Genomic DNA, 46,965 nt, shown 5'->3' on the forward strand with positions numbered 1-46,965 from the left:
CCATTGAAAAGTTATCTGCAAAAAAGTATTGAAGGTCAAAAACTGAGAAAACGAGAGTATTTAAGAGCAAAGCGTTTCTCCATAGAGGGAGGATAACGTGGCAAGTTTTTTTGATATACTTAACCGAGTGCAAAAAAATAAGGTCGGATGATAAATAGAGGATGGTACTTTGATGATTGCCGAGTTACGACAATGGGCTTTGGAAAATGAAATTGAAAAGAAAAGTATGGGTGGCTTTTGGTACTGCTTCAATAATTATAAAAACGATGACCCCCAAGAATTTAGAGAGGTCTTCGGTGACGATTTTGATGAATCGCAACTTAAAATTCAACTTAAGAACGTAGCTCTATTTATTGACAGATGGGATGAAACGAAGGAATACGAAGCTATCTCATATGAATTTGATTACGCAGTCGCCTATATTCCAATTGAATACAAGAGTAAAAAGTTGGGTGTTTATCGGATGCTTTTCAAGTTAAATGGAGAATCGTTTGATGATTTCTTTGTTCTTAATTGAGCGAAAAAAGCAATTGCCATCATTACGCTAACGCAGAACGATAGTTGAGTTAAAAGGTACATTAGCAAACTTATGAACAGTTTTCAGCATCGCCGGTAGCCTGCTCAACTATCGGGAAGTAGTGTGGGCAACAAAAGTTTATTATATTTTTAATTAACGGGGGCAAACGTATGGAAAAAATGAACCATTCAGATGCCAGTATCATATTAAAAAGGCTCATTAGGGAATTTGCTGTAGAAGAAAAAATACAGCGAGGTCATTTAATATGGAACTCATTAAGAAATAAGCCGCAAGTAGTAACCTTTGAGAACGCGATAAACTGGAATGAACAGGGAGAACTAATTTTTTATTTGGAAAGACAAAGGGAATTGTTTAAGGCAAAAACAGCTGATGTTAAGATATTTTTTGAAAATATAGAGCCGTGGTTAGAGATAGATGCGTATCTATTCGACTTATCGTATAGTTGGCTTACCGCATTTACACATGAGGACACTATTTTATTTTTACAGCATTAGAAATTTATAATTGTGCTGACGAGGAACGAGAGTTCAATTAATCGCTTTATCATGAGGCGGTTTTTCTTTTGGTTGAAATCAACAATATAGAATAACAGAAAACCGCATTCTCTATTTAGGAGGAACGGTTTTTTTTATTCCTTCCATCAAGCAGCCCGTCTTATGTCCAAGCAATCACTATGTAGGAAGCATATATATATATCGTAATGAAAATTCACTGAGGGGAATGAGTAAATATGAGCGGAGTAGGTACTAGCACAGCAGCTGTTTTGGTTCTTTTTATTCTTTTGGTAATTATCTTATCAGTAACTTGTGTTTGGTAATCATCTTATCAGCAGCTTGTGTGTTCTAAACCAACACTAATATCGAGAAAAACAAAAACGGTTCCTATCGCGAAATAGATGCGCGAACACGGATCGTTTTTTCTCGTTGTTTTTAAGAAACACCTTCTCGTAAAGAGAGAGATGTTTTAAATAAGAGGCTGACGGAGACGAGTGTACTGGTAATATACAATTTATGTTCAAGTGGATAGTTCCGCATTAGGTCAATACCCGATTTCGAAACCCATTTCACTATTCCTTCCAACAAGCAGCTGTAGCCGATCCGATATCCCACCACTTACCGTCACGATACATAGTTTACGGGTTATACCTTACTGGATTTGTGCAATACGCTGATTTTAATTACCATAACAACAACTTTGTAATCGCTCATTATCAGTTTGATTGAACTCACTATTTCGTGGAAGCTGTTGCTATTTTCGGTCTCTTCACATTAATACACTTTTAAGAAACCGACTTTAAAATAAGCTGGGATAGGAATAGAAGTCATAACGGCATTACGTTAATGGCGATCTATAGTTGAGGGGCTTGCCTCGCGGCAGCTCCTCTTTTATTAAAGTTACGGGCAGTAGAGCGTGGTGGAATGGCTATTTAGATGCACATTCAGCCAGCGACTATGAGTAGAATTTGAAGCGATACGAGAACCAATATGTAGGAGAATTTTGGTAGTGAAAAAGCAGACTTGACCCTGAAGGATATTCAAAAACAAAATGTGATGTAAGCTAAATGTTTATTTATTCTTGGTTGTTGGAGATTTGGTTTATACAGATCTTCAACAGTTATTTTCTGTTTGTTTACTGCGGAATATATAGAATTTCTATATTTGAATAAATTCTTTTGATATACGATACTCCCTACTCTGGAATTATACTTTAAATACGCAAGAGTAAAAAGTGGAGGTATATCATGATAAAAACTGTTGGGATTATGGGAGGAATGGGTCCGCTTGCCACGGTCGATTTAATGAATAAAATTATACGATTAACACCTGCCCAGAATGATCAGGAACATGTTCATTTAATTGTTGATAATTATCCGCAGATTCCTGACCGTACATCAGCAATTATGGGTAAAGGTAATGACCCACTCCCCTATATGAAACAATCAGCCAAGACATTAGAAAAGGCTGGGGCAGATTTACTCGTAATAGCTTGCAATACTGCACATTATTATTTACAAGAAATTCAAGATACGATTCAAGTTCCGATTATTAATATGCCAAATGAGACGGCTAGATACATTCATGAAGTCTGCCTAAGATGTGTTGCGTTGTTAGCGACAGATGGCACTATGAAATCCATGATTTATCAGAAGTCCCTCCGTGAAAGAGGACTAGATGTACTGGAGCCTGACGAGATTACACAAGCAAAGATAATGGAAGGCATATATGCAATAAAAGCCGGAGAAATTGCAAAAGGCAAAAGTTTATTAATTAACGCAGCTCAAATAATGATTGAAAAAGGAGCGGAAGCGGTTATTGCGGGTTGCACCGAGATTCCGATTGTTTTAAGTGATGCGGAAGATATTAAAGTGATTGACCCGACTCATATTTTGGCTAAAAAGGTTGTAGATATCGCTAACCAGGAATATGTGTTGTATAGAGATTTTGGAACTGATAGTAATAGAGCTATAAAGGGATGAGCCAACTTCGTGAAAGGAAAAAGATTTTCTTGGAGAAAAAAGAAGTTCCATATCATGCCTATTACGGTATTCAAACGATTCGAGCAGTAGAAAATTTCCCCATCACAGGCTATCGTATACATAAATCGTTAATTCGGGCTACAAAGATTCGTTTGAACTACTCTTGTGTGCAAAGCGACTCGTTTAGTTCCGTACAAACTTCATATCGCTGTAATTTCCACAGATGCTTCTTTGTATTTTGAGGAAATGGAAACAATACTTGTAATGAACGTCTTTCTCTTTTACCACTGTCGATCATTGCAAATTGACACAAAAAGTAGATAGGGATAAGGGGTTGTATTCATCGTTGGATGAAAGAGTGTGAATAATTAACAATAGAAAAAATTGTAAGTTAAACAAAGGAATAGAATTTAGCCTACTTGCTAACACTCAATCAATTAAAGTAACTAAGTATTTTGACTATATACTTATGTTATTTTCTATAAAATGACTCTTTAGAAAGGCGGGGGCATTATGAATATAGAAAACATTGAAGCTTTTGTTTACGTACACCATTTAGGTAGCTTTAATAAAGCAGCTCAAGCGCTGTTTTTAACGCAGCCTTCCGTGTCGGCGCGGATACAAGCTTTAGAAAGGGAATTGGGAAGTCAGCTTTTTTTTCGGGAAGGGAAACATATCCTGATCACAGAAAATGGGAAACAGTTTCTTCCTTATGCACAGCTGATCTTGACGACTTATCAGGAAATCAAAATCAAACTTCAGCAAAATTTGGCTGTATCCTATGAATTAAAAATTGGCTGCGCTATTTCTGTTTCAAATTATCTGTTACCAGACATTCTGCCACTATTTAGCGAAAAATTTCCAGATGTGAAAATAAAAATTATGACAGGTCATTCCAACGTGATTCTGGAGAAGGTCTTGAATAAAGAAGTAGACTTGGGCATTGTACGCACGGTTACTCATCCAAATATTGACAATGTTTTGTTTCATAAAGACCCCATCGGATTGTTCGTACCTCTTGGACACCCTCTATTAGAAAAGGGAAGCGCTGCAATCAATGAAATCAGTCAGTTTCCTCTCATTTTCTTTGACTATGGCTCCATGGACTGGCTAATGATTACTCGGCTTTTTGAGAATATGAATCCTAACATCGTAATGGAAGTCGACAGCATGGAAGCGGCTAAAAAGCTCATTCTGAAGGGCATGGGGATCAGTTTCTTGCCTGAGCATTGTGTCAGGAATGAGATTGAAAACGGTCTATTGTCTCGTGTTGAGATTACTCCCGAAGTTGATATTTCAATCAGAATCGATTTGATTTATTTGAAAGGTTCGAGCTCACCTTTTTTGAATTTTTTCCAGCAGATATCGTTTGGAAAAATCTAACGAGGGTTATGCTAGTTGATCTTGATGTTGAATTTCCATAGGAATTGCAAGGGGTTGATAGCGCTGCTAATCTGGAGATCTTTCTTTTTGAAGGAGTGGCAGTGGCATTGATGGCCGCGATAGACCGCACGCACGCTAGGGGGAGAGCGGGGAGTAACGAGGGGAATTGGAGATATTGCTGCTAGAGGCATTTCAATCAATAGGGCGGTTGGTTGGATCGCAGCTGCATCAGTCGCAATTGCCGTAACTCTTGCGGCGGTCTCATTTAGCCGCAAACCGGGAGGGCTTAGCTATGAATCGAATTGAAAAGAGCAAAGCAGCTAAGAGAAACAATGTAGGTAGCTTTGTGGTCATTAGACAATAAATACACCCTGCTCAACTGTCCAATGACACAAAAGTGCCTACATAAACCAATCCGAAAAAGCTTGAGAAATCAAGCTTATATTATTTTTAAGTAGAGAAATTTATGTCAGTAATAAATGCACAAATTCCCCTACATTGTAGAGAGCGTACAGAAACTGACTGGTTAATATGTAGAGTTGAAGACCACACTTTTATGGGAAGTGGAGGAGTCTTTAATCTGGATGAAATAATAGAAATTTTCAAAAATTGGGTAGCTTCAATTATATGATATTTAATTCACCCACCTTACGGCAGCTGGTCACAACGATTAGCTGCCGTTTCCAATTTCTTTGTAATGAGAATTTATAATAAACGATATTAATTTATTGTAAAACAATAAACTATGTTGTAAAGTAAAAACTGACATTAAATAAGTGAGGTGCAGTTTATGAAACGAGGAAAAACACTCTTTTTGAAGATAGTTGTTATTCTTATTGGAATCCCAATTCTCGCTTTGTGCATATTTTTAGTGCCTAAGATTGGGAATTTTGCTGGAGAATTGTATCCAGAAACGGCTTATATGAAATCTCTCGTTTTAATCGATATGTACGCAGCAGCGATTCCTTTTTACTTTGCTCTGTATCAAGCTTTTAAACTTTTAAGCTATATTGATAAGAACCAAGCGTTCTCGGAGTTATCAGTAAAAGCTTTAAAGAATATAAAATACTGTGCCATCACAATCAGTACCTTGTACCTGCTAGGTATGCCACTCTACTATCTCATGGGGAAGAGAGTTGACCCTCCAAGTTTCATACCAATGGGATTGGTCATTATTTTCTCCTCTATGGTGATCGCCGTTTTTGCTGCTGTTCTCCAAAGACTTTTACAAGAAGCTATTAATATAAAATCAGAAAATGATTTAACGGTCTGAGGTGGAGCATATGGCAATTATTATTAATATTGATGTGATGTTAGCAAAACGAAAAATGAGCGTAACGGAGCTTTCGGAGAGGGTTGGAATTACCATGGCGAATCTTTCCATTCTGAAAAATGGGAAAGCAAAAGCGGTACGTTTTTCAACATTAGAAGCGATATGTAAGACTTTGGATTGTCAGCCAGGTGATATTTTGGAGTACAAAAGCGACGAAGACACTCAATAAAAACAGACAACAAATTTATTTAACGGGGAACGATAGTTGAGGGCTTACTTCGCGGTAAGCTCTTCTTTTTGTTATTCAAGTAACGGGCAGTTAACTTGAAGATCAATTGCGGTGAGCCGTATCATAAGTGAGGCGAAAAATTAGGGGGACATACATGTCCAGTGTTTATCGTTGATGAACCATTTACAGAAACCAAAAAAATTCGGAATATTACGAGAAATACATCCCAATCAGTTAAATTCAAAGTCTTCAGAAGGGATAATCAAGTTTGTCATTTCTGAGTTAACTAAAATTTAGCTTGGGGTAATGGCTATGAGTAAGTAGATTTGTCTGAAAAATACCGAATTGCCCGTTCAAAGCCACCTCAGTGGCTTGAAACGGGCAATTTGATTTGTTATACAGACGACCTTGGCCTTTTGCAGGGCGCTCCATTGGGGTATGGACTGCTACATGAGATCTTACGGAATCCCCCCAAGAAAGGTAACGCGCAACAATTTCCCTTGACTGATTCCATTAAACCCTTGCTCCATAGAACAGTCCCTGCTCCTCATTAATGTCAATAATAACAATGTTGGTGAAGAAAAGAATCAATTTAGAGCGTCAACCCGCCGTCAACCACTACGATGGAACCTGTCATGTAGCTGGCACGATCGGAAGCAAGGAATGCGACGACTTCCGCCAGCTCGTCTGGCTGCGCATAGCGGCCCATACGCATATTGCCGACTTCCTCCGGTACGTAGCCGCCCGACATGAAATCCTGTTCTACGCCTTTCGTAAGAGCCGTCTCAACGCCGCCCGGGCAAATGCCGTTGACGCGGATGCCTTTCTTCACATACTCGATCGCCGCGCCCTTCGTTAGGCCGACAACCGCATGCTTGCTAGCGGAATAAGCGGAAGCGCTGTGCTCGCTCTTCACCCCCGCCGTCGAAGCGGTGTTAATGATCGTTCCGCTTCTTTGTTCCTCCATCACCTTTAGAACATATTTCATGCCGAGGAAGACGCCCCGGACATTTACGTTCATAATCCGGTCGAACTCGTTCTCGTCAATGTCCGCGAACTTCGAGAACTTCTGTACAACACCGGCATTATTGAAGAAAATATCGATGCGGCCGTAGGTATCAACCGCAGCCTTAACATAACGCTGAACATCCTCGCTTTTCGATACGTCAGCCTGTACGAAGATCGCTTCGCCGCCCTGCTCAAGAATAAGACGAACCGTCTCCTCGCCGGAGGCCTGGTTAAAATCGACAACGACGATCTTCGAGCCGTAACCTGCCATTTTTAAGCTGCTTGCACGACCGATGCCGCTTCCTGCGCCAGTAACGATAGCGGTTTTATTATTCAACATAGTGGTTCATCCCTTTCCATAATTGTAGCAGACATTCTCTGCATTTTTAGTGTAATACGCTTTTACAGCGGTTAATTGTATTAATCAACGATTTGTAGTACTTTTTTAACATCTTATTGTTAACACTAATGGAATCAATGGAGGTACGCATGAATAAGCTGCCGGAGCTGGCTGTCTTTGGCGGGCTTCTCTATGATGCTGTTCAACTGCCAGTCTTTATCATACATCCTGGGCGGAAAATCGAATCGGAATACGCCAATCGTGGGCTTAAAGCGAACCCGTACTTTGCTTCGATACGCGATCAACTTGCCGGTTACGCTTATGCGCTATATGCTGTGGAGCAGCCGGTCCATTTTACCCGTTCCCGGCTTCATTATTTCTTTGTGAATGCGCTCGATGAAGACCGACTTGCCGGCACGCTCGTAGTCGGCCCATACTTGCATGAGACGCCGCGGGATAGTGAGGCGATTAATAAGCTTCATGCGAGCAACAGGAAGCGGCTTCTTGATTTGTACGAAGCTGTCCCTTTGGTAGCCCCGGAGCGTGCCCGGGCGCTGAGTCAGATGATCTACTATGCGATTCGCCGGAAGATTGTCGACCCGACAGTGAATCTTCTGGCCGACGGAGTGCTGCTGCCGGAACCGGTTGCGAAGAAGCAAGAACCGGATGCCGAGCTGTCCCGAAGCCGCCGCAGCGGCATGCTTCACACTAACTTGTCGCATGAGCGTGTTTTGCTGCACTACGTGCGTACAGGAGATAGGGAACGAATTAAGACATTTGTTATGGAATCCATCATCGGAGAAGACGAGCTCGGTGTGTTGGCCAAGCGGAGTCGGCTTCGCAGCGAGAAGAATCTGATGATTACGGGAATCGCACTAATTTGTCGCGCGGCGATTGAAGGAGGTATGCACGAGGAAGATGCTTTTACGCTGAGTGATTTCTATATTCAGCAGTTGGAGGAGAAGGATACGCTGCAGGCGGTCAACACTGTCATAATGGAGGCGCTGTTTGACTTTGTTGACCGAGTGGCGGAGGTCCGCCGTGGTCATTACTCGCCTGCAGTGCAGGATTGTCTGCACGACATCACCAACCATCTGTACGGAGACATTACGCTCGATCGGCTCGCAGAGCGCACCAATCTCAGCCCGAACTACTTATCGAGCCTGTTCAAGAAGGAGGTTGGTATGACGATTTCCGAGCATGTCCAACGCGAACGGATCGAGGAAGCGAAGAGGCTGCTCACGCTAACCGACTATCCGATCACCGACATCGCCGCATGGCTGAACTTTAACGACCAGAGCTATTTCATCAAGGTATTCAAGAAATGGAAAGGGATGACACCGAAGGCGTACCGCCAGTCCGAGCGGCGCCAGGTGCAAAGCCATTCAGAACCAAGCAGCACCTGAAGAATGTCATATTATTTCTGGACAGGGTAATGGGCCTTGTGAAGCAACCTTGCGCAAATTCAATCTAAAAAAACAGTGAGCGGGTGGCGAGCTTCTTGTCGAGGTAGAAGACGATGGCGTTGGCATAACGGCAGTGCGACTGAGTGATGCGCAAATAGGTTAAAAGGGATGCTTCCGAGTTGAACTTAATCGAAGGCAGTCCCTCTTTATGCACTTATCGTAATGCAATGGCAAAATTTCGCCTTTGGAATGATATGGTGAGCCGTACCACAAGTAACGGCAATGTTTTGAGCGAAAAGGTCATGGCTGACGTTAGAACTTAATAATCACGTTACCTTTTTTACGCTCGGTCTCTACATACTTGTGGGCGTCCGGTAGGAGCTCCAGAGGATATCGACGATCGATCACGGCGTTCAGCGTTCCATTTCTTACGAGTTCCATGAGAAACGCCAAATTCGCTTTGTTTTGCATAAGGCCGGCTGTTGCAAAAACAGCCCGTTTACCTTTAAACAGGGAAGTCCACATCATCTGTAAAATGATAGACAGCTTGGGTACAGTAGTCAGATAAATTCCCTTGTTCGTAAGTACACGCTTGCATGCCGAGAAGGAGCGTTTGCCTACAGCATCAAAAACGACATCAAAGGCTTTGTCCGCCTTCGTGAAATCCTCCTGGGTATAATCAATAATGAAATCTGCCCCTGCTTTTCTTACCAGACCTTCGTTGCCGGCAGAACAAACACCGGTTACTTCAGCGCCATAGTATTTGGCTAATTGCACAGCGTAGATGCCGACAGCCCCCGAGGCCCCATTAATCAGCACTTTCTGCCCCTTCCGCAGCTTCGCCATATCTCTTAGAAACGTCAATGCGGTGGCACCCCCGTCACAGACGCCGACGGCTTCTTCAAAGGCGATGTTGTCCGGTATAACCGCAAGGGGGCTCTCTTCGGAAAGACACTTATATTCGGCGTAAGCACCGAAATTTTTGATGCTCATACCCAAAACACGATCCCCCGCTTTAAAATGCTTTACTTCTTTGCCGACCGCTTCGACCTCTCCGGCTAATTCGCTTCCTCCAATTGCAAATTTTGGTCTGGACAGTCCGTATATTAATTTTATCATAAGCGGATCGCCCTTGCGAAAAGCGCAGTCCGACGGCCCTACTTTGGCAGCTTGGATACGTATGAGAATTTCCTTGTTTCCAGGTGCGGGTTTCGCGATTTCTTGCGGGACAATCACTTCCGGTGGACCATACGAGATTTGGACCATGGCTCTCATGGTTTTCCCCTCCAATTCTTTGGTGCATACTGTGTAGAACATATCATCACAAGTAACGTTAAATTTTTATCATCCACTGCAACGGTCCTTTACAAAAGGACCCCAAACGTTTGAAAATGGATAGGAGGAAGAACGGAAGAGAAGGAGTTGAAGGAAAGCGATATGAAAGACATTCTATACAAGTATACGTCGAGATGGACTTCCCTTAACGAGGAAGATCAGCAAGCCATTGTGAACGAGATCCGAATAGAAGAATTTAAAAAGGGGACCGCTCTTTTTAAACAAGGAGATGCCCCTACAAAATGTTATTTCATCCTGAAAGGTTGCGTAAGGCAGTGTTCGATCGATGAAGAGGGAAGAGAGGTCACGTCAAATTTCTACACCGAAGAGCAAGCCATCGCCATTTTCAATCATCACAAACCAGACAAGTCGTCCGATTACACCTTCATATGCGTTGAAGATTCGGTAATGGTCGTTGGCGACCTGGATACGGAAAATGACATGTACAACAAACACCCCCAATTGGAATCGATGACCCGCAGGATGATCGAGGAGAACTTTAGTCAGGTCCAAGAGGAATTCGCTGCTTTTATCGCTTCTTCACCTGAAGAACGCTTCAAGACGCTGCAAATGAAACGCCCATCTCTCATCGACCGGGTACCCCAACATCAATTGGCCAGTTATCTCGGCATTACTCCAGAGTCACTAAGCAGAATTAAGAAGAGAATCCACCAAGACCTTCGCTGATTCGATAACCCCATCCTTGGAATAGCCATGACCCCCCCTAAGTTTAAGTAATGATAACATTGTAACTAGGGGGGATGTATATGTGCATTGACTTAAGTTAAGAGTTTAACCTGGAAATTGGAAACCTGCGTATGCCGTGAGAAAAACGAAACTTGCCGTTACAAACAGCGCGGTGAACCGTATCACAAATAAGAGCATGGGACTAGAGAAAATTTAAACATTCCGCTCCCTCGATATGATTTAATTTTCTCACGCAAGCTCGTGTATTCGCAGGATAGCTCAATAAACACGAAGAAACGGCAGCCGCATAAGGACTGCCGTTTTCTCAACTAACGGGCGGGATAGATTAAGATCATACGCAGGGAAACGTACTATAAGTAAGGGCAAGTTATATATCTTCCGCGCCTTGATTATAGCCGCTGTCGATCGCGACGTGCTGAATGGACGCGATCAAGGCCACTTCTCCGAATGCGCCTCTCACTCGGACGGAAGCGGTGACTGCCCGACATTAATAGTGGGGGGCATATGAGAAGGAATCGTTCCTTCCGGCATCTCGCCGTCAATGCCCAAGAAATAATGCCGGATCGGCGACAATTGCTCATTCAATTCGTACACGAGCGGGATGCCGGTCGGTATGTTCAGATCGGCGATCCCGTCGGCAGGGACTCGATCCAGATGCTTCACCAAGGCCCGTAACGTATTGCCGTGAGACGCAATGAGAATGTGCTTGCCGGACGAGAGAGCGGGGGCGATTATCTCCTCCCAGTACTTTAACACTCTGCGCTCCGTATCATCGAGATTTTCCGTTAACGGAAATTCCCCTTCTTTTAAAACCCGGTAGCGTGGCGCGGACGCTTCGTATCGGGCATCGTTTTGATCCAATGCAGGTGGGCGAACGTCGACGGACCTGCGCCACAAGTGAACTTGCTCTTCTCCGTATTTCTCGGCCGTCTCGGCTTTGTTTAATCCTTGTAGGGCGCCGTAATGCCGCTCGTTCAGCATCCAGCTTTTGAATTCCGGAATCCACGTCAAATCCATTTCTTGAAGAATGATCCACATCGTCCGAATCGCACGCTTCAGAACGGATGTATGCGCTGCGTCGAAGACGTAACCCTGCTTTCTCAGGATGATTCCGGCTTGTCTTGCTTCTTCGAGACCGTTCGGAGACAAATCCACGTCTGTCCAGCCCGTAAATCGGTTCTCGAGATTCCATTCGCTCTGTCCGTGGCGGATCATTACTACTTTGATCATGTGGAATTCTCCTTGTATAAGGATAAGTTGCCCAACTCCATCATAGTTGTCAGCTTTGGCGAAAGCAAATGACCATAAAAATGGTCAGTATATAGTAATAGCGTCTACTTCCGTAGAGTTAGTGCGAGTGGATATGGGAGATTTTAATAGAACTATTATAATTAATGATTCTTGTTGCCGTTTCCTGGCTACGAACGAACGTTCAGAAGGTGTGCTCATCAATCAATATAGTTATCTTAGGTCACAAAAGTATGGCATTTGTGCCGCAAGCAAACGACACAAATATGGGCACATTGTATGTATACGACACAAAAGATGGGACATTGCAGTGACTTTACGGATAATCGTCAAGAATTGATACTAAACTAACGGGCAGCATACCTATAATTAGGAATGAAATTACCGAAATGTGACTACTTAATTTAAGATTAAAGCCCAACAAACTTGATCGTAGTGAAATCAAGAATATACTGCTCATATTATGGCAATATAATAAAAACAATAAGGAGAGATTCCCTTGAAAAGAACGATAGCTGATTCCATCGTGGAATCCCTTCTGAACGCCGGCGTAAAGCGAATTTACGGCATTATCGGCGATTCGCTTAATGCCTTGCTCGATGCGATCCGTCGTTCCGGAAAAATAGAATGGATCCATGTCCGCCACGAAGAGGTTGCAGCGTTCGCGGCTGGCGCGGATGCCACCCTCAGCGGAGGAATCGCCGTTTGTGCGGGTAGCAGCGGACCAGGTAATTTACATCTCATTAACGGTTTGTACGATTGCCATCGAAACCGGGTGCCAGTACTTGCGATTGCCGCTCATATTCCGAGCAGTGAAATTGGCAGCGGCTTTTTTCAAGAGACACGTCCGGACATGTTGTTTCAGGAATGCAGCTTCTTTTGTGAAATCGTAACCGGACCGAGGCAAATACCTCGAGCGGTTACGATGGCGATGCAAACCGCGACGGCAAGGTCGGGAGTGTCTGTCTTAGTTCTTCCTGGTGATGTAGCCGCTTTCGAATACGACGAAAGCCCGGTTCCAGAACGCGTCATCCATTCCACCCGGCCAATTGTCTGCCCTTCTACAGACGAATTGAAGACGCTTGCCGACTACTTAGACAAAGGCAAGAGGATCACATTGCTGTGCGGTGCTGGCTGCTCGGGAGCTCATGCTTCGCTCATGAAGCTGTGCGAGAAACTGCAATCCCCGATGGTCATAGCGCTGCGAGGAAAAGAATATCTGGAATATGACAACCCGTATTCCGTCGGATTAACCGGCCTCATCGGATATTCATCAGGATACCACGCCATGATGGAATGCGATGTCTTACTCATGCTGGGTACCGATTTTCCATACCGGCAATTTTATCCGCAAGAAGCGACCATCCTTCAGGTTGATTTGGATTCCTCCCGACTAGGCCGGCGAACGCCGCTCGCATACGGGGTGTGCGGAGACATAAAGACGACGGTCGACATGCTGTTACCCCTTTTAATGGAACCACACTCCCCCGATCACCTGCAGCACTTTGCAGCACATTATGCCAAAGTCCGCGAGGAACTGGACAACCTTGCAGCTCCTGGTCGAGCTCCTATTCATCCACAATTCCTCATGAAGGTAATCAGCGATCTCGCAGATGAGGATGCCGTTTTTACTTGCGATGTTGGGACGCCGACTGTGTGGGCTGCCCGATACTTGAGCATGAATGGAAAAAGAAGGCTACTTGGCTCGTTTAACCACGGAACAATGGCGAACGCCATGCCCCAGGCGATTGGGGCGCAGGTTGCGCAACCGGGACAGCAGGTCATATCGCTGTCTGGGGACGGGGGACTCACTATGCTGCTCGGAGATCTATTGACCCTTCGTCAGCAAAAGCTCCCGATCAAGATCGTTGTCTTTAATAATGGCGCGCTTGGATTCGTGGAATTGGAAATGAAAGCAGCTGGCTTTTTAGAATTCGGAACGGAACTCGACAATCCAAACTTTGCGGCACTTGCTCAAGCCATGGGAATCGAAGGAATTCGCGTCGAGGATCCGAATGACTTGGAAAGCGCCGTTCGCCGAACGCTCGAACACAGCGGTCCGGTAGTGCTAGACGTCGTCGTCAATCGTCAGGAGCTGGCGATGCCGCCGAAAATCAACCTCGAGCAGGCTCGCGGATTTACGATGTGGATGCTGAAAGCCGTTTTGAACGGGCAAGGCAACGAAGTCATCGAACTGGCGAAAACCAATCTCCTTCGGTAATAAATAGGAGTACTTTGGACTCCTACAACTGACTGGTCACACTGCCTTAGTCGCAAGTTTAAAATAGCCCCCATCTGATTGCCAGATGAGGGCTATTACGCTTACATTAATACAAATAGAATTACAGCCGGTTACATCGCAAATATCTCTAGTATATATCGGAATTTATTCGATTTGGTGCCTATGTCCGATTAATGAGGTAGAGAACTTTGAGCAATCGGCAGTCCGTTAAACTAAAGGGCAGATTAACGCAACATTACTTGTTGAAACTTCGTCTAATTTATAAAGAGGGGGAACAAAAATATGAGGCGAGTTACGTTACAACTCATTTTGCTTACGCTTATGAGTCTAACCTTATTTGGTTGTGAAGGAAGTCCTCAGCAAAAAGATGCTGTTTCAGGGGATAAATTATACATCCCAGAGGGTTATAAAACACAACTTACCTCATTGAAATTAACTGAAGCAGTATCACTCCCTTATTTTACTAAACCATTCATATGTGTGGCAAAAGACCAAGAACAGCAACAATTTGCAGTTGTATTTTACACCGAAAGTAAGATTAAAACTGTAAAACTTCTCATTAGTTATGAGGAAGTTATAAAACGAATTGAATCAAAAGGATTTAATATCAAAATTGGAACAACTTCTTTACAAAATCTACATTTGTTTGAAATCAATAATGAATTATATTGGAACTTCGAAGATGGGACAGGGAAAATATACTTGAATCTTCAGGGCGAAGTAGTAACTGACCCGTTTAAAACAAAAATTGCTGCTTAACTAACGAGGAACGATAGCGCAATAACCAGGGAGCAGCTCGCCAAGCGGCAGCTGCTCCCTGGTTTCGTTAAAGTAACGGGCAATACTTCAATGAAGCCAATGGACATGTGATAATATTGAGGTATCTAAATTGCCTATGTGAGGTGTAAATTGAAGAAAACTGTCTTAGTAAATATCAGTTATTATGTTGAAATTGATGAAAGTGAAAATGAACTTTCTCAAAAAATCCAAAGAAAACTATGCGAGAATCGGATATTAGAGTCTGATGACGAGAATGTCTTTCTAAAATGGAACCAATCTTCATTTAAGGTTTTGAATCCTCAAATCATGAATTGTGGTAGATGTGCGAATTGTGGATGTTGGACAACGGATATGGAAAAGCATAACGCGATTTTTGGACTAGATAATGGAGCAGTACACAATAATAAATTGCTTTGTGATGAGTGCCTGCCTCCCGACCATAAATGGGCTTTTTAATTCAACTAACGAGTAACGTTAGTTGAGTAAATGTAAAAAGAATGAAATCTTATTTTCATATGGCTTTAATGAATCAAGCCTATAATAAAACTGACCCCCTTTAAAATATAAATAGTTATAACCCACAGCCCGTTGCTGTGGGTTACTTTTTTGTTCATTAAAGTAAAGGGAGGATAGTTCCTTTAATTAGTAACATTGATAAAAAATAGAGCGTAACAACGCTGCTACATGGCAGTGTTGTTGCGCTCTATTGCGTCTAAGACTGGACACATTGGGGGGCTTAATTAAAGCGGTCAATTCATGAATCGCATTGTTTTCGACCAGAGACATATTGAGTGTGAATCTGAAAATACTAGAAGTAGCGAAATTGCAAATTCAGGTTTCGTTCTGGAAGCAAATTGTCTCAGGCGATTGTTCGGAAGCGATTTTGAGTTCAGGCAGACGACTCGGAATCGAGTGGAAAGAACCATCTTTTATACTTGGGCTTATTCATATTGATTATGCTTCGCTAATGAAAAGCTACGGCTTAAAGGATAAGCAACTTATCTTCTATTTCGGGCTATATAACATTGCTCAAGAACTGGCTACTAGTAAGGATGGAATTTCTGTTTTTACAGATGACGGACTTGAATTGCATTTTGTAAAGAATTATCGTAATAATTTGGCTATTAACGCCGCGGATTCATTTCGTCAATTTGTATTAGATCTGCAGAGTAAGGCTGAAAAGTATTTAAGGCTGGCCACCCATATTGTGTTCAGTTATGAGTTTTAAGGTATAGCGGGAATTGGTAGGGTGCATGGGGAACTCAAGCGGTATAATCTTGGACTTTATTACGAGCAGGGCTTGTTTTATAAGATGCCATCCAAATTTGCTGACGTTACGTTTAATGAGTCCGTGACTGCTGCAGAGAACTTGAAAGAAACGCTGCTTCGTGCATATAGAGATGAAGATATTGTCGCACTCGCAGATATCTTGGATAATGCGGTAAGGCGGCGGCAGCTAATAATTCATCGCCATTTACATTGGTAACTATAGCCATCATTTATCCTCAATCCTAGTTATTTTTCAAGGTTTTTCAAGAAAATCACGGGGCTCAATTTCACAGATTATGTTAACCAATATAAGATGAAAATTGCGCTCCAGATGTAAAAAATAGAGAAACGACGATCGAAATGATCTCAGCCCAGCTCGGTTATTCCGACCGAACGTATTATTCGAAAGTGTTTAAAAAATATAACGGAATAAGCCCGTTTGACTATAAAACGAAGGCTGGGAAGATTTGAATGATGGAAAGACATGTGCAGTCGACTGTACATGTCTTTTTGACTTAAAACACTTAAATAGTAAAGGATTTACTCGCAGAGGTAATAATCTTGCATATCGTTTGTGCACATTAATTTGTATAATTATATGATGAAAACAACTGCAGGAGTGTGACGACGTGCAAATCAAACCTTATCAGGTCGCTGCAAATGGAAGCTTTGGATGCCAGAGGCCAGTTGGAGCAGGTTTTTATGACTCGGTTAGCAACCAGACATACGTAACTTGGAACGGCCCGGAAATGGATGTTTATGTCAGAAGCTTTCATCACAACGAGCAAGAGTGGGGGCCAAGTAAAAAAGCAATTGCTAACGGCATGAAGGATACTTGGGATTACCACAACTACCCTTGTATGGTGAAGGCTCCGGATGGTAGACCGGTCATTTTTTATGCAAAACATGCAGAAGAATTATACTTGCTCACGGCTCCTGAGCCGCATTCTTTAACTGGTGAATGGACACGACAAACAATTAGCTGTGACCAGAACTGCTATCCGGCACCAGTTGTTGTCGGCGATACGATTTATGTCTTCTATTCATGTAATAATGATAACCGCTATCCGTACCGTACATACCGTTATATACGCTCCACAGATAATGGAGTAACGTGGACTACGCCACTAACCATTATCGACAGCGAAAAAAGAGATCCGGATAAATTTGATGAAGTCTATTTATTTGGGTCTGTATATGAGCCTGGCAAAGGAGACCTACCTGGTAGAATCCATTTGACTTGGTCCATGTGGGGGGGACCAAAAGGACATGCATGTGAGGGGCGTGGCTGCTTCTATGCCGCATTCGATCCGCTTTCGGAACGAATGTACAGCGCTGATGGCGATGACCTTGGTCAGTGCATTTATTTTGAAAATATGATGGAAAAGTGTTTAATCGATACCGCGGAGCCTACGTACGACATTAGCCATACCATACTATGTCCTGTATCTGTCTCTGATCCTTTGACAAATAAACCGGTTGTCGCTTATGGCTATCGGGATAAAGACAGGACCCATGGCGAGATCCGAGTAGCTAGATGGAAGGAAAGACGATGGGCCATTCAAACGCTATTTGAAACCTCTTACGAGTTTAGAGATATGGAACTAGTACCAACGAATGACAAGTTAAGGATTGTGTTTTGGTCACAAAACACGCTTTGCATTCAGCAATCGTTCGACGGAGGCGCGACTTGGCAACCAGAATCGCAGACAGAGGTGCCTTTCGATAATGGAGCCTATTATGCGCCTTACACGAATTTTATTGAAAACCATAAGCCAGAGGTTCAGTTGCTGCTTGGACAAGTTAATTGGCAAGAAGCTTTTACGGATTATTCTGGTAAATGGTCAGTGTACGCGGTGGGAAACACCACATAGGACAACTAAATAAAGCTTTTACTGTGGTTTGGATAGCTCAGGTATGAGAAAAGTTGCAAATTGGAGTTAACCTTGAGGAAACGGGAGATAAGCTTTTACACCTGTTGGGTTGGCATTAAGCTAATGAGGAACGATAGTTCAATTACTAACATTACGGCAGCCGGCACACTATCGGCTGCCGTTGTCTGTTGAAGTAAGAGCAGAATAATTCCAATAATAAAATACAGTGACAATATGAAACGCGTTAAGATTAAACCAATACATAATAATAGAGAAAGTAAAAATACAAAAAAACATAGCGAATTGGAGGCCATCTTTTGAAAAAGCCCTTTGATGAAAAAGCCTTGCCTCTCGAAATAAGAAAGCACTATAAAGAATAACAGGAACGTACCTTCTAACATCCTGGCCTATTTGGAGGAATACTATCGTGATGAACAGATGGAGAATATGCAACTCGCACTTTTTTTCAGTTTCATAGAGATTGAATGCGCAACCACAGTTTATGTGGATGAAGTGGGAGAGGTCTTGAAAAAGGCTCGGGCAAGACTAGAAATGTATTCCAATTCTCCTCAAGTTGTCTCTTTCCTAAGAGAGTTAGAAAAGCTAGAGGGTCTGGAAAAACGACGAAGAAATCGACTGAACAAGCTGCTAACGATGGATTTCGATTCATTGGACCTGAGTGAAAAAAAGGATGTCACCTATGAGCTGTCGGATTCCAAAAATACGGAATGCATAGCCCTCGCGGCCCAGTATTTTCTGAAGTTGTATCAGGAAACGAAGAACCTCCATCTATTTTGCAATTATGCTTCAACCCTTTATCGCTCAGGCCGGAAAAGGGAAGCGATGGAAGCGTATGAAAGGATAGAGGAGTTGTTCAAGACGGAGGCTTACCCTGACAAGGGTTGGGTCATGATGAAGATCCATGAGGATCGAATGGACTTCTTTAAGGAGGACCGACTTGCCTTCCGAAAGCATTGGGAGTCAGCAAAAACGGATCCTTACCTTAAACAACTTCCTTGTGAATTTCCAGGCCATCTTGGGTACGTGACCAGCTTTGCGGAAGTAAGCTTGCAATATGGCTATTTGGATATATGCGATGAGTTGGTGACCCTTTTGAAAAAGAAAAAGCTGCCAATTCCGTCAAAGGTGAAAGCGCACTACGGAAGGTGATTAAGCTAACGAGGAACAATAGTTCGATATCTATAGTAACCAGGATAATAATGTACGAGAGGATGATACAATGTCGATTTCAAAGAGAAAGCAGATTTGGATTATATCCATAACGACATTGTTAGTGATTTATTTGTTTTCTTTCCCAATCCAACGGCGGAATTAGCAGTTAGGAAGCATTTATTCTTCTCTCTCCATCCAGTCAAAGCTTTCAGTGTTCAAGTTAAGGTGACAGGAAGCACATCGTTTGGTGGAGCTGAATTATTCTTTGTTAATGAAGTTTCAAAATCATTTATCTGGGTGAAGAAAAATTGGTTAGGTTATCGTGTGATTGCTGATGGAACAGGACTATGATTTTTTCGAACAAACTGCTGTCAAATGCCCGGATGGCCAAGAATACTCAACTCTGATGTACAATGGACACGTCTACGTGCCTATACGCTACGTGGCCGAGAATATGTCGGCAAATGTGGAATATGAAAACGCGACGCAAACGGTTACCATCCAACAAACGAACGTAAAGTTCGATGACGAAGTCATGGCCCCGATCCCGACGGTTATGTTTGGATCCGATACGGAGGAAATCCCTACAGTGCAGGGCAGTAGCTGCTGGCAGGTGTGTATAAATACCGCGCTTCCAGATCAGCTTCTAAAGGTTCATCGTTATAAAGCGGTCGGAGCCTATCCGAATGCCAAGCTTGTCGTCAAATACCCGAAGGCACTAGAACCACAAAATATTTGGATTTCTGACTATAAAAGTAAGCAACGCTTAACGTCAGAAGTAGACGGGTCTTTTCACCTTCCAGAAGAACCTGGAGTGTATACGTTGGAACTGGGCTCCAATTGGAACGGAGTAGGTGATACATTGTATTATTTTCAGGTAGAGGTGAAAGACAACAGAGAGCTGGACGAAGCGAAGATCCGGGAGTTCCGGAGGTACCACATTGCTACCGAAAGTGAGCTTGAACAAATACCAATCCGGTATTTAGGCGAAGTAGACGGGGCTAGAGTTTACGAGGTGCCGCCAGTTGCCAGTAATGTTATTGGGAGCCCGTTCTATAATTACAACGGATATGTTTTCGCTGATAAAAGCTTTTCTTCGATCATCGGAATTAAAGAAGGACGATTGTATACGTTTGTTGCGCTTTTAAATATAGAAAAAGTGAATGTCAAAAAACTGTATGATCTTATGCCGATTGAGCTAAAAGTCAAAAAGCCCCAATGATTAGTACATAACAGAAAACAAACCAATTTGAAGGTCCATTTCAGTATTGATTTACACTTGCTCAAGTAACGCAGAACTATAGTTAAATAGACATAAGGATAAGGCTGCCGACAGCATAGAACGGCAGCATTCTCAGCAAACGGGCAGTTTAACTCAATCCGATTTCGGTAAACAGACCACCTATCTTCAATGACCGAATAGGAGTAGCTGCCTAAAGTGAGTTTCGCGAATGACATTCAACTAAATATGCCAGTTCCGAATATTGCGTTTGTCTCTGACCATGTGAAAGTTTATGTACCCAGATCTTATCGGAACGGATAAGTTGTTCATTCATAATAAAGAACCCGACCTATGATGCGGGCCGGGCAAGTCCATCAACCGTTTAGGTAATAAGCTGGGGAGAATGGGTCGGGTGCATCTGCCAAAAGGAAACAACCTGTTCCGTATCCGCTACCATTCCAAAATAGGTGTCTACGGTTTTTAAGCTCATATCGTGTTCTTCTTGTGAAAAAGCCGCGCAAGCATCCTTCATGAGCACGATCCGATAATCCAGCATAAACCCCTCCCTGGCGGTTGATTCCACGCAAAGATTCGTGCTGACACCTGTTATGATTAAGGTTTCGATTTTAAGAGTTTGCAATACGGACTCCAGCCTAGTATGTACGAACCCACTGTAACGATGCTTCTTCACGATGGTGTCGTCAGACTGGGGCGCAACTTCGTAAAATTCCGCTCCCCAGCTCCCAGTGTGGCAAATCGGGTTTACACCATCTGGAAAGCGAGAAAGCCAAGCCTCGGAATCGGTAGACTTCTCATGATTCGTCTGCAGGAAGATGATTGGAACTGAGTGCTCTTTTGCCGCATCCAACAAGCTGCGCAATCTCGGTATTATTTTTTTGACCGGGCTGACATCGATCCCACTTTTGGCAATCGCTCCATCAGGATGGCAATAATCGTTTTGCATATCCACGACGATGACAGCTGCGTTTTTCCGTTCCAAGTTCTGTTTTAATTTTTCCAATTTCTTCACCCCCTTAACCAAGGTTATTATTCCAATTCGATGCCTAAATATTACAACAGGAGGCCATGTCTGTTAAACCCGTTAAGGGAACGGGAGACGATAGTTCGATAAAGACAAAATGACGGTAGCCGGCATTTTAGGCTACTTGTTCAACTATCGGGCAGTTTAGTTACAATAAATCGAAAGATTATAGAGGCAAGTTCCAAGTATGATGAGGCTGCTTTTTGTTCTCCTTAAAAATAAAGTGCCCCCTCATTGAGGGGGCACTTTGGAATCATCAATAACTTTTCGCTCAAGTAGAAGTTATTACACTAATTACTTCAGCATCAGGTGTGTTTTTAAGTCTATTTATGAGTACTTTATCAATTTTTTCTTCTCCATATTCTTTCATTAGATACTCAGCGTGTGCTTGACCCCAATCGCTCATTACATATATCTATTGCCGTAAATATAGACAAGAACATATATATATTTAGTCGGATTTTTGGATAAGAACAAAGCATTGTTGCCAAAGAGCATTTTAGAACATATAGAAGTGATTTAAGTCATACTCATCATCTAAGTAGGTTGTCGTAGATCGGTAGTCTGTTGAGCTAATGGAGATGATACCATGGTAAACCATCTTGGGAGGAAAAATTTGAAGAGGTTAGAGTTTTAGTGTGGATTTAACTAACTCAGTAACGTTAGTTCATTGATCCAAAGGGCAGTTTTCCGTGCTGAAGATATTCGCGATTGTTACAATAACAGGATTGCTGAAATGCAAACAGATTACGAAAGATACTGGGTTATATATAGGTTTGATGAGGAAGATGATATGGTACTAGTTAGATATAGAGCGTTTATTAATGAGTGAATGGTTCATTTTCGCGCTACAGTTTGGCATCCCTGTAAGATCATTAGGTGGTAAGAGCACTCACGGATCGTATCAGATCGCGGGTGGTCCTTTTTATTCTGGTAACAACTTTTTATCTAGCAAAGGAGGCTGTAAATTATGATTTTGAAAGGATGGAATAAATGCGCGTATCCGACTGGGTTATTACCAGTAGCCAAAGTGTAAGTTAATTCGTATTGTAGGAATATCCGGGAGGTGGTTGCGAAATGAAAATTAAAAAGCGCCTGTTGGCGGAGGCCACCAGATTCAAAACCCCTTATTACGTCATTAATGGAAACTTAAAAGGTAAAAAGGTTATGATAACTGCCGGAGTGCACGGGAAAGAAATTGCCAGCATTCTCGCGGCAAAAAGACTTGTAAGTCTGTTGAAGAAAAACAAGCTCCGGATCGAAAACGGGACATTGATCATCGTTCCCATTGTAAATCGTCGAGCTTTCAAGAGGCGCATCAGGGGGATTCCCGATTTGAATCGGACGTTTCCGCGAAAATGGAAAAATAAGGAGCGCCACCCGCTATCAGCCTCATTATTCCGATTAGCGAAGCAATACAAGCCATCTTGGTATGTTGACCTTCATGAAGCCAACGGCTTGTCTAAAATAAATCCGAAAGTGCTGGGGCAAACATTGATCGTCAATCCCAAAAGCAAAGCAATACCTGCAATAAAACGAATTGCTGCACATTTGAATCACTCTATTGATCAAAATTCTAGACATTTTACGGTACGGATGCGGAATTTGCCGGGTTCAGGACGCCATGCCGCATATCACTTATTGAAAGCAAAAGCTGTTACGGTAGAGACGTGCTGGAGCCTGCCTATGTCCACTCGGGTAAACTTTCAATTAAACATACTGGATCGCATTTTAGATGAAGCTAACCTAATTAAACGCGGAAGTATTGTCAAAGCTGCGAAAATAATAAAATGAAGAGTGAACACTCCCATCGGATAGTTCGGTAGCATTCCATGCTTAATGATGCGGCTGGAGTTTTATCGCGTGTTGACAAGTCTATTCAGGCGTACTTAATACAGAGATTGAAGCTGTTGATGAACGCGATTTTTTAACGGTGTAAAGTCATAGGCCCACACGCTTTTGTATTCCACGAAGTATCATAACATGGTACTGATGTTACCAAAATTAAAGGGTGCAATCTATGGCAAACATACAGGTTATTTGGAAAGGCCCAGTAAAACGCGCCTCAGGTCTCGGGATTGCGAGCAGGGAATATGTATCTGCTTTAAGGAGACATGGCGTAAACGTTAAGGTGGGCAGCGGTTCCAAGGACATGAAAAAAGGCACAATGAAAAAACGAAAGGTGCTAATTTATCATCAATTGCCCAAAAAATTGAATATGGCACAGGAGCGTAAACGTTTTGACCGCATTATTTTAAAAACGGTTTGGGAAACGACCCGTATTCCCCGCCACTGGCTCCCGAAAATCAACAAATTTGACGCGGTATGCGTACCTACCAAGCAAAATAAAACCGCCTTGCGGCAAAGCGGCGTCAAGGTGCCTATTTTTATAGTCCCCCATGGAGTCCACATCAAAAAGTTTAAACCCGAGAATAAAAAATATCCTCTGCCAACTGCCAAGGGGCGCTTTGTATTCGTCTCTGTATTTGGCTTCCAACACCGGAAAAATCCCGAAACATTGCTGAGGGCTTACTGGGAGCAATTCTCGGCGGACGATAAAGTGCTGCTCGTCATCAAAACGAATGGGACTGTACGGCACGAGACCGGGCAATGGATTCGAAACCGAATCGAGAGCTATAAGAAAAGGCTCGGAATTCGTAAAAAAAATGCGCCGATTGTAGTCATAACGGAACATATGAATCCCAATCAACTGAAAGGCATCTATACACTCGGTAACGCATTTGTTCTCCCTACAAGAGGCGAGGGAGTAGGGCTGCCGTTTTTGGAGTCGCTGTCCAGTGGGGTTCCTGTTATTGCTACCGGCTGGGGTGGGCATATGGATTTTTTAAACGCGGGCAACTCCTTTCTCATCAAATATAAGCTGCAAAACCCGCAAATTAGCATGAACAGTAGGCATGCGATTGCGCGAAGCTTTCGTTATTTATTTTCGGGGAAGGGGCAACGGTGGGCTGAGCCGACTTTATCCAGCTTAAAAAGCCAGATGAGTTTTGCTTATCGTCATCCTGAGCTTTGTAAAAAGAAAGGAAGGCAGGGCAGACTGGACATGAAAAAATTTTCATGGAACCGTGCCGGTGCCGCTTTGAAAAAAGTTGTGGTAATGAAATAACTTTTTCTCGGATTAAATCAACCAGCCTTACATGTTATGTAGGGACGAAGAATTCAAGCCATATATGTGTAAGTGGCAATGAAGCAGCATATAGGGCGGGCAGATGTGTTTAAATGTGAGATTAGAGAAGCGCGCTTAAACCAAATGTAAGGATCGTTACAATTCATTGTTCACTTTATCTGCGATAGGGAACCATCCTGGAGTATTGAAGATTTTCAACCAGAATGGTTCAGCAATCCCCAATTTTTCTTGATCATTTAAAGAGTGCATTTACATTTGTCTTTCCTTGGAGTTCTAATGCTTTTTTTTGCTTTGATAATACGAGCGATGGATGATATTTCGCTGGATATCACGCAGGGCGAATTGTTGCTATTATTGGGCCTTCTGGCTCTGGAAAGTCAACGCTGATGAACATTATCAGCTGTTTGGACGTTTCTGGCTAGAGCCGATGGGAAACAGATTCATCGCTGAAGGATTCACAACTGCCTGATATTGGGAATCAGAAGATCGGGTTTTTCAGAACTTTAACCTGCTGCCGAGATTAAACGCTTATGAAAATGTGGTGTTACCATTGATTTATCGCGGTTTATCGAGAAAGCATTGAGAGCCACTGGTTTTACAGGCGTTTGTAACAGTTGATCAGCTAGATCGTCGGACCCTGCGCTGCTTAAGAACGGCGTAGACGAAAATCAGGCACCTATTTTAGCGAAACGTGAAAATGTCCATGTATTATGAGCCTCTTATTGAACGGACAATATATGATTAAAGTGTTTAACGGAAGTTATCATATGGACTGAAATAAGGCCCCGGAAGAAAAAGAAGCCGGCTGCTAAGTTATATTTTATTTGGGTCTAATTTAATTGAGGTCTGAATAAAACAATGGGACTTTACAAAACCTTTATTTGATATCGTTACACTTTGACGGTTCAGGAGGGATTGTTATAAAACCATTGGTCATAATAGCAGCATTACTACTAGTTACAGGTTGTTCGAGTAATAATTCGACAAACAATCAAATGAATGCTAAACAAACGAAGCTTGAAACTCATGCTCCTAATGCTGCTTCAACGTCAACCTTAACTCAAGCATCATCCATTTCTACTGCGGGTGCAGGGAAATCACCGATTACGATTAAACAAGCACCCAATGAAGCTTCGAATTGGCTGGATTGGTTCCAAGGCAACTATGCACCGGCAGAAAGCCCAGCGAATCAAGCCGTAAATCCACAACAGTCCGCCAATCCGCAAGAGTCCGTAAATCCATCCCAATCTGCGCAGCAAGTCTTGGATCTGGTGAATCAAGAAAGAACGAAAGCAGGCTTGAATTCCCTTAGCTTGAACAGCAGTCTCTCGAAAGTAGCAATGGCTAAGGCTCAGGATATGTACAACAATAATTATTTTGATCATCAGTCACCGACTTATGGATCCCCGTTTGATATGATGACTGCATTCGGGGTCACATATAACTCTGCAGGGGAAAACATCGCCAAAGGCCAGGGGAGCCCGACGGAAGTGATGAACCAATGGATGAACAGTCCTGGTCATCGTGCCAACATCCTGAATAGCAGCTACACCCAAATCGGGATAGCTTACTATAACGGCGAGTGGGTTCAGGAATTTATTGGCTAGTAGATATTTGCCCTCACAACTGTACCGATCTATGTTTTTCAGTAAAAGGGGTTGCATTCAAAGCTAGGAGCATCGGTTGCAATGAATGATCTCGACTCAGAATTATAGAATAGCTAAAAAAACAAAACCATCCAGCTAACTTAATGGCTGATGGTTTTTTTATCGGGAATGGGATAAAGTTCTTATCATTTATGATTTGTTCTTTCTTGTCAGTCAACACGACAGACACATGAAGATTGACATTTAATAAACCCGCGAAGCCGGCATCTATTGTCCGGCGACACAAACATATGCGCATAATCGCGGTGGTAGTATAGGTTTGATTTGTAAATGTTTTTTCACGTGGCCGTTAAGCAAAAGGGCAGCATTCTTAAATGAACAAGAGAATTTATTACATCAGATATATTTAAAAGGGGTTGAGCATTTGAGAAACGATATATGGTTATATAAAAGAACTTTCTGTTGGTCGGGAAAACCCGGTTGCATTGGAAAAAAAACCAATACCAACTGAAGAAAAGGAACGGGTTTTAAAAACAATATCAAAGACTAATAAACATATTGAAATGGATTTCTGGGAGACCTGGTTGAATTAACGGCGAACGTTCATTTGAATCGTTTTGAGCACACTGGATAAACTATCCATGATATCTTTTGATGAGAATTGGAGGGGCATAGATCATGTTAAATTTATCCGAGCTGGAGAATGTTCATGCGGATATTGAATCTGTTCACGAGGTTGTTCGAAGTTTGAAAGCTAGCGTTGATGGCATTTCTATTGGTATTCACATTCTCAAAAATCGTGAGGACAGTTACTTTTATGAGCTCAGTCACTTTTACAAAGGTGCCGATAATGCTGGTCCTGTTTATGCAGGAGCGATGGAAAATAGCTTTAAAACGCTAGAGGAAGCTGCAAAAGGCGCACTTCAAGCTGCAATAATGAGTTATCGAAGCACGGATGAAGGTGGGCATTGGGAGCAGAACTATTCATTTGTTCAATAGTAGTTCCGCGTATATCGGCACTTAAACGGAGAAACCCCAGCCAAGGATGCCGGGGTTTTTGGTGTGCGCTTATTCCAAAGCGGAGAAAAAAATTGTACAACTTCTTGTCTTTTATCGATAGTTATTCTTAAACCTCCGACAAGGGCTGTAAGAGGACAAAAACATATATGCATTATCAGCCGCGTATTACGCGGTTTTCTTATTTTATATTGTTTATTATTCGGCTGCCGTTTGATCATTTATCATTAACTTTGGCGTGCCAGGTTGGTGGAGAAAGAATGCGGGTTGAAAAAAATATTGATTGTGACACAAACTGTCGGGAGACAAGAACATTATCTCATTAAGGGCCGCGTAAATCGTGGCTATTTTGTATTATGGGATAAGGTTCTTGTCAAAACCCAATGACAAGCACTTTATCTCATTCCCGATGGATTGTAGGAGTGGGGAGGACCCTAACGATTAAGCTTAACGGGCAGTTTAGTGGGAAAATCATGGAAAGGAAATAATCCTTTTCTGGAGAATTTGTTGATGGAGACCCTGAGCGAAAGAACTGCAAAAAACAATAAGGAGGATAAAATGTTTAAAGATATTTTAACAAGCCTTAGAGCCATTATTGCTGGTTATTTCTTTGATGTAATAGGTATCACCTTAGTTACGATTGCCATTTCATTTACACCATTGAAAGGAGCATATTGGGTTTATTTAATTTTGAGCATCTTTTTTATAGTACTAGGTGGTTATATCGCATCAAACGTTTCAAAAAAATATAGATTAATCAATTCAACAGTTGTAGGATTAATCCATATTCTTTGGGCTTTGTATAGGGGTGGCTATGTAGAAACAACCCATATTTTAGTAAAACAAATATTGGCGGTCCCACTGGCAGTAATAGGCGGAATGCTCTCTATGAAGAAAAACCAGTTGTACGTGAAATCGAACAAATATAACAACTTGGTTTAATTATTACTGAAGTATCGCTAAGAAATCAATAACATTGCGTTTTGCATATTCCGCTAACGAGGAACGTTAGCTTAATAAATGTAACAAGAATGAAATCTTATTTTCATATAGCTTCAATGAATCAAGCCTATAATAAAACTGCCCCCCTTTAAAATATAAATAATTCTGACCCACAGCCCGTTGCTGTGGGTCATTAATATAAAGTGAGGAAGAAAATGAATATAGTCCTTGTAGGTATGTCGGGTGCTGGTAAAAGCACTTTAGGTGTATTGCTTGCAAAAGCTTTAGGAATGAATTTTGTCGATACGGATATTGTCATTCAACAACGTGAAGGTAAGTTACTACAAGAGATACTCGATAACGATGGGATAGAGATATTTATGCAGATCGAAGAAAAAGCTATATCGGAACTGCAATTAGAAAATTGCATTATCTCTACGGGAGGAAGCGTTATATATTCAGAAAAAGCCATGAACGTCCTTAAACAAGGTGGGACGGTCATTTATTTACACGTCCCATATGAAGAGATTAAAAGAAGACTAATCAATGTAACGACTAGAGGCATTGTTATCAAGAACGGAAATAGTCTAGAAGATGTTTACGAGGAAAGACTACCCTTATACATTAAGTATAGTGATAAAGCCCTCGATTGTTTAAACAAGGATGTAGAACAATGCGTAAACGAGATTATTAAACTAATACAAGAAACTGACGTTGATCATTCTGCTAACGAGGAACGATAGTTCAATCGCGACATGACGGCAGCCGGCATACGATCGGCTGCCGTTGTCCGTTGAACGGGCAGGATAGTTCAATCGTTTCTCGAATTCATTTTGAGATGGAGCATTTCCGAAATTCGTGAATATAACGTTATAGCCAATGGCCTAGAAATATAATTGGGGGGGACTTTATGAAGATTAATTGTAGATGCGGAAGCTTAATCATTGATCAAACAGATTATCATTCAAATAAAGGGTACATTATTTCAGATCAAGACTATTTCGATTTATTAGAGATAATAGATAACGCAATCGAGAAATCAGGACCAACACCAAAAGATAAAGAGCGAGCAGTAATGGGTATTAGAAGCCTCATTGGTGGCTTTCAAAAAAATGTATACCAGTGTTTCTCTTGTGGACGAATCTATATAAGTACTAAAGGAAATGAACTCAAAGAATTTACTGCAGTAGAACACAGTCAAGGGAGCAGTATTCTTTCATCCACAAAAGGTGAGTCGTGGAAGAGGCCAATAATAGGAGACTGGGATGATTCAAGGAAAGGTGAAATTTTAGGCTATCTTTGGTGTTATGGTTACAGTAAAGAGTACTCAAATAGTGAAAATTTTCAAACACTTCAAGAAGACTATTTTAAACTTCTGGGTGACTTGAGTGCGAAAGGTACAGTTCGATCGGCCTTATTAAAACATAACAAACAAGTAATTCACTCATGGGTACCAAACTAAAATTTAATGAGGTCACTGCGTATAACACACATTTACGCATCGAGACATAGGCCCTTGGTTCGCCCGAGGAGATGGCCGGGGAGATGGATCAGACGTGTGAGTGAGATTGCGCTAACGGGATACGATACCGCAATAATACAGCCTGCCGAAGTGATCCGGCAGGCTGTTAACGGGCTGTTATAGGTTGTTACTCAAAGTGGAAGCATTTTTTGATCTTCAAAATGAAGAAGATACCAGGGCGGTCCTACTTATTAAAATTGTTGACTGATGATGCACAATATAGTCCAGCCAGATACTATTAGCTTAAGTCGAAGTAATTATAGGGGGGGCCAGCCATTTATGGCTTATGGTACGCCCTCCTTTTTTTATGCAAAATAATGTCCTTTTTCGAGATCAGCGATCAATCCGGGCTGCATCGGTATCCAGCCCAGAAGCTCCCTTGTTGCCAGACTCGCTTGCGTAGTGTTATACAAGCTTGTGATGTCTAATGCCGCAATTCTGCCAAGAAAGCCGAAATGGGTGGTTGCTTTTTCAGGTGTTATACTGACCGCCGGCACGTTCAATTGCCGCCCGATGACCGCGGCGATCTCTCGGAGCGAAATGCCTTCATCGCCGGCGCCAAGCAGCCGTGAGCCCGCCGGGGCGATTTCCAGCGCCAGACGGTACAGGACCGCAGCATCCAGGCGATGAACCGCCGGCCAGTGGTTCGTTCCGTCGCCGATGTAGGCGGCGAAGCCCTTCGCCCGGGCGATGTTGATCATCATTGGCACAAAGCCCTTATCACCTTCACCGTGCACGGACGGTGCAAGCGAGACGATCGATGTCCGAATACCCCGCTCTGCCATTGCGAGCACTGCATGATCCACGGTATGTCCATTTGCGTGAGCCGTGGTAATGAACGGCTTCCCGGAGCCTTCGAGCGCCGCTCCCATGGCTACAACGGCCCGCAAATCCAGAGCTAAAGCACCTTCAAAGTCGGAAAAATCGTTGGTGAATGCCAGATGAATCACGCCGTCCGCAGCCGCGGCAGCGCTGACCAGAGTATCGAGATCGTCCAGATTGCCGTACAGCACTTCGGCTCCCGCCGCCTTTAACCCCGCGGCTTTCTCTTCAGAACGGCAAAGACCCGACACTATGTGTCCCGCGTCGATCAGTTCCTGGATGACCGCAGAACCGACATACCCTGTTGCTCCTGTAACAAAAACATGCATAATGATATCCTCCTTCAAGTGTTGACTGCTTAATCATGTTAAGCATAAACTATAAAGTGAACTCTATGGCAAGCGCTTCAAAGGAGAAATGATCATGAAAATTCAGGAACTGGCGGACAAGATGGGATTAACGATCCATACGATCCGCTTTTATGAAAAGGAAGGCTTGCTGGATGATCGGCATGTCCGGCGAGAAAGCAACAATTACCGTAACTATTCGGAAGAAGCTATCGAGCGGTTGAAGCTCATCAAGAAGTTCCAGTCCATCGGCTGTTCGCTGGTTGAACTGAAGGAAGTTCTGCAGGACCACGACGCCAATGCGCAAACTAACCTGCAGATTATAGATTGGATTCGCGGCAAGAAAAAGGAGATCGAAAGCAAGAAGGAAGAATACGACCAAATGCTGGACACCCTTAACAAGATGCTGGAGTATCGGACTCTACTCATGGACGATCCGCAAAAAGCTCAAGAGATGCTAATGACTTGGCATGCCAGCTCATCCGATTGAGCTGCATTTGTAGCTTCCCTTTAGTCCATGCGGAACAACTGAAACAGGAATGCATACAAGCGATTACGTTTTGGCGACTCGTAGTCTCAACCCCGAGTTAAAGGAAACTTAATGATTAAGCTAAAGAGGAACTATAGTTGAATGACGAAGCTGCCGACACAATAAACAGTTTCATTACCGAGGGACGGGCAGATACTTCGATGCTGCCTCGAATAAACAAGTAAAGCGAATAAGACTGTATAAGAGAGGAACAAGTCTGTAGGAGTAAACTCAAAAGGAAGACGGAAGTTAGAGTACAGCGGCAAGAGGTATTATTGGAATGTCCAAGAAGATGACGAAGATTATGGAAGAATTAATCTTAGTATTATTTCAGAAGATAAGAAATTAATTGTTTCATATCATGTAGCGCAGTCAGACCATGATAAGACACCACATATTGTAATACAGGGTAAGGAGTTTGTGGGCTTAGAAAATCATTATCGTCAAGGTTGGGTTAGAGTACAAACTCCAAGTTGGGATGATCGCATTATCACACCTGGGCTTGTTAGGACAATTATTGAATGGTGCCTGCTTCCAAAAGACCAACTGATTTTTGTTGATTGGGAAGGTAATCTTATTTAACTGGTGCGAGGCAACACATACGCGATCGGAGAACTTTAGCTTAATAAGCAACCTAGACGCGGCTTCCGGCATGAATCGGCAGCCGCGTTATGCTAACTGGCAGTTTTAAATGCAATTGGATGTGATACAATATGGGAAACGTGAAGAACGGAGTGAATTCTTGGAACAAGATGTTATATGGGGAATTTTTGTTTCCGAAGATTCTACAAAACCCGTGAAAAGGCAGTCGAGGTAATCCAAGAGTTACCAAAAGATTTGAATTACGATTTGCTTAAAATACCTTTGAACCAAAATTTTACTTATTTTCATAAAAAAGCGGTAAGCCGGCATCGATAATATTTATTATGAGCACTTTCATTTTAATGGTGAACATAAGAGAGATAATTAAACAAAGAACTACCTTGAAAGAACGGATAAGCTTTCATGCTTGAGTAAGTAAAGAAAAAGAGCTCCTCGCTGGGGAGCTCTTTTATGTGAAAGGAATATCTAAACCCAGGGGTTTCCTAATCGTTGCTCTGAGCAGCCTTTTTGTGGTGTGCCACACTGATTTTTATTTTGGGAATGATAGTGATATGATGATTTGAAAGTGAAAGGCAGCATGTAGAAGGAGAATCTGATGATAAATGAAAGTGAATTTGATAAAATCTTTGAAATCATGAACGCTTCATTTCCTGATAGTGAACGGAGAACTTATGAAGGACAAAAGGAGCTGTTATCCGATCCTCACTATCGTCTAATTACTGAAAAAGACGCAAGCGACCATATTATTGCTTTTGTTGCCGTATGGGAATTTCCATCGTTTCGATTTGTGGAGCATATTGCTGTTGATCCGGCCATACGGGGAGGTGGTCTAGGCGGAAAGTTAATGAAAGCGTATATCGAAGAGTCGCTAAGCCCGATTCTATTAGAAGTGGAACCTCCAGTTGCGGACTTGGCGCAGCGTAGAGTGAACTTCTATAAGCGATTAGGTTTTCATATTAATCATTTTGACTATGTGCAGCCTCCACTCCAGAAGGAGCAACCAGATTTACCGCTTAAGATCATGAGCTACCCTCAAACTCTGACGGATGCGGAGTATGCTCTTTACAAAGAAATATTGTATACCAAAGTGTATAACGTTCTTACCTTCACTGAGGCAGAACGAAGGTGATGATCGCCAGGGAGTAGTTTTGCCGCGTGGCAGCTGTTCTCTATTTTTATAATAAGCGTTAAGAAAAGAGCTCCTCGATGGGGAGCTTTTTTATGTGTAAGGAATATCTGAACCCAGGGGGTTGTTACCTAATCAGTTGGGATTAGAATAAAAAAAATGAGATCCATTACGGAGGAACGGAATATTGCGTATCAGAATCATCATAGGCTGAAATGTGAATTTGAGAAGGAGTTTATCTTTTGAAAAGGACAGAGTAATTAAAATCCACAACCTCATGAGGTTGTGGATTTTTCTTTTCGGGCTTCCGAGCTAGCTTCAAAAACGCGTTTTCTGAGGATTAGGCATATGGATTTAAAGCAGTCCTCTTTTATTACGGTATTGAAAAGGCGTGACGCCGACTATTTTCTTGAAAACTTTAGCAAAATGATTCTGGTAATCAAATCCAACAGCGATGGCAATAGCGTGAATGGATTTTTGAGTATGAATCAACAGTTGCTTGCTTTCCCTAACCCGAATTTGATTTAGGTTTTCATTAAACGACAGACCGGTCTCTTTATTCACTTTGTCCGAGATATAAGAAGGGCTTTTTCCGATTTTTTTCGCAACATCATTTAAAGTCAGTTTTTCGAAGAAATGATTATTCATATAGTGAATCGTGTTCATGACTAGGGTTGAATAATTTGGATTAGAAAATTCAATAATGCTGTACGTAAACTTCAAGAAAATCTCCCGAATGAATTTATAAATTTCAGCTCGGGATTGGATGTTTTCAACCTGCCGAATAAACTTGTCCGCAAGCGTTCTAGCGTATTCATCATCGGTTCCTCCCTCGATTGCGATGGCACATGCGATTGCGCATAGCGTAATAAAATGATTTTTGGACGATCGCAGCGGATCGCCTTTTGCGAGCTCGATAGGGTCAAAGACTTGTTCTGTTGGGATATTTGAACTCGAATCGAAATAGTCTTGGATGGCCTTAATGTCCCCCGCCAGCATTTTTGATTTTAATAACATACCTTGCTCTATAGGAGTATGGATGAACTCCTGCTCATAGTAAATATGTACAAGTGACACATCGGGCGATGCGGGAAGCTTGCTTTCATGGGATAAAGTGTATGTTGTTGGCTGAGGGATGGCATCGGTATCGTTCGATTGAAACAGCCAGTAACAGATCCGGATCAGATTTTGAAATTTCTCCGTGCCCTGAGGCTCTTGCATCGGACCTAAGATGAGATTTAGATTTTCATTTTTTAAGAGATGAACATAAAATACCCACGAGTAGGGTTTTATAAATATGAAATGTGGAAGATTTGACGACAGTATTTCATTCTGCTGCTCTTTCATGAATACCAAAAACTCTGAAAGTGAGTTCTGATCCCTATGTCCGGATGGAGCTCTGGAGTCCATGAAGGAGAACAAGGTCTTAAATCCCTTGTCTACGCCCATAACGTTTTCCCCGGACATCAAATGTATGCTTCTAGCCTGTTCCTCGAATAAAAAAGTATCTATCCCATTATTTTCATTCATCCAAATTCAAGCCTCTTCCTCTGAATTTTTTTATCCAAAACTCAAAGATATTATCCAATCTGCATTTCCGATCTTAGTATACTTGATTTAATCTTAAGATGAAAGGGGTTTCATAAAATGGTAAATGCGCAAAGTATATTCCTGTTCCCGGTTCCACGGCATGTTGTTCTTGAGTCGGGTCAATGGTTGAAACCAAATCAATTAACCGTTCGACTTAGTCCATCTACGTTCCCTGACAGGGGTGGCATTGAAGCTATGATTATGCATCGGCTGCTTGAAATCACAAGCAAGCCGTTCACCGTGGTAGACCGTAAGCAAGAGGATGAGACAGCTTTTTCGTTTGTGTACAATGGCCAGATCGCGGAGCAAGGCTACCATCTTTCGGTTCAGGAGACGGGTGTTGCGATTGAATATGCGGATCCTGCAGGCTTAAGCTATGCACTGACTACGTTGAAGCAGGTATACAACCAGTGTGGAGCGGCAATTCCATATTTGAAGATCGAGGATGTACCGGATTTGAAAGTCAGAGGCTTGATGCTGGATATTGGGCGGGACAAAATCCCTTCCATGCATTCATTATATAAGCTGATCGATTTAATGGCCGATCTCAAAATGAATCATTTGCAGCTATACATGGAAGGCTATTGCTTCGAGTATGAGCGCTATAAGAGCCTCTTCCCGGATGAAACACCGATAACAGCTGCCGAGATTCAAGCGTTGGATCGGTATGCCGCAGAGCGGTTTATTGATTTTGTTCCGAATCAGAATCTCTTGGGGCATATGACGCAATGGCTTGAGAGGGAGCCATTCCGTGAATTGGCGGAATTCCCGGAAGGCATCGAACTGTTGCCGGGGGTCCAATCTCCAGCTTCCACCCTAAACGTTAAAGATCCGAAGTCGTTGGAATTGGTTGAGAACTTGCTTAATGAGCTGCTTCATATCTTTTCATCACCGTTTGTAAATATCAACTTCGATGAACCGTGGGAACTCGGGAAGGGCAAGAGCAGAGAAGCGGACCAGGAGTCCAGCACGGCCGATCTCTACTTGGATTTCCTGAAGAAAGTTGTGCAAATCGTACAAAAAAATGGTAAGAAGCCTCTCTTCTGGGGCGATACCGTCTTTTCACACCCTGAAATAATCAAAGAACTGCCTAATGACTGTATTGTGCTGGATTGGATGTATGAAAATGAAAAAAACGGTTCTTTCGAAAATCACTGCAAAATGATGAAGGAATCCGAGCAGTCCTATATGGTTTGTCCAGGCACAAGCAGTTGGATGTCCATTAGCGGTCGGACCGATAACATGCTAGGAAATATTGCTGATGCGGCAATTAACGGTAAAAAATACAATGCAGCGGGTCTCATCGTGACAGATTGGGGAGATATGGGACACTGGCAATACGCTCCCATCAGCTATGCAGGCTACGTCTATAGCGCAGGTTTGAGTTGGAATACCGATTCCCTTGCTACAGCTGAGGCGGATACTGTGAACTATTTGAATCAGTCGGTATTCGAAGATGCAAAAAACGTAATGGGCAACTTCGTACTGGAGCTAGGCAACTACTATCGATATGAGAATTTCCCAATTATAAATATGACAGCTATGTTCATCCTGTTGTCTTCGATGGGCGGCTTGAGTACAAGCGAAGTGCTGAATCATAAACTTAACTCTCTCTTCACAAGGATTAATAATGAGATGGCCAATCTGCCAAAAGATGAATCCATTGATTTCATTTCGAATTTCCAATACGAAGAGTTGAGGCATTTCCTGGACAGCATGTCGAGCAAGCTTCAGGAAAGCGATATGGAATGTGCGGACAATCATCTGATCCGCGAAGAGTTCGAATATACGATTCGTCTCCTTACGCATGGGGTAGACCTCTATGAATATATTCTTTTGGAGCAGACCGAGCATGAGGGTTGGAGACAAGAACGACTCAAGCAATTGATTGATTCGATTACAGCGATTAGCGATCGTTACCCTCAGTTATGGTTGAAAAGAAACCGAATTGGCGGCTTGAATCGAAGTATTCAGCAATTCCACTCTTTAAATAACCAATATGAGACCAAGCTGAAAGAGCTATCGAAATTTTAACAATAGGGAGAGTTTATCATGCAGCAGGTGGGCGGGAAGGTAAAATGGTCGTTTGGATTAGGGGCTATGGGGCAAAATATGGTCTATGGGCTAATGACATTTTTGCTCTTGGTATTTTATACTGATGTGCTTGGAGTCAGCGCGGCGTTCGTCGGTACTTTATTTCTCGTTGTTAGAATATGGGATGCGGTGCTTGATCCAGTCATTGCCGTGGTCGTCGATCGAATTCATACGCGCTGGGGCAAATTTAGACCTTTCGTACTAGCGGGAGGGATTCTTATTTCGGTATTGACCGTTCTATGCTTCTATGCACCCGATCTTAGCCCAGTAATGAAGACCGTCTATGTAATCGTTACTTATGCGTTGTGGAATACGGCATATGCTTTGTTCGACGTCCCCTTCTGGTCGCTGGCGCCTGCTATGACAATCGATCCCGTAGAGCGGACCAAAGTGATCTCGATTGGAAAGATGCTTGGTGTTCTCGGTTCTACAATTGCTGGAGGTGCGTCTCTGCCTATGATACATGCAATCGGCAATGGGAATGCTGCTAAGGGATACTTCTGGACTGCTGTTATATTTGCTTTTCTCTGTATCTTGTTCAGCATCAATTTGTTTCGTCATACAAAAGAGCATAATATTGAGGACAAACAAGAGACGGAATCCCTAAAGGCAAGCCTGAATGTTGTTGTGAAAAACAAGCCGCTGCTTATCCTTACGCTCGCCGGATTATTTTTGGCAACCACAGTGTTATTGAAGCAGACTGTAGCGATATACTACATCCGATATTATCTGGGGAGTGAAGGACTGTTTGCAGCCTTTTCGTTAAGCGGCATGCTGTTCATGCTTCTTGCAATCGGGCTGATACCCAAAATATCAGCCAAATTTGGTAAGAAGAACACGTATATAGCAGGCGGATTCATCGGTATTTTGGCAAATACATTGTTTTATTTCGGACAACCGGATCAAATCGTGTATTTGTTTGTAATGAATGGAATCAGCATGTTCAGTCTAGGCTTTAGCGTCGTTCTTGCCGCTTCTTTGCAAGCGGATACAATTGAATATGCCCAGTGGAAGACAGGGAAAAGATCAGAGAGTATCGTCACAGCTGTAGGTACTTTTACTGGAAAGGTAAGCACCGCAATTGCCGGCGCTGCGGCCGGTTATGGATTGACTTTTTTTAAATATGTACCTAACGCGACGCAAACGGAAGCTGCTTTGAATGGAATCAACTTGATGATGTCAATCTTCCCGGCAATTGGAATTGCCCTTAGCGTTATTATTATTTGTTTCTATGATCTGACTGAGAAGAAGTATGCGGAAATTGTAGCAAATTTGAAGGGAAGAGAGCTTTCCTAGCCATCCTGTATCGTACTTCAGATGAATCTAAATCTGTAACAGACTTTGAACTCCCGATTTAGACAGTATCAACCAAACGACAACGAATGAAGTGCCTCATCATTTTCAGAAGGACATCCCCTTTAAAAGGGGTATCAAAGCGCTGTTTCGCAATAAATACTGGGTCATGATCACTATATTTATGCTTGCCCTCAATTTGCTCAACGCCGTCGGACATGCAGTCGGTATTTTCTATGCCCAGTATATACTGCATAACAAAGATGAGGTTGGGATACTGGGAGTAGTAGGCGTTGTTCCAATATTTATCGGATTACTCTTTGTAGCACCAATTATCAAAAAGTTCGGCAAACGTAATTCGGCGATTTTCGGAGTAATCATTTTAATGATAGGTTGTATGATCTTGATTACTAACCCAACGAATCTAACGACATTGATTATCGCCGCAATTGTCAAATCTATCGGGTCTGTTCCAATTGGTGCCACGGCATTTGCCATGCTGGCCGATACGATCGAATACGGAGAGTGGAAAACGGGTATATTTACGGAAGGACTTGTCTATAGCGCCGGCAGCTTTGGTGCGAAGAGCCTGAAATACGCATCATATGGGAAGAACGCAATATCATTGCCGACGTAAAGAGCATTTTGGGACTTATGGGCATGGAAGCGAAAAAAGGAAAAAGGAACGGTGCTTACACTTACCTTTGACGGTCCAGACGAGGAACAAGCCATGGAGCTTCTGTCGTCATTATTCGAGGGTAAGTAGCGACAAGACAATTTTTCAAAAGCAATCATTTATAGCACCACTACATTAGGAACAGATACTTGAGAGGAGAGTTTAAAATGAATTCAAACTTAGAAAACCCTTTGTTTACGAAAGCGTTCACTCAAAATCCACATCCTACTTATTCTCAATTAAGGGAAAATGATCCTGTTTACCTAAATGTGCTTCCGAATGGCCAAATCGGATGGATGATAACGAGATATGAAGATGCAGTCGAAGCTCTGAAGGACCCCAGATTTATTAAGGATTATTTAGAAATATCCGGCGCAGATAAAGAAACTGAAAGCGTTTTTACCCGCAATATGTTGTATGCTGACCCGCCCGATCACAAAAGATTGCGAGGACTTGTCCAAAAGGCGTTTACACCGCAAATGATAGCCGGGCTCCGAGGTCGCATTCAAGAAATTGCTGATGAACTGCTCGATAACCTCTTCGGGAAAGATAGCATGAATTTAATCGACGATTATGCTTTCCCGCTGCCAATTATCGTCATTTGCGAAATGCTTGGAGTTCCTTCTGAAGACCGCGATAAGTTTCGCGTCTGGTCCAATACGTTGGTCGAGGGCTCAAACGGTGAAAATTTCGATGAAATGTATATTCACATGAGCGAATTCATCCAGTACCTTGGACAGTGGTTTGCCAAAGTTCGGGGAAATCTTGGGCAAGATTTAATTAGCCAGCTTATCATTTCCGAAGACGAGGGCGATCGGTTAACAGAGAGTGAATTATATGGCGTAGTAACGCTCCTCATTATTGCCGGACACGAAACAACCGTAAATTTGATCGGCAATAGCATACTTGCTTTATTAGAGCATCCAGAACAATTGAAGCAACTGCAGAATAATCCGGAATTGATCCATAGCGCAATTGAGGAAGTGCTTCGTTACAACGGTCCGGTAGAATTTAGCACATCAAGATGGGCGCGAGAAAATTTGGAGTTCAAAGGCAAGTCATTCGCAAGGGGAGACTTAGTGATTATAGCGCTGAATTCCGCCAACCACGATCCGAACCGGTTTGATGATCCGGAAATTTTTGATATTACCCGGCAAAAAAGCCAACACCTTGCATTCGGAACAGGAATTCACCTATGCCTGGGCGCCCCCCTCGCCCGCCTGGAAGGAGAAATTGCCATTATGAGTCTACTGAAGCGCTATCCTCAAATCAAACTTAAGGTCGACAAAAACGAGCTTGAGTGGAGACCTGGGATGCTCGTCAGAGGAGTTAAAGAAATTCCGCTTTCTTTATAGACTCATGTTAGAGAATGTTTTATGCTGGATAATCATTTTGCCGGTTTCTTTGCTGGTGTTAGATGGGGCCATTCGCGCAAAAGCCATTTCAAAATTTACTTTTCCTGGCTAAGGAAAAACCACTGACCGTAACTGTCAGTGGTTTTTTTGTATGCTTGTATTGCTTAAGTCAATAATGAAATGGTAAGAAGGAGGATGAAAAAGAGATAGCAAGCATTGGAAGTGTAGCCACACTTCCGAAATTTTTAAGGGTGTGCCCCTAACCCCCCGATCTAAGCTGAGTGACAATTCCATGGCGAAAAACTGAAGCTGCCGCATAGAACTGGGGTGCATTTATTCAGAAAAATCGTAATTGAGGTCATGATGAACTGCAGCATGCTAAGACCGAATTGGTAGCAAATTACGCGAATAAAATGTAGTATATAAAGATGCCGCCAAAATTAACGAAAACTTATTATTAGCGATTCAGAGCATTGAAACGTATCAGAATTACAAAACATTAACGATGATTTTGGCTTGATCGTGAAAATAGAGATATTTCATCTTTGAGGGCACTGTTAAAACCTTTTCCGTCTCATAATATGGAAGCATATCCTGTTTCTCAGATTGTTGGAAGCGTAAATCGCGGAGAAAAAACGCAAACATCATTTGAACAACAGGGACGCCGCAAGGCATTTTTTATATTGGATCTCTATATTTTGTTATTCGAATGTCCAAGTTGGTGGTGGAAGCGCAATCGCCTCGCTTTCGGTAGACCGCATTTTTGCTATTAAACCAAACGGCGGAATGAATGATCCACCTGATGGTACAGATTGATTGATATTTAGGGAGTTAGCTGCATAAGCTAGCTCCTTATTCATTTTTTGCGTTGATAGCTTTCGTGACTTTCTTAATTAATATGTTGTGTCAAAGTCCCCCGACAATGCAGATAGTGCAATGTAAAGGTGTCGGGTGACAAGAAGATGGTTACATTAAAAGTCGCTTGTTATGCGGCTTTTTCATTTTATGTCCTCAAGTTCTTGTCAATACTCGATGACAAGAACTTGAGGACATTCCCGAAATTGACAAGAACATTATGATATTCCCGACGGACCGTTCTAAGACATGGATGGATATAGGGGAGCTAAATAACACGCCGGCGTGGAACGGTAGCCGCGTTATCCGTTACCCTCTGTAAAAGTTAGATAAATATGAATACCGCGGCAGCCGATTAAAATGATTAGCTGCTATTCGTTGAACTAACGGGCAGATTTCGTCAACCAATATATGTAATAACTCGTCTTTCTAATGGGGATTATTGTTAAAAAGGAGTGTGAAATTGTTGACTAAAGTAAAAATCAAAAAAATCGCTTCGTATATGGGATTTATCGCTTCAGCTATTACTGTTCGCCGCCTCACTATATGGCGGAGAAAAGAGCGATTTTCGCCAATTCAATTGACGTAGAAAATATCCATATCCAACCGACAATAGCCTAATCCATTCTGTAAAATGTCAGGGGATTTGGCTATTTTAAAATAGGATCTGTTAAACTTTGCTGTTGATTCCATTGAAGTTACGGGCAGCATAGCTGAATAAACATCAAAAAAGGCTGCTGACACCAAGGTTTCAGTGCCTTCTCAGCTAAACATGCAGTACGAATGAACTTAAACACTTTCAACGAGAGAGGTAAAAGTTGTTGACAGAATACCCAATCAGATAAAAAACCATGCTCATACCCTGAATCATAAGAATTTAGGGAGGGTGTCACGAAATGAAAATCATTCGAAAAATTTGTGGAAAATGTCCTATTCCCGTTAATCTGACATTAAAACAACGTCTCACCCAGCTAATCGGATTTGCTTCAGATAATGTTTTTACAACTACAAATGGAAGGTCAATTAACGGAGTAATTCGAAAAGTGGGAAACAAAGCCTTTGCACTAAGGGAACTGGATACTAATCGGCTAAGGATAATTCCGTTCACAAGATTGGCTGATTTCAGATTTGAAATAACAACAGGAGTTCCGCCGATAAAAAATGTCGCTGTTATTCATGCGAAACAAGCAAGTTTTCTTGCTTTTAATGTAAAAAAGGGGAATGACTATGTTGAATTTGTTCAAGTTATAGTGGAGCATGAACAACAAGTAATTACCATTTTTAATCACATTATCACTTTAAGTCAAATTGGAAGCATCGAATGCTTACGATTGAAAAGGCGATAACTATGGACGAAAAAACACTTATTAAATATAGTTTGTTATAGTCTTATTACATGCGAAGTGATTGTTAAGGAACACATTGTGGTACATTCCGCTAACGAATAACGTTAGTTGAATTAAGACACCGCGGTACCCGGCCAGAAGGTTCGGCTGAATAGAATAGTTTAACTAGAACGGGTTTACTTTTGGAGCAGAATATCATAATTGGTTGGACAAAGTTCTTTGCCGAGTTCGAATCCTGCGAATGCAGCTTTATTCGAAATCCACATGCTAATTTCGCCCGCCAGCGTTGCGTCCCAGAACGCTTTGTTTTCGTGACCAGGATCCGTTGAATATACAGGCCGAAATAAAACTCTGCCTTGCTCTCCCAGATCCTTGGCTTCAACTTTAAACTTTGCTCTAACTGACATCTTTGATTTCACCTCCTTTGCTGTTTTGAAAAGCGATTATGCTCAATCCAACTATCACGCCATTCTTTGCGACGGACTGATCTAGATTGAATAGTTAGTTTCGTCTTCCTGTTTAAAAGTGCTTTTATTTTCTTGTACATCTTCCCACCTCCAACCAATCATTTGAAAAATAAAAAAGAGCCGCGTTAGCAGCTCATCATTTTGCCTGTATTCTGTCGGAAAAACAGATCGGTATATTTCTTCCGCTCAAGGTAGCCGTATAAACAAAAGGAACTGAATGCCTGGATAGACATTCACTTCGCGTTTCTCATAAAAAAACACCCATAGATGGTTGCTCTTAATTTCATTTAGCTCGCTTTATCTCTAATTCAATAATATCGAAAAGGGCCATAATCGATAACGATGATTAAATTGTCTTTCTCGCGGTAACGAATATTATTCCATTTAGGTTCTTTACTCGATGGATCGATTATGTCACGAGCTCTCATTCCTCTTCTTAAGAACTTTTTACGTAATATTAATACTTTCTCCCTATTTTCATCATTTTGTGATACCTGTTGATCAATTTTCTCCATGATGATCCAACCATGACCATAATCAATCACTTTTGCAAGATGCGATCTTAGGGAAGATTTAAACTTTTTGTATATCTCCGCTTCATTTTTATTATTTTTTATCCCAGTTTTCGAAACAGCTACTTTTAATACTAAGCCATTTTTCAAGTCAAATACAATTCGGCGCTCTCCTGATCCAATTTCTTCGTAAGAAAGTTTTAGTTCGGACCTGGCAATATCTCTTTTATTTTCCGAATTATAATACTTTTCTTCTAATTTTTTTATCCATTTTTTAATTGCTTTCAGATCATTTGATGTTAAAAGTTTATCTACCATGGTTACCATCCTCTCTTTCAATCTGTTACACTATTTATATGTAAGAGAGAAAGAATGGTATGGTTTATTGTTCTGTTAGCGGCGTGTTTTTTTACGTTTACATTTTCTAAAATAGGCGAATGCACTTCGCTTTGCTCATAAAGAGCTGGGGCATCTAACCCCACCTCACACCACACCCTTGACGCTAAACGTCTAAGACCAACGACCTGATCCACGGCATGACCGAGTCCTACATATGATAAAGGTAATCACCCGAGCAACATTCGCTCTTAGTGATTCCACAGTACCGGAGGATCGGTTTCTTCTCCGTGTACCTGTGATTGATAACAGCAAAAGCAACTTCAATCTGAAACGGTCTTGGTTCTTTTCGCCCCTTGAACATATCGTCTATGTAAAGCACATCTACTTGCTGCATCCGGCGAGTACGCTCTTCTGTCATAGTCAGATCATCTTTGATTTCGCTGAATCCCTCTACCCAAGGGAAATATAAAACCCTATATCCCTGGCTCCCAAATTATACAATGTTATTCTAGTCATAATTCTTTGGTTACTTTATGTAAGTACTGCAATCTATTGAATTATTTATGTTTTAAAAAACTGAGGCATATACTCATTTCAATTAAGTCAATTCTACTTCTGTTAGGACACTAACGGGGAACCTTAGTTCAAACAGCTAGGGAACAGACCGCCGCGGCAGCTGTTCCCTTTTTCCTGAAGTAATGGGGAGGATAGTTCAATGGAAGGTACAGCAAATAATGGAGGCAAATAGAATGTGGAAAGATAGTGCGGATACGATTGAAGCAATTTTTGATTGTATTATGGAAAGAAAAGCAGGAGGCGTCCCGTTAATTTGTCCTGTTTGTGAAAAAGAACATGCACATTACTATTTCCATAAGTGGAATGAGAAATCCAATAGTGGCGGAATGTGGATTTGGTGTAGCAATTGTAAAAGCTTTTCGCATAGTACCGTAAAAGTACCTGAATGGTGGAAAAATTGCAATGAAATCGCTATTGAAAAGCTGAATTCAATACCTGATTATTTAGAGGAAAATAAAGAAAAAGTTGATAATTTCGTTAATGAGTTATGTAGCGAAAATAGCTAAATTAACGGCTTGAACAGCTGCCGTGCTGTAACCGTCATTAAGCTAACGAAGAACTATAGCGTGGCGATGGAACCGATCCATCGCCTGTTTTCGTTTCTGTGCGATCCGCTCAACGATCGGGCAGGATAATTGAATAAGATATGCTAAAATCTAACTATGTAAGACAGAAACTATCCCCCATAGAGGAGCGTAGTTATGTATTTATTTGAACGGCGATTAGAGAGATATATAGAAGCTTCGAAAGCACTATTGGCAAGTGAAGGAATTGATGAAGTATTGCATTATTTTCGTCATGACGAGTATGAAATGGCTTATGAAGGTTTGTTAATTGAGCTTACCAATATCGGAGAGTACCCTTTAAATATTGATTTTTTGGAATGGAAGGAACTAGGAGAACATTATAGACTCGATAAAGAGTTCGTATTTGATAGCTTTATTTGGGAAAAGTTCATAAACTGGGGTAAATTATATTCCGATAAATCGTTAAGCTAACGGAGAACGATAGTTCAATCCCGACATGACGGCAGCCGACACACGATCGGCTGCCGTTATCTTTTGAAGAAAAGGGAGTTTAACGGAATATTCAATCCCTATTTTCTTCCCTTATGGAATTGATTTTCAATGGCTTTTTGGAGCAAAAGCCCATACCAACAACATACTTCTCTCATAGATTAGTCTAGCCAAAGAAAAGGATGTGATCTCGATGATAGTAAAAGGGATAGTGGATGTAGGTATTATCCGCAACGGTAACAATAATGTGAATCTGTTAACTGACTGTGGTGGTTATCCGTTTGATTCATTGGCTATTTCTTCCGGGCCAGTAATAATGAGGAGAAGAAATACGATTGTCAATGTCGAGCTTTTTAGGGAGGAGGGTGGGGAATGTATCGATCAAATTCTTACGGTCGGAAACAATGTTGCACAGAAGCTTATGCTGAAGAACCGACGGTACCGTGTTGTGTTCGATACGGAGACCAGAGTAATGAACTTGTTCAGCAAGCCGGTTACAAGAGGGAGGCTTTTCTTGGGAGTCGGCAGACAAGTCGTTGAGGATCGAGATGGCGAAAATCCTCCTAAGGTCATTACGATCCGAGACGGGCAGATCTATATATCCGCCATCGGACAGGTTGCGTTAGGGATCATCGGTGAACGATTGTTATTAAAGCACGGCCTAGATAGTAAGTAGGGGGTGATATTACGGTTATGAGTCTGTTGGTGCTTCCATTAACAACAACAATATCAGCCTGTTTAACGACATAAATTCGATTTGTCCTAGTATTAATTAAAACTTCGAAAGCTGACCCAGTTTGGGGATTTGCGATTATCAGATTACTCTTTCCATCTATGACGGTCAAGTTACCTGTATTAGCAAACACGACATAAATCCGATTCGTTAAAGGATTCACAGCAACACTTGTAGGCAGTATTCCGACTAATGGTATGTTGGAGATAATTTTGTTGGTTTCGCCGTCGATTACAACCAATGTGTTTCTACTTCGATTGATCACATAGATCCGGTTGGTGGACGAATTTAAAGCTAAATTTCCTACACTGGTTGAAAGTTTGATCGTCTTAACGAGCCTATTTGTGATACCGTTAATGACGGAAACGGATCCGCTCATTGTATTGGATATATAAACTCGGTTGGTACGAGAATTGATCGCAGCGTGAAAAGGGTTTTTGCCAACACTTATGGTACGAAATGTTTTATTCGTATTTCCATTTATAACAGTGACGGTGTTACTTCCAGAGTTAAGTACATAAATCCGATTAAGGGGCTCATTAAGATAGATTTTGGAAGGGTTTCTTTCAACTGGTATAGTCTTGATGACACGATACCTCAATGATGGTCGAGTAATGGAACGCTTTGTCATCATATTTCTTATAATACCTCCCAATAAAAAGAATCCTGTAGTATATGCTCAGGCTAAAAGAAATGTTTAGTATAAACCGGCGTGGAACCGTAGGCATTTAAGTCATTGAACTACCCTGAAAATCTCACATAGCAGAGAACTAAAAATGGCAATACGAAACTAGGCGCAGCTATGACGTTTTTTTCAAAAGGCTGCGTTTCATGTATTAATATGAGCGAGGTATTATGAGGCGTTGGGAGCTGAAATTGTTACGGTAAAACCAAGATTCTCTAG

General features: G+C 42.1%; 45 protein-coding genes and 1 pseudogene. 37 read left to right on the forward strand and 9 right to left on the reverse strand.

Translation table 11 applies throughout. The annotated features are described in order from the left end of the window. Positions 1–172: 172 nt before the first annotated feature. From J2Z65_RS33035 to J2Z65_RS33065, 7 genes are all read left to right on the forward strand, one after another. On the forward strand, positions 173–517 hold the full coding sequence (locus J2Z65_RS33035; RefSeq protein WP_209856248.1) for a hypothetical protein: 345 nt from the start codon (positions 173–175) through the stop codon (positions 515–517). Positions 518–687: 170 nt separating this feature from the next. Beyond that, positions 688–1,032, forward strand: coding sequence for a hypothetical protein (locus J2Z65_RS33040; RefSeq protein WP_209856250.1), 345 nt, complete (start codon positions 688–690; stop codon positions 1,030–1,032). 1,247 nt (positions 1,033–2,279) lie between these two features. After that, a complete protein-coding gene (gene cuyB / locus J2Z65_RS33045) occupies positions 2,280–3,014 on the forward strand; it encodes a cysteate racemase (RefSeq protein ID WP_167059282.1) in 735 nt (244 codons plus the stop codon). Positions 3,015–3,527: 513 nt separating this feature from the next. Next, complete coding sequence (locus J2Z65_RS33050; RefSeq protein ID WP_167059279.1) at positions 3,528–4,397, forward strand: LysR family transcriptional regulator; 870 nt, start codon at positions 3,528–3,530, stop codon at positions 4,395–4,397. 466 nt (positions 4,398–4,863) lie between these two features. Continuing rightward, positions 4,864–5,028, forward strand: coding sequence for an Imm53 family immunity protein (locus J2Z65_RS36225; RefSeq protein ID WP_167059276.1), 165 nt, complete (start codon positions 4,864–4,866; stop codon positions 5,026–5,028). Between the two features lie 159 nt (positions 5,029–5,187). Next, a complete protein-coding gene (locus J2Z65_RS33060; protein ID WP_167059273.1) occupies positions 5,188–5,670 on the forward strand; it encodes a DUF2975 domain-containing protein in 483 nt (160 codons plus the stop codon). Between the two features lie 10 nt (positions 5,671–5,680). Then, a complete protein-coding gene (locus tag J2Z65_RS33065) occupies positions 5,681–5,899 on the forward strand; it encodes a helix-turn-helix domain-containing protein (protein ID WP_004434885.1) in 219 nt (72 codons plus the stop codon). A 592-nt stretch (positions 5,900–6,491) separates the two neighbouring features. Here J2Z65_RS33065 and J2Z65_RS33070 read toward each other — a convergent pair. Continuing rightward, complete coding sequence (locus J2Z65_RS33070; RefSeq protein WP_167059270.1) at positions 6,492–7,247, reverse strand: SDR family NAD(P)-dependent oxidoreductase; 756 nt, start codon at positions 7,245–7,247, stop codon at positions 6,492–6,494. Between the two features lie 149 nt (positions 7,248–7,396). Here J2Z65_RS33070 and J2Z65_RS33075 point away from each other — a divergent pair, with 149 nt between their 5' ends. Then, complete coding sequence (locus J2Z65_RS33075; RefSeq protein WP_167059268.1) at positions 7,397–8,653, forward strand: helix-turn-helix domain-containing protein; 1,257 nt, start codon at positions 7,397–7,399, stop codon at positions 8,651–8,653. A gap of 312 nt (positions 8,654–8,965) precedes the next feature. On the opposite strand, the gene J2Z65_RS33080 is transcribed toward J2Z65_RS33075, so the two are convergent. After that, on the reverse strand, positions 8,966–9,928 hold the full coding sequence (locus tag J2Z65_RS33080) for an NAD(P)-dependent alcohol dehydrogenase (RefSeq protein WP_209856253.1): 963 nt from the start codon (positions 9,926–9,928) through the stop codon (positions 8,966–8,968). Positions 9,929–10,090: 162 nt separating this feature from the next. Between J2Z65_RS33080 and J2Z65_RS33085 the strand changes: the two genes are divergently transcribed. Next, positions 10,091–10,675 carry a Crp/Fnr family transcriptional regulator gene (locus J2Z65_RS33085; protein ID WP_167059266.1) on the forward strand — a complete coding sequence of 195 codons (585 nt, stop codon included), beginning with the start codon at positions 10,091–10,093 and terminating at the stop codon, positions 10,673–10,675. A 477-nt stretch (positions 10,676–11,152) separates the two neighbouring features. On the opposite strand, the gene gpmA is transcribed toward J2Z65_RS33085, so the two are convergent. After that, positions 11,153–11,926 carry a 2,3-diphosphoglycerate-dependent phosphoglycerate mutase gene (gene gpmA / locus J2Z65_RS33090; protein ID WP_167059263.1) on the reverse strand — a complete coding sequence of 258 codons (774 nt, stop codon included), beginning with the start codon at positions 11,924–11,926 and terminating at the stop codon, positions 11,153–11,155. 517 nt (positions 11,927–12,443) lie between these two features. Between gpmA and poxB the strand changes: the two genes are divergently transcribed. From poxB to J2Z65_RS33140, 10 genes are all read left to right on the forward strand, one after another. Further along, complete coding sequence (poxB, locus tag J2Z65_RS33095) at positions 12,444–14,165, forward strand: ubiquinone-dependent pyruvate dehydrogenase (RefSeq protein ID WP_167059260.1); 1,722 nt, start codon at positions 12,444–12,446, stop codon at positions 14,163–14,165. A 303-nt stretch (positions 14,166–14,468) separates the two neighbouring features. Then, positions 14,469–14,945: a hypothetical protein gene (locus J2Z65_RS33100; RefSeq protein WP_209856256.1), complete on the forward strand. Its 477-nt coding sequence runs from the start codon at positions 14,469–14,471 to the stop codon at positions 14,943–14,945. Between the two features lie 150 nt (positions 14,946–15,095). Further along, on the forward strand, positions 15,096–15,422 hold the full coding sequence (locus J2Z65_RS33105) for a hypothetical protein (RefSeq protein ID WP_209856259.1): 327 nt from the start codon (positions 15,096–15,098) through the stop codon (positions 15,420–15,422). 337 nt (positions 15,423–15,759) lie between these two features. After that, complete coding sequence (locus J2Z65_RS33110; RefSeq protein ID WP_167059255.1) at positions 15,760–16,194, forward strand: hypothetical protein; 435 nt, start codon at positions 15,760–15,762, stop codon at positions 16,192–16,194. A 21-nt stretch (positions 16,195–16,215) separates the two neighbouring features. Beyond that, positions 16,216–16,452: a hypothetical protein gene (locus J2Z65_RS33115; protein WP_167059252.1), complete on the forward strand. Its 237-nt coding sequence runs from the start codon at positions 16,216–16,218 to the stop codon at positions 16,450–16,452. Between the two features lie 143 nt (positions 16,453–16,595). Continuing rightward, entirely contained in the window at positions 16,596–16,706 is a 111-nt protein-coding gene (locus J2Z65_RS35555) for an AraC family transcriptional regulator (protein ID WP_240159738.1), read from the forward strand. Positions 16,707–16,864: 158 nt separating this feature from the next. Further along, entirely contained in the window at positions 16,865–18,109 is a 1,245-nt protein-coding gene (locus J2Z65_RS33125) for a BNR-4 repeat-containing protein (RefSeq protein ID WP_209856262.1), read from the forward strand. Between the two features lie 525 nt (positions 18,110–18,634). Beyond that, positions 18,635–19,279, forward strand: coding sequence for a hypothetical protein (locus tag J2Z65_RS33130; RefSeq protein ID WP_209856265.1), 645 nt, complete (start codon positions 18,635–18,637; stop codon positions 19,277–19,279). A 96-nt stretch (positions 19,280–19,375) separates the two neighbouring features. After that, a complete protein-coding gene (locus J2Z65_RS33135; protein ID WP_209856268.1) occupies positions 19,376–19,633 on the forward strand; it encodes a hypothetical protein in 258 nt (85 codons plus the stop codon). Continuing rightward, a complete protein-coding gene (locus J2Z65_RS33140) occupies positions 19,617–20,504 on the forward strand; it encodes a stalk domain-containing protein (RefSeq protein ID WP_205301029.1) in 888 nt (295 codons plus the stop codon). The genes J2Z65_RS33135 and J2Z65_RS33140 overlap by 17 nt, the downstream gene beginning before the upstream one ends. A 382-nt stretch (positions 20,505–20,886) precedes the next feature. Here J2Z65_RS33140 and J2Z65_RS33145 read toward each other — a convergent pair whose 3' ends face one another. Then, positions 20,887–21,525: a cysteine hydrolase family protein gene (locus tag J2Z65_RS33145; RefSeq protein ID WP_167063002.1), complete on the reverse strand. Its 639-nt coding sequence runs from the start codon at positions 21,523–21,525 to the stop codon at positions 20,887–20,889. Between the two features lie 1,098 nt (positions 21,526–22,623). On the opposite strand from J2Z65_RS33145, the gene J2Z65_RS33150 reads away from it, so the two are divergent. From J2Z65_RS33150 to J2Z65_RS33185, 8 genes and pseudogenes are all read left to right on the forward strand, one after another. Beyond that, positions 22,624–23,340 carry a M14 family metallopeptidase gene (locus J2Z65_RS33150; RefSeq protein WP_167063005.1) on the forward strand — a complete coding sequence of 239 codons (717 nt, stop codon included), beginning with the start codon at positions 22,624–22,626 and terminating at the stop codon, positions 23,338–23,340. Positions 23,341–23,566: 226 nt separating this feature from the next. Next, positions 23,567–24,673, forward strand: a complete 1,107-nt coding sequence (locus J2Z65_RS33155) for a glycosyltransferase family 4 protein (protein ID WP_209856272.1) — start codon at positions 23,567–23,569, stop codon at positions 24,671–24,673. Positions 24,674–24,970: 297 nt separating this feature from the next. Next, positions 24,971–25,271, forward strand: a pseudogene (locus J2Z65_RS36230) (ATP-binding cassette domain-containing protein); the annotation flags it as partial. Between the two features lie 418 nt (positions 25,272–25,689). Beyond that, positions 25,690–26,301 (forward strand): CAP domain-containing protein, encoded by a 612-nt coding sequence (locus J2Z65_RS33165; protein WP_338111749.1) that lies wholly within the window; start codon positions 25,690–25,692, stop codon positions 26,299–26,301. Between the two features lie 678 nt (positions 26,302–26,979). Next, on the forward strand, positions 26,980–27,300 hold the full coding sequence (locus J2Z65_RS33170) for a hypothetical protein (protein WP_167063011.1): 321 nt from the start codon (positions 26,980–26,982) through the stop codon (positions 27,298–27,300). 528 nt (positions 27,301–27,828) lie between these two features. Beyond that, on the forward strand, positions 27,829–28,260 hold the full coding sequence (locus J2Z65_RS33175; RefSeq protein WP_209856275.1) for a YrzE family protein: 432 nt from the start codon (positions 27,829–27,831) through the stop codon (positions 28,258–28,260). Positions 28,261–28,475: 215 nt separating this feature from the next. Further along, positions 28,476–29,003, forward strand: coding sequence for a shikimate kinase (locus tag J2Z65_RS33180; protein ID WP_167063014.1), 528 nt, complete (start codon positions 28,476–28,478; stop codon positions 29,001–29,003). A gap of 167 nt (positions 29,004–29,170) precedes the next feature. Beyond that, the gene (locus J2Z65_RS33185; protein WP_167063017.1) at positions 29,171–29,722 is read left to right on the forward strand and encodes a hypothetical protein; all 552 of its coding nucleotides are present in this window, start codon (positions 29,171–29,173) and stop codon (positions 29,720–29,722) included. Between the two features lie 365 nt (positions 29,723–30,087). Here the strand turns inward: J2Z65_RS33185 and J2Z65_RS33190 are convergent, their stop codons facing one another. Next, the gene (locus J2Z65_RS33190) at positions 30,088–30,933 is read right to left on the reverse strand and encodes an SDR family oxidoreductase (protein ID WP_167063020.1); all 846 of its coding nucleotides are present in this window, start codon (positions 30,931–30,933) and stop codon (positions 30,088–30,090) included. Positions 30,934–31,027: 94 nt separating this feature from the next. On the opposite strand from J2Z65_RS33190, the gene J2Z65_RS33195 reads away from it, so the two are divergent. Continuing rightward, entirely contained in the window at positions 31,028–31,441 is a 414-nt protein-coding gene (locus J2Z65_RS33195; protein ID WP_167063023.1) for a MerR family transcriptional regulator, read from the forward strand. Between the two features lie 1,237 nt (positions 31,442–32,678). Beyond that, complete coding sequence (locus J2Z65_RS33200) at positions 32,679–33,212, forward strand: GNAT family N-acetyltransferase (RefSeq protein WP_167063026.1); 534 nt, start codon at positions 32,679–32,681, stop codon at positions 33,210–33,212. A gap of 351 nt (positions 33,213–33,563) precedes the next feature. On the opposite strand, the gene J2Z65_RS33205 is transcribed toward J2Z65_RS33200, so the two are convergent. Next, entirely contained in the window at positions 33,564–34,739 is a 1,176-nt protein-coding gene (locus J2Z65_RS33205) for a helix-turn-helix transcriptional regulator (protein ID WP_167063029.1), read from the reverse strand. 117 nt (positions 34,740–34,856) lie between these two features. On the opposite strand from J2Z65_RS33205, the gene J2Z65_RS33210 reads away from it, so the two are divergent. The 5 genes from J2Z65_RS33210 (at position 34,857) to J2Z65_RS33235 (ending at position 42,418) form a co-directional block, all read left to right on the forward strand. Beyond that, the gene (locus tag J2Z65_RS33210; protein ID WP_209856278.1) at positions 34,857–36,833 is read left to right on the forward strand and encodes a family 20 glycosylhydrolase; all 1,977 of its coding nucleotides are present in this window, start codon (positions 34,857–34,859) and stop codon (positions 36,831–36,833) included. An 18-nt stretch (positions 36,834–36,851) separates the two neighbouring features. Then, on the forward strand, positions 36,852–38,189 hold the full coding sequence (locus J2Z65_RS33215; RefSeq protein ID WP_209856281.1) for an MFS transporter: 1,338 nt from the start codon (positions 36,852–36,854) through the stop codon (positions 38,187–38,189). Between the two features lie 91 nt (positions 38,190–38,280). Next, positions 38,281–38,823, forward strand: coding sequence for an MFS transporter (locus tag J2Z65_RS33220; protein ID WP_342357364.1), 543 nt, complete (start codon positions 38,281–38,283; stop codon positions 38,821–38,823). A gap of 206 nt (positions 38,824–39,029) precedes the next feature. Then, entirely contained in the window at positions 39,030–40,217 is a 1,188-nt protein-coding gene (locus J2Z65_RS33230; RefSeq protein WP_209856284.1) for a cytochrome P450 family protein, read from the forward strand. A 1,751-nt stretch (positions 40,218–41,968) separates the two neighbouring features. Then, positions 41,969–42,418 carry a hypothetical protein gene (locus J2Z65_RS33235; RefSeq protein WP_167063038.1) on the forward strand — a complete coding sequence of 150 codons (450 nt, stop codon included), beginning with the start codon at positions 41,969–41,971 and terminating at the stop codon, positions 42,416–42,418. Positions 42,419–42,594: 176 nt separating this feature from the next. On the opposite strand, the gene J2Z65_RS33240 is transcribed toward J2Z65_RS33235, so the two are convergent. Both J2Z65_RS33240 and J2Z65_RS33245 read right to left on the reverse strand, forming a co-directional pair. Continuing rightward, positions 42,595–42,825, reverse strand: coding sequence for a hypothetical protein (locus J2Z65_RS33240; RefSeq protein ID WP_167063042.1), 231 nt, complete (start codon positions 42,823–42,825; stop codon positions 42,595–42,597). Positions 42,826–43,193: 368 nt separating this feature from the next. After that, on the reverse strand, positions 43,194–43,715 hold the full coding sequence (locus tag J2Z65_RS33245) for a hypothetical protein (protein WP_167063045.1): 522 nt from the start codon (positions 43,713–43,715) through the stop codon (positions 43,194–43,196). A gap of 770 nt (positions 43,716–44,485) precedes the next feature. Here J2Z65_RS33245 and J2Z65_RS33250 point away from each other — a divergent pair. From J2Z65_RS33250 to J2Z65_RS33260, 3 genes are all read left to right on the forward strand, one after another. Further along, entirely contained in the window at positions 44,486–44,818 is a 333-nt protein-coding gene (locus J2Z65_RS33250) for a hypothetical protein (RefSeq protein WP_167063047.1), read from the forward strand. Between the two features lie 195 nt (positions 44,819–45,013). Then, the gene (locus J2Z65_RS33255; protein ID WP_167063050.1) at positions 45,014–45,310 is read left to right on the forward strand and encodes a hypothetical protein; all 297 of its coding nucleotides are present in this window, start codon (positions 45,014–45,016) and stop codon (positions 45,308–45,310) included. Between the two features lie 211 nt (positions 45,311–45,521). After that, positions 45,522–46,004, forward strand: a complete 483-nt coding sequence (locus tag J2Z65_RS33260; protein WP_209856287.1) for a hypothetical protein — start codon at positions 45,522–45,524, stop codon at positions 46,002–46,004. Here the strand turns inward: J2Z65_RS33260 and J2Z65_RS36235 are convergent. After that, positions 45,958–46,695, reverse strand: coding sequence for a YncE family protein (locus J2Z65_RS36235; RefSeq protein WP_209856290.1), 738 nt, complete (start codon positions 46,693–46,695; stop codon positions 45,958–45,960). The two genes, J2Z65_RS33260 and J2Z65_RS36235, sit on opposite strands and share 47 nt — an antisense overlap. Positions 46,696–46,965: the final 270 nt, after the last annotated feature.

The organism is Paenibacillus aceris (assembly GCF_017874035.1).
Classification (GTDB): domain Bacteria; phylum Bacillota; class Bacilli; order Paenibacillales; family NBRC-103111; genus Paenibacillus_E; species Paenibacillus_E aceris.

Coding starts and splice junctions, on each gene's coding strand:
- J2Z65_RS33035 (WP_209856248.1), top strand. CDS start 173: ATGATTGCCGAGTTACGACAATGGGCTTTGGAAAATGAAATTGAAAAG.
- J2Z65_RS33040 (WP_209856250.1), top strand. CDS start 688: ATGGAAAAAATGAACCATTCAGATGCCAGTATCATATTAAAAAGGCTC.
- cuyB (WP_167059282.1), top strand. CDS start 2,280: ATGATAAAAACTGTTGGGATTATGGGAGGAATGGGTCCGCTTGCCACG.
- J2Z65_RS33050 (WP_167059279.1), top strand. CDS start 3,528: ATGAATATAGAAAACATTGAAGCTTTTGTTTACGTACACCATTTAGGT.
- J2Z65_RS36225 (WP_167059276.1), top strand. CDS start 4,864: ATGTCAGTAATAAATGCACAAATTCCCCTACATTGTAGAGAGCGTACA.
- J2Z65_RS33060 (WP_167059273.1), top strand. CDS start 5,188: ATGAAACGAGGAAAAACACTCTTTTTGAAGATAGTTGTTATTCTTATT.
- J2Z65_RS33065 (WP_004434885.1), top strand. CDS start 5,681: ATGGCAATTATTATTAATATTGATGTGATGTTAGCAAAACGAAAAATG.
- J2Z65_RS33070 (WP_167059270.1), bottom strand. CDS start 7,247: ATGTTGAATAATAAAACCGCTATCGTTACTGGCGCAGGAAGCGGCATC.
- J2Z65_RS33075 (WP_167059268.1), top strand. CDS start 7,397: ATGAATAAGCTGCCGGAGCTGGCTGTCTTTGGCGGGCTTCTCTATGAT.
- J2Z65_RS33080 (WP_209856253.1), bottom strand. CDS start 9,928: ATGAGAGCCATGGTCCAAATCTCGTATGGTCCACCGGAAGTGATTGTC.
- J2Z65_RS33085 (WP_167059266.1), top strand. CDS start 10,091: ATGAAAGACATTCTATACAAGTATACGTCGAGATGGACTTCCCTTAAC.
- gpmA (WP_167059263.1), bottom strand. CDS start 11,926: ATGATCAAAGTAGTAATGATCCGCCACGGACAGAGCGAATGGAATCTC.
- J2Z65_RS33100 (WP_209856256.1), top strand. CDS start 14,469: ATGAGGCGAGTTACGTTACAACTCATTTTGCTTACGCTTATGAGTCTA.
- J2Z65_RS35555 (WP_240159738.1), top strand. CDS start 16,596: ATGATCTCAGCCCAGCTCGGTTATTCCGACCGAACGTATTATTCGAAA.
- J2Z65_RS33140 (WP_205301029.1), top strand. CDS start 19,617: ATGGAACAGGACTATGATTTTTTCGAACAAACTGCTGTCAAATGCCCG.
- J2Z65_RS33150 (WP_167063005.1), top strand. CDS start 22,624: ATGAAAATTAAAAAGCGCCTGTTGGCGGAGGCCACCAGATTCAAAACC.
- J2Z65_RS33155 (WP_209856272.1), top strand. CDS start 23,567: ATGGCAAACATACAGGTTATTTGGAAAGGCCCAGTAAAACGCGCCTCA.
- J2Z65_RS33165 (WP_338111749.1), top strand. CDS start 25,690: ATGAATGCTAAACAAACGAAGCTTGAAACTCATGCTCCTAATGCTGCT.
- J2Z65_RS33170 (WP_167063011.1), top strand. CDS start 26,980: ATGTTAAATTTATCCGAGCTGGAGAATGTTCATGCGGATATTGAATCT.
- J2Z65_RS33175 (WP_209856275.1), top strand. CDS start 27,829: ATGGAGACCCTGAGCGAAAGAACTGCAAAAAACAATAAGGAGGATAAA.
- J2Z65_RS33180 (WP_167063014.1), top strand. CDS start 28,476: ATGAATATAGTCCTTGTAGGTATGTCGGGTGCTGGTAAAAGCACTTTA.
- J2Z65_RS33185 (WP_167063017.1), top strand. CDS start 29,171: ATGAAGATTAATTGTAGATGCGGAAGCTTAATCATTGATCAAACAGAT.
- J2Z65_RS33190 (WP_167063020.1), bottom strand. CDS start 30,933: ATGCATGTTTTTGTTACAGGAGCAACAGGGTATGTCGGTTCTGCGGTC.
- J2Z65_RS33195 (WP_167063023.1), top strand. CDS start 31,028: ATGAAAATTCAGGAACTGGCGGACAAGATGGGATTAACGATCCATACG.
- J2Z65_RS33200 (WP_167063026.1), top strand. CDS start 32,679: ATGATAAATGAAAGTGAATTTGATAAAATCTTTGAAATCATGAACGCT.
- J2Z65_RS33205 (WP_167063029.1), bottom strand. CDS start 34,739: ATGAATGAAAATAATGGGATAGATACTTTTTTATTCGAGGAACAGGCT.
- J2Z65_RS33210 (WP_209856278.1), top strand. CDS start 34,857: ATGGTAAATGCGCAAAGTATATTCCTGTTCCCGGTTCCACGGCATGTT.
- J2Z65_RS33215 (WP_209856281.1), top strand. CDS start 36,852: ATGCAGCAGGTGGGCGGGAAGGTAAAATGGTCGTTTGGATTAGGGGCT.
- J2Z65_RS33230 (WP_209856284.1), top strand. CDS start 39,030: ATGAATTCAAACTTAGAAAACCCTTTGTTTACGAAAGCGTTCACTCAA.
- J2Z65_RS33235 (WP_167063038.1), top strand. CDS start 41,969: ATGAAAATCATTCGAAAAATTTGTGGAAAATGTCCTATTCCCGTTAAT.
- J2Z65_RS33240 (WP_167063042.1), bottom strand. CDS start 42,825: ATGTCAGTTAGAGCAAAGTTTAAAGTTGAAGCCAAGGATCTGGGAGAG.
- J2Z65_RS33245 (WP_167063045.1), bottom strand. CDS start 43,715: ATGGTAGATAAACTTTTAACATCAAATGATCTGAAAGCAATTAAAAAA.
- J2Z65_RS33250 (WP_167063047.1), top strand. CDS start 44,486: ATGTGGAAAGATAGTGCGGATACGATTGAAGCAATTTTTGATTGTATT.
- J2Z65_RS33255 (WP_167063050.1), top strand. CDS start 45,014: ATGTATTTATTTGAACGGCGATTAGAGAGATATATAGAAGCTTCGAAA.
- J2Z65_RS33260 (WP_209856287.1), top strand. CDS start 45,522: ATGATAGTAAAAGGGATAGTGGATGTAGGTATTATCCGCAACGGTAAC.
- J2Z65_RS36235 (WP_209856290.1), bottom strand. CDS start 46,695: ATGATGACAAAGCGTTCCATTACTCGACCATCATTGAGGTATCGTGTC.